Here is a 56389-nt window from a genome sequence, read left to right on the forward strand (position 1 = left end):
CGGCCCAGCCCATGTAATTCCAGTAGTCGACGTGATAGGCGAGCGCAATAACCCCGCCAGCCTCGACGATCTTGCGAAAAACCGCATCAGCTGGAGGACACGAAGAGCATCCCTGCGAGGTGAAGAGTTCGACCACACCTTTCGGCGCATCCTGGGCAAAAAGCGGGCCGGCAAGCGCCACAGCTGCAACCACAGAAATCAAAAACCTCGCGGACATTCACTGCACCTTTTTCTTCAGTACCTGCCGCCGAGTTTCGCCGCAGGTTCCGATATCTGAGCGTAGAGATAGTGGTTCTCGATCGAAACGGAAAGTCACGAACGGGTGAGACAGGCTTCGAGGAAGTCAAGCTGAAACACATCGTCGTGAGCGCGAATTTACCGCCTCGCGTTCAAACGAAAACCGCCGGAAATCTCTTTCCGGCGGTCATTGTCATGGAAGTCTGTTAACAATCAGGCAGCGAGATCGCGCAGAACCGTCTGCAGGATGCCGCCGTTGTTGAGGTAGATCACTTCGTCGAGCGTATCGACGCGCGACAACAGCGGAACTTCCTTCACGGTGCCGTCGCCGTAGGTAATCTTGGCAATCTTCTTTTCGCGCGGCTTGATGTTCTCAAGGCCCTCGATGCTGACGATTTCGTCGCCCTTCAGGCCGAGGCTTGCCCAGGTCGTGCCCTCTTCGAAGACGAATGGGATGACGCCCATTCCGACCAGGTTCGAGCGGTGAATACGCTCGAAGGACTGTGCAATGACCGCCTTCACGCCAAGCAGGTTGGTGCCCTTCGCTGCCCAGTCGCGGGACGAGCCGTTGCCGTACTCGACGCCAGCAAAGATGACGAGCGGAACGCCCTCGGCCTTATACTGCATAGCCGCGTCATAGATCGATTCCTCTTCCTTCGACGGATAGTGGATGGTGTAGCCACCTTCCTTGCCGTTCGGGCCGAGCATGTGGTTGCGGATACGGATATTGGCGAACGTGCCACGCATCATGACTTCATGGTTGCCGCGACGCGTGCCGTACTGGTTGAAGTCAGCGACGCCGACATTGTTCTCGAGTAGGTAAGCACCGGCCGGAGACGCAGCCTTGATCGAACCGGCAGGCGAAATGTGGTCGGTGGTGATCTTGTCGCCGAAAAGGCCGAGAACGCGAGCACCCTTGATGTCCGAAATACCCGAGCCGGTCTTGCCCATGCCCACAAAGTAGGGCGGGTTCTGCACGTAGGTCGACTTGTCATCCCAGGCGTAGGTCTGTCCGGCCGGCACTTTGACGGCCTGCCAGTTTTCATCACCCTTGAAGACGTCGGCGTACTTCGTTTCGTAAAGTTCGCGAGTGACGTACTTCTGGATGAAGTCCTGCACTTCGTGCGAGGTCGGCCAGATGTCCTTGAGGTAGACAGGCTTGCCGTTCTGGTCTTCGCCAATCGGCTCCTTGGTGAGGTCCTTCTGGACCGAGCCTGCGAGCGCGTAGGCAACGACGAGCGGCGGGGATGCCAGGTAGTTCGCCTGAACGTCGGGCGAAATACGGCCTTCGAAGTTGCGGTTGCCCGACAGAACGCCTGAAACGATCAGACCCTTGTCGTTGATCGTCTTCGAGATGGGCGCGGGCAGCGGGCCGGAGTTACCGATGCAGGTCGTGCAGCCGAAGCCGACGAGGTTGAAGCCGAGCTTGTCGAGGTCCGCCTGGAGGCCGGACTTCGCGAGGTATTCGCCAACCACCTGCGATCCGGGCGCCAGCGACGTCTTGACCCAAGGCTTCGTCTTCAGGCCCTTGGCAACAGCGTTGCGAGCGAGAAGGCCGGCAGCGATGAGAACCGACGGGTTGGAGGTGTTGGTGCAAGAGGTGATTGCGGCAATCGCAACGTCGCCATGGCCGAGATCGAAGTCGGTGCCTTCGACCGCGTAGCGGTTGGAGAGCTGACCGGGCTTCTTGTAATCGGTGTCCATCGAGCCGGCGAAACCGGAAGCGATGTTTTCGAGCGGGATACGGCCTTCAGGACGCTTCGGGCCGGCCATGGCAGGCACAACGTCGCCGAGGTCGAGTTCCAGCGTATCTGTGAAGACGAGGTCCGAACCATCGCCTTCGCGCCACATGCCCTGTGCCTTTGAGTAGGCTTCGACGAGAGCGATACGGTCCTTACTGCGGCCGGACATGTTGAGGTAGTTGATGGTTTCGCCGTCAACCGGGAAGAAGCCGCAGGTCGCGCCGTATTCCGGACCCATGTTGCCGATCGTCGCGCGGTCGGCGAGCGGCATGTTGTCCATGCCAGGGCCGAAGAATTCAACAAACTTCGAGACAACGCCCTTCTTGCGCAGCATCTGCACGACCATCAGCACGAGATCGGTCGCGGTGACGCCTTCCTTGAGCTTGCCGGTGAGTTTGAAGCCGATGACTTCAGGCAGAAGCATCGAGACCGGCTGGCCGAGCATGGCAGCTTCCGCTTCGATGCCGCCGACGCCCCAGCCGAGAACGCCGAGACCGTTGATCATCGTCGTGTGCGAGTCAGTACCTACGCAGGTATCCGGATAAGCAATCGTCTCGCCGTCCTCTTCCTTGGTCCAGACGGTCTGGCCGAGATATTCGAGGTTGACCTGGTGACAGATGCCGGTGCCCGGAGGAACGACGCGGAAGTTCTTGAACGCCTGCTGGCCCCACTTCAGGAAGCGGTAGCGCTCGCCGTTGCGCTGGTATTCCAGCTCGACGTTCTTGGCAAATGCTTGCGGCGTACCGAATTCGTCGACGATAACCGAGTGGTCGATGACGAGGTCGACGGGAACCAGCGGGTTGATCTTCTCTGGGTCGCCACCGAGCGACACCATCGCGTCGCGCATCGCGGCGAGGTCGACGACGGCGGGAACGCCCGTGAAGTCCTGCATCAGCACGCGCGCTGGACGATAGGCGATTTCGTTTTCGACAGCGCCCTTGTTGTTCAGCCATTCGGCCACAGCAAGGATGTGTTCCTTCGTCACCGACTGACCGTCTTCGAAGCGAAGCAGGTTCTCGAGCAAAACCTTCATCGAATAGGGAAGCTTCGAAACGCCCGGAAGGCCATTCACCTCAGCCTTGGGCAGGCTGTAGTAGACGTAGTCCTTACCGTTCACGGTGAGCGTGGAACGACAATTAAAGCTGTCAAGAGATTTAGACACGAGAGACCCCGTTTCTGATAGCGAACACAATCGTGCGGACGCCTATGCACGTAATGCACATCAGGATGCGGGTACGGCCATTTCCGCTGTCCGCACGTGGAGCGAAGCCCATGTTCGGCGCAAGGATGAAATTCACGCCGACCGCTGGCGTGGTTGCGGGTCTTATAGATAATTTCTATGAAAGGTGCCAGAGAGTGCGTGACCCATTTCGGATTTTTTTGCATTGCGATGACTGAAAAATTAAACCACGGAAAAGTCATGCATCTTGAGGCTGCCAATCTGGCTGCGCGCCGGGGCGAAGACCTGATTTTTGAGGGGCTTTCATTCGGCCTGGAAGCAGGCCAAGCGCTGGTTTTGACTGGTAAAAATGGATCGGGAAAGTCAACTTTGCTGCGCGTCGTCGCCGGTCTCCTCCGTCAGGAAAGGGGTACGGTGAGCTTTACCGATTCGCATGGCGACACACACAAGCGCGTTGGAGAAATCAGTCACTATCTCGGCCACCGCAATGCGATGAAAAGCGAACTGACCGTTGCTGAAAACCTCGAGTTCTGGCGCCGCTTTCTGGGACAGATGCACGGCCCCTCCGTTTCCATCGATGAGGCCGCAGCCGCGGTCGGGCTCGAAGGGATCACCCACCTTCCTTTCGGCTATCTCTCGGCTGGCCAGCAAAGGCGCTTTGCCTTCGCCAAGCTGCTGATCGCCTACCGGCCGGTCTGGATCCTCGATGAACCGACGGCGGCGCTCGACACAAGCGGCGACCGCCTCTTTGCCGAGCTCATCGAAGCGCATCGGCGCAATGGCGGCATCGTGCTTGCTGCGACCCACCAGCCCCTTGGCCTAGAAGGCGTGCAGGAACTGCGGATGACGGGGTTTGCTCATCCCGGATCAGGAGTGTGGGCATGACCGCACTTCTGCTGCGCGACCTCAAGATCTCCATCCGCGCCGGCGGCGGTGCGCTGGTCGGCGTCCTCTTCTTCCTGACCGTCGTTGCGGTCATTCCCTTTGGTGTCGGACCCGATCTCGCATTGTTGTCCCGTATCGGCCCGGCCATCGTCTGGATCGGAGCTCTGCTTGCGGCACTTCTCGGCCTCGACCGGCTATTCCAGGCCGAACGCGACGACGGCTCGCTCGACCTCATGCTGATGCAGGAGACCCCGCTCGTCCTGACGGTGCTGGTCAAGTGCCTGGCGCACTGGATCGCCACCAGCCTTCCGCTCGTCATTGCCTCGCCGCTGCTTGGCCTGTTCATGAACATGAGCGAGACGGCGATCGGCGCGACGATGCTGACACTGCTGGTCGGTTCACCGGCGATTACCTTCATCGGCGCGGTTGGCGCGGCCGTCGCCGTTGCCTTGCCGCGCGGCGGACTGTTGGTCTCGATCCTGGTCCTGCCACTGACCATTCCGGTATTGATCTTCGGCGTCAGCGCTACTTATTCGGCGGTCGAGGGGCCGTCGCCCTTCCTGCCACCGTTTCTGATCCTGATCGCGCTAACACTGTTCTTCGCCGCTATCGGCCCGGCCGCGGCGGCATTGGCGCTGCGCAACACGTCGGATTGATGGAGCGCTCGATTGCGACAGAAGGCATATCGCGGTAAGGAAACGGCATGAGTGAAACGAGCCTCGCCATCACGAAATTCAGCGATCTCGCCAACCCGACGCGGTTTCTGGCGCTGGCTGCACGCATCCTTCCCTGGATGGCCGCTTTCACGGCCCTCTGTTTCATCGTGGGGCTGTATCTCAGCTTCACGACCGAAGGCGACTATCAGCAGGGCGAGACGGTTCGCATCATGTATATCCACGTCCCGGCCGCCTGGCTTTCCATGATGGGCTATACGATCATGAGCCTCTCGGCGATCGGCACGCTCGTCTGGCGCCACCCGTTGGCGGATGTATCGGCCAAGGCCGCAGCCCCGCTGGGCGCCGCCTTCACGCTGATTGCCCTCGTCACCGGCTCTCTCTGGGGCAAGCCGATGTGGGGTACGTGGTGGGTATGGGACGCAAGGCTAACGTCCGTCTTCATTCTGTTCCTGATGTATCTCGGGCTTATCGCGCTCAATCGCGCAATCGACGAGCCGTCCAAGGCCGCACGCGTCAGCGCCGTGCTGATCCTCGTCGGCTTCGTCAACATCCCGATCATCAAGTTCTCCGTCGACTGGTGGAACACATTGCATCAGTCCGCAAGCGTCCTGCGTCTCGACGGCCCGGCCATCGATCCGGAATTCCTCCGGCCGCTGCTGGTGATGGCCGTGGCTTTCACCGCGCTCTTTTTCACCCTGCACATCATGGCCATGCGCAACGAAATCTGGCGTCGCCGTGTCGCCGCCCAACGCCGTATGGCAGCCCGGCTCGCGAGCCGCGAGGGATAGCCATGACACACGCTTTCTATGTTTACGGCTCCTACGCCTTTGCAGCGCTTGTGACAGCAGCCGTGACGCTGTGGACCTGGGCCGACGGTCGCGCTCGCCGTAAGGAACTTGCAGCCCTTGAGGCTTCCGGTATTCGCCGCCGCTCGGCGCGCGCAAAGGATGGCGAATGAGCCCCACGCCTGAAACGAACCCCGCCAAGCGCGGTTTCGGACGCTATGCCGTCGCCTTGATCCCGTTGGCGGTCTTTGCCGTCATTGCCGGCACTGCGGCCAAGATGCTTTACGATCAGGATGTCCATGGCAAGGATATCTCGGAAATCCCCTCAGCCCTCATCGGCACGAAGGCACCGACTCTCAACCTGCCGCCGCTCGAAGGCGCCAACCTGCCCGCCCTCACCGACGGTGCGATCAAGGGCAAGCTGACGCTCGTCAACGTCTTCGCCTCCTGGTGCATCCCCTGTCGCGAAGAGCATCCGATCCTGAGGGAACTCGCGAAGGACAGCCGCCTTAACGTGGTCGCCATCAACTACAAGGACAAGAACGACAACGCGCTTCGCTTCCTCGGCGAACTTGGCAATCCCTTTGCCGCTATCGGCATCGACCCCAAGGGGCAGGCCGCGATCGATTGGGGTGTCTACGGAATTCCGGAAAGCTATCTCGTCGCCCCTGACGGCACAATCCTATACAAACGTGTAGGCCCGTTCGACGACATCAGCCTGAAGGAAGGTCTGTTGCCCGCTATGGCAAAGGCCCTTGGCAAGCCCGCTTCCTGATCAGATCGCGCTTTGCCAGGTCTTGACCGCCTCGACGGGCCAGACCAGCATCAAGACGTTGAGCGTCAGGTTGTCGCGGATCAGGTAGCCGGTCAAAAGCTCGAAGAAGATCGCTATCGCCACCGTCAGCGCCACCGGCGCGCGCGATGCGAAGATGAAGCCGACAACCATGAACACGGTGTCCATCGCTGAATTGATGATGCTGTCGCCGTAATAGTCGAGCGAGATCGTCGCCGAGCGGTAGCGATCGATGATGACGGGCGAGTTCTCCAGCAGCTCCCAGCCGGACTCGATGACCAGCGCCAACAGCAGGCGTGTCGCAAACGGCTTTCCGCGCAGGACGAGATGCGCCACGCCGTAGAAGATGAACCCGTGGATGATATGCGATGGCGTGTACCAGTCCGACAGGTGCTGGGAATTGCCACTCGACTTGACGACGCCTTCCCACAGCTTGACATAGCCGCAGGTGCAGATCGGCGTGCGGCCCATCAGATACTCGGCAACCACCTGCGCCAGCAGAACCAGTAGGCAGGCTGCGAACCAGAACGTCTGATGGCGAACCCTTGTCTGCGCCTCTGCAACCGTCACTTTTCGGCCTCTCCAGCCGGCGTTACCGTGTGCTTCATGATCAGTGGCATCTGCGCCATCGTGAAGATGATGGTGATCGGCATCGTTCCCCAAACCTTGAAGGCGATCCAGAAGTCATCGGAGAAATTGCGCCAGATGACTTCGTTCAGCACTGCGAGAAAGAGGAAGAAGATGCCCCAGCGAACCGTCAGCTTGCGCCATCCCTCGGCATCGAGCTGGAAGGCCGCATTGAAGACGTAGCCGAGCAACGACTTGCCGAAAGCCAGGCCGCCAAGCAGCGAAACGCCGAAGAGCGCGTTGACGATGGTCGGCTTCATCTTGATGAAGGTTTCGTTCTGCAGGTAGATCGACAGCGATCCGAAGATAACGACCACGATTCCCGACACGAACGGCATGATCGGCAGGTGCCCGAGCACGACCTTCGAAACGATCAGCGAGACCACGGTCGCGGCCATGAAAAGGGCCGTTGCCACGAACAGCGGTCCGCCAAGCTCCGAGAGAACAGGAAAACGCTCGACCAGCCACGCGCCGCGCAGGTTGGCGAAGAAGAAGATCAGCAGCGGGCCAAGCTCCAGCGCCAGTTTCAGCATCGGGTGATGCCTGTCGGCCGCGCTTGGGGTGATATCGCTCTCTGTCGTCATTCTATCTCAAATCCGTTTGTGTCACACGAGACGCTTGCCCGTGTTTGTCGGCATATCTGTGGCACTATTGGCCGAGCCCGGCAATGGCGTGCGCGAAATCCTCGGCCTCGAACGGCTCGAGATCATCGACGCCTTCGCCGACGCCGATGAAATAGACTGGTAGCTTGTGCTTGGCGGAGATCGCCACGAGGATACCGCCGCGGGCCGTGCCGTCGAGCTTCGTCATGATCAGCCCGTTGACGCCTGCGACATTGCGGAAGATCTCGACCTGCGACAGCGCGTTCTGCCCCGTTGTCGCGTCGAGCGTCTGCAGCACCGTATGCGGCGCGTCCGGATCAAGCTTGCCGAGAACGCGAACGATCTTCTCAAGTTCGGCCATCAGCTCCGCCTTGTTCTGAAGACGGCCGGCGGTATCGATGATCAGCACATCGCACTTCTTCGCCTTGGCCTGCTCGAAAGCGTCATAGGCGAGGCCTGCGGCATCCGCGCCGAGCTTGGTGCCGATGAACTCCGACTTGGTGCGATCGGCCCAGATCTTCAGCTGTTCGATCGCAGCGGCGCGGAACGTGTCGCCGGCTGCCACCATGACCTTCAGCCCGGCGCCCGACAGCTTCGCCGCGAGCTTGCCGATCGTCGTGGTCTTACCAGTACCGTTGACGCCGACGACAAGGATGACATGCGGCTTGTGGCTGAGGTCCAGCTGCAGCGGCTTGGCGACAGGCTTCAGCACTTTGGCGATCTCGCTTGCCATGATGCGGCTGACATCCTCTCCGGTGACGTCCTTGCCGTAGCGCTCGGAGGCGAGCGTATCGGTGACGCGCATCGCCGTCTCGACGCCGAGATCGGCCTGGATCAGCAGATCCTCGAGATCTTGCAGCGTCTCGTCGTCGAGCTTGCGCTTGGTGAAGAGCGCCGCGATCTGGCCGGTGAGCTGCGACGACGTGCGGGCAAGGCCGGCACGCAGACGCTGGAACCAGGAAAGTTTAGGAGCAGGAACCAGAGGCGCTGCCTCGGAAGCCACGGGACCTGTCGCAAATCCCTTTGGAAGAACCGGCGCGGCCGAGGCATCATCGGAAACGGCATCGTCTTCGATCGGAGCAGATATCTCTTGATCGGCGGGAGAGAGTTCATCCGTGATGGGCTGCTGCTCAGCATCAGCGTCCGTTTCAAGCTCTGCGGCCGGCTCGTCGGTTTCGGCAGCGTATACTACCTGCGCAACGTCGTCCTCTTTTGCCTGCTCGCCGGTTCCCGGCTGCAGGGAAGCAGCAACAGCAACCGCCTCTTCCGGCGCGCTTTCGGCGGGAGTAACGACCTCGGTTTCGGCCTCGAGCAGCGACAGCGGCACAACACCTATATCGCTCGCCTGCATCTCGGACGGCAAGACCTCGGAAACGTCTTCCTCGACGGGCACGAGCGCTTCGGCCTGCTCGGCTAGATCCTCGATCGGAGCGTCCTCACCTACGTCTTGGGCAGGACCGCCAGCCGTATCCATCTCCTCGGCCAGAACGGGGTCGGCGGCAACAGGAAGATTTTCCTCACGCGAGTGCGGCTCCAGTTCGGACTCGACTGCTTTCGTCTCGACCGGCTCCGGCGCCTGCTCTTCCTCCGGCTTTGGGCCGAAGGTGAAGACCTTTTTGATGAAATTGAACGCCATGAGGATTCCGTAAACTCAGGCCGCGTCGGCGGCCGTCAATTGCATGTCGAGGTGTTTGCCGTTGTGCCCGGTGATCACAGCCTGCACGAAGCTTCGGGGCGCCAGTCCGGCCGCTGCGACAAGCGTGAAGTTCTCGGTATGCGCCAAACCGTTGTTTTCCACCAGCAGCCATTGCCGCGTTCCGACCATTCCGTCGAGATGGGACTGATGCAGGCGATGTCCAGTGGCGCGAAGCCGCGCTGCCCGCTCCTTGACCAGCGCGCGATCGAGCTGCGGCATCCGCGCGGCGGGCGTCCCCGGCCGTGGGCTGTACGGGAATACGTGAAGATGGGCGATACCGGCCTTTTCCGCGAGCCGCTCGGCATTGGCGAACATCTCTTCGCTCTCTGTCGGGAACCCGGCGATCATATCTGCGCCGAAGCTCATCTCAGGCCGCAGGCGGCGCACGTCGTTGACGAAGGCCAAGGCGTCCGCGCTGGAATGGCGGCGCTTCATTCGCTTCAGGATCATGTCGTCACCATGCTGCAGGGAAAGGTGAAGATGTGGCATGAACCGCTCTTCCTCGGCGATCAGGTCCAGCAGATGCTTGTCCGCCTCGATGCTGTCGATCGACGAAAGCCGCAGGCGGCGAATATCGGGCACCTGCTTCAGAAGCGTCTTCGCGAGCAACCCGAGCGTCGGTTCGCCGGGTAGGTCAGCGCCGTAACTGGTCGCATCGACCCCGGTCAGAACGATCTCGCGGTAGCCGCTTTCGACGAGCTTGCGCGCCTGGTCGACGACCGCTCCCATTGGCACCGAACGCGAATTGCCCCGACCATAGGGAATGATGCAGAAGGTGCAGCGGTGGTCGCAGCCGTTCTGGACCTGGATGAAAGCCCGCACGTGACCATCGATGTGCTTGACCATCTGCGGCGCTGTCTGGCGCACGCTCATGATGTCGTTGACGCGTAGCTTCTCTTCCGCCGAAACACCAAAATCCGGCAGAGCGCGATAGGAAGCGCTCTTCAGTTTTTCCTCGTTGCCAAGGACGGCATCGACCTCTGCCATGTCGGCGAAGGTTTCCTTCTCCGTCTGGGCCGCGCAACCTGTCACGATGATGCGGGCATGAGGATTGTCGCGCCGCGCGCGACGGATTGCCTGGCGAGCCTGACGCACGGCTTCACCGGTGACGGCGCAGGTATTGACGAGGATGGCATTGTTGAGCCCGGCCTTTTCAGCCTCCGCCCGCATCACTTCGGATTCGTAGGTATTCAGACGACAGCCGAAGGTGATGACTTCGACGCCGCTCACCGCGCTTCCGCTCCCGGCGCCGCATCGCGCGACCACGAACCCGTCGCCGGATCGAGCGTGCCGGACCATTCCCATTCGGCGGGCCCCGTCATGATCACGTGGCCATCGCGTTCGCGCCATTCGATGTTGAGTATGCCCTGATTTGGGCTGCTTGCGACCTTCACCGCCACTTCGCGTCCGGTCCGTCCGGTGCGAGCGGCGGAAACAGCCGTCGCACAGGCCGCAGAACCACAGGCAAGCGTCAGTCCCGCTCCCCGCTCCCAGGTGCGCGTCGTAATCGAACTGGGAGAGGTCACCTGCGCCAGCGTGATATTGGCGCGCTCCGGGAACATCGGATGGTTTTCAAGCAGCGGTCCAAAGCGGCCGAGATCGAACGACATCGGATCGCGGTCGATCCAGAAGATCGCATGCGGATTGCCCATCGAGGCGACGGAAGGCGAATGCAGGACCGGGTTGTCGATCGGCCCGATCTGCAGCTCGATGCGGCTGGTATCATGGAATTCTTCGGCAAGCGGAATCTTATCCCACTCGAAGACCGGCTTGCCCATATCGACGGAGATCGTCCCATCATCATGCTCGACGGCATTGAGGATGCCGGCCACCGTCTGGAACGTGAAAACCTTCTTGCCGGTTTCCGAAGCAAGCGCCTGTACGACGCAGCGCGTGCCGTTGCCGCAGGCTTGTGCCTTCGAGCCGTCGGAGTTCAGGATATCAATCCAGGCATCCGTGCCCGCTGCTTTCGGATCGTGGATCGCCATGATCTGGTCGAACTGCGTGTCGGGTGCGGCATTCAGCGCGATCGCCGCGGCCGGCGTCACCTTGTCGGCACGACCGCGCATGTCAACGACGAGGATCTTGTTGCCAAGCCCGTTCATCTTCGCGAATTCGACCGTTGCGCTCATAGTGTCATGTCCGTCTCTGTTTGGGCTGTATATGGCGGAAATGCATGGGAATTACCAGTGGGTTGACTGGCGTGGCTTCAGCTACACATTGGCAGAAGGAGATAGCCAGACTTCATATTTAATAATGACTGCAAATATCTAGCGCTTTTCGCCGCTTCGAGGCATTCTTGCTCTCGGATGGTGCTTTTGGCAGGGAGGATCGCCGATGCGCTGCTTCACGGTACTTGGGCCCTCGCAGACGGGAAAGACGACGCTCGTCACAAAGCTGGCCTCGCTCGAGGGAACGCCCAGAAAGTCAGCCTCTCCATATGGATCAAGCCTGACGGAGTTCGATTTCAAGGACGAAGCGTGGTGTGCGATCGACACACCCGGAGCAAACGAGGCGCTGGCCTTGGCGCAAGATGCCCTGCTCGCTAGCGACGCCTGTATTCTCTGCATATCACCAACACCCGACGAAGCGGTTCTGGTGGCACCCTATCTGCGGGCGATCGAGGCGTCCGGCACGCCCTGTTTGGTCTTCATTAACAGGATGGACGAGCCGCGCGGCCGATTGCGCGACGTCATCGGCGCACTCCAGGCCTACTCAAACCACCCCCTCGTTCTGCGGCAGGTGCCGATCCGCGAAGGCGACACGGTCGTCGGCAGTTGCGACCTGATTTCCGAACGCGCCTGGCGCTATCGCGAAGGTCAGCCTTCCGCGCTGATCGAACTACCCAAGGACGTTGCCGAGCGCGAGCACGAGGCGCGAACGGAGATGCTGGAGCAGCTTTCGGAATTCGACGATTGGCTTCTCGAGGAACTCATCGAGGATAGAGAGCCGGCAAGCGACACGCTGTTTGCGATTTCCTCGCGCATCCTCAAGGAAAATCGGATCATCCCCGTATTGTTCGGCTCCGCCTCACATAGCAACGGCATCATGCGTCTGATGAAGGCGCTCCGCCACGAGGCGCCGCCGGCAACAGCGCTTCGAACTCGGCTTGCCGCCTCTTCCGCTGCGGACGAAGCGACACTTTCAGCCGTGAGTTTCCACGCCTACCACAAGGCCAATGTTGGCAAGACGGTCCTTGTGCGGGCACTCGTCGATGGCCTGAAACAGGGCGCCTCCCTTGGCGGTCCTACGCTGGGTCCCCTGCAGGAAGCCGGCAACGGAAAACCGATCAGCGGCCCTGTGCAGGCCGGCAGTATCTTTGCCGCTCTGAAATCGGACCATCTGCCCGTGCCCGCATTGCTGACGCAAGCCGGAAGCCTCGAGCCCCCCGACTGGACAACACCGCCGACACCGATGCTGGAGAGGATCCTCATTCCCGGCAGCGAGCGCGACGAGACCAAGCTCTCGGCGACGCTTGCAAAGCTGGCGGAAACCGATCGCGGCTTGAAGGTCATGCAGGAAGAAGGAACCGGCGCGGCGCTGATCTGCGCCCAAGGGCCCGTTCACCTGCGCGATCTCCGCAAGACGCTTTCCGAGGTTTTCCGGGTCGAGGTTTCGGAACGCGCACCCAACCCGGTCTACCGGGAGACGATCTCCAAGCCCTCGGACGTCCATTATCGACACCGCAAGCAGACAGGCGGCGCCGGGCAGTTCGCGGATGTGCAACTCAGCGTCAGGCCGAACGAGCGCGGCCACGGGTTTACGTTTGCGGAAAACGTCAAGGGCGGCACCGTGCCGCGAAACTACATCCCGGCTGTCGAGGCCGGCGCCCGCGAAGCGATGGAAAAGGGGCCGCTCGGCTTCCAGGTCATTGACGTCGATGTCACCTTGACGGACGGCCAGTATCACTCGGTCGACAGCTCCGACTTCGCTTTTCGGACCGCCGGAAAGATGGGGGTCAAGCAGGCGCTGTCGCAGGCGTCAGCCGTCCTCATGCAGCCCGTCGTCAGGGTGGAAATCCATATCCCCTCGGTCTACTCAGGCGGCATGGTGACACTCGTTTCTTCGCTCAAGGGACAGGTGCTCGGCTTCGACCGCGACGAGAACGCCAAGGGCTGGGACATCTTTCGAGCGCTGGTACCGGGTGGCGTGCTTGACGATCTCGCCCGGTCGCTCAAGTCCGCAACGCAGGGCATCGGCCATTTCTCCAAGACCTTCGATCATTTCGAAGAGCTCTACGGCAAGGAAGCCGACAGCATCATCAATGCGCATGGTTCAGGCGCCCAGACGCACTGATCATACCGGCGGCACGTCGAAGACCTCACCTGCCCGGAGCGGCCGGAACCGATCCGGGGATATGCCGTGCTCGATCATCGCTGTAGTGAGCGCCTTGACCGGCGCATCGACCGACTCGTCCGTCAGCTGGAATGTGGCGAAGTGGTGCCCGGCAACATAGGCGGCATTGGCAAGCTTCATTCCCATGACCGCTTCATCGGGATTTTGATGCTGGCCCTTCATGAACCAGCGCGGCTCATAGGCCCCGAACGGCAGGATGGCGAGGCGAAAGCCATCATGTTCCTGCTGGGCGGCCTTGTAGTTGACCCCGCCATGAAAGCCCGTATCGCCGATGTGATAGATCTTCCCGGCCGGCGTCGCCAACACGAAGGCAGCCCAGAGCGCCATGCGACGATCCCCGGTGCCGCGCGCCGACCAGTGGTGGGCGGGCTCCGCGTAGATATTGATCCCCGCAAGCGAGATGCGCTCGCCCCAGTCCATCGCCGTCACCTGTATGGTGGGGACGGCACGGCGAATGATCGTATCGTTGCCAAGCGGTGTGACGACATGCGGCCGGTGTTTCGCCTGCAGACGGCGAAGCGTCGCAACGTCGAGGTGATCGTAGTGGTTATGCGAAACGAACACGAGATCGATCGGCGGCAGATCGTCGAACGCTATACCGGGCGCAACGACGCGTTTAGGCCCGGCGAAGGCAAAGGGGCTGGCTCGATCGGACCAGACGGGATCCATCAGGATGTTCAACCCCGCGACCTGAATTAGCATAGTCGCATGGCCGACCATCGTTACCCTGATGTTCTCGCCAGCGACACGCAAATCCGGCTTGGCTGGCTGGAACGGGCTCGGTACCGACTTCGGCCAGCGATCCCGGCCGCCGCCGAACTGCCATCGCATCAGATCTCTGAAACCGAGAGGCTCGATACCGTCAGGATTGAAGAAATGCGTACCGTCGAAGTGATCGGAGACCGGACCTTGATAATAGGGATTGCGTCGTTTGGCCGTGGGCATGCAAGAGCGTTTCCGTTGAAGGAAAAGCAGATCTGGGATCGGGCGCGCGGTTTTGAAAGGCCGAAACGCCGTCTTTTCTCGGCTTTGCCTTGACTCGCGCCGCTTTTTCCTGTTTACCGCCGCTCAATCTGCGACGAGCTTCAAGACTCGAGCCACCGACCGGGACCCGCAAAGGTATAAATCGATCCCGGAGGTCCACACCCGACAGCGCGATGCGCCCTCGGGTGGTTTTTGGCTATGCGTCTTGTTTTCGTCAAGGAAAAGCACAAGGTTTCCGTCTCCAGGAAATCACAAGGAAGAGCCGATGTTTGAGAACCTCCAGGACCGTCTTGGATCCATTCTGAATGGACTGACAGGCCGTGGCGCGCTTTCGGAAAGCGATGTTTCCGCAGCGCTGCGCGAGGTTCGCCGTGCGCTTCTGGAGGCTGATGTCGCGCTTGACGTGGTGCGCGGCTTTACCGATCGCGTCCGCGAAAAGGCCGTCGGCGCCGAGATCCTGAAGTCGATCAAGCCCGGCCAGATGGTCGTCAAGATCGTCCATGATGAGCTGATCGAGATGCTCGGCGGCGAAGGCGTGGGCGTCGACCTGCATGCCGTTGCCCCCGTCGTCATCATGATGGTCGGTCTGCAGGGCTCGGGCAAGACGACCACGACGGGGAAGATCGCCAAGCGTCTCACCGATCGCGAGAAGAAGAAAGTGCTGATGGCGTCGCTCGATACGCGACGTCCGGCCGCCCAGGAACAGCTGCGCCAGCTCGGCGTGCAGACAAACGTTGACACGCTGCCCGTGATCGCAGGCCAGTCGCCGACCGATATCGCTGCGCGCGCCGTACAGGCCGCCAAGCTCGGCGGCCATGACGTCGTCATCCTCGACACCGCCGGCCGTACGCATATCGACGAGCCCTTGATGGTCGAGATGGCCGACATCAAGAAGAAGTCGAACCCGCATGAAATCCTGCTGGTCGCGGATAGCTTGACCGGTCAGGATGCCGTCAACCTAGCGCGCAGCTTCGACGAACGTGTCGGCATCACCGGCCTGGTGCTCACCCGCATGGACGGCGATGGCCGTGGCGGTGCCGCCCTTTCGATGCGCGCCGTTACCGGCAAGCCGATCAAGCTCATCGGTGTCGGCGAGCGCATGGGCGAACTCGAAGAGTTCCACCCCCGCCGTATCGCCGACCGCATTCTCGGCATGGGCGACATCGTTTCGCTGGTTGAGCGCGCCGCCGAAAACATCGACGCCGAAAAGGCGGCGGCCATGGCCGCCAAGATGGCCAAGGGCAAGTTCGACCTCAACGACCTCGCCGACCAGCTGCGCCAGATGCAGAAGATGGGCGGCATGGGCGGCATCATGAGCATGATGCCCGGCATGGCCGGCATGAAGGACAAGATGGCTTCGGCCGGCCTCAACGACAGCCTGTTCGGTCGCCAGCTCGCCATCATCGGTTCGATGACCAAGGCCGAGCGTGCCAACCCTGACATACTCAAGCATTCGCGCAAGAAGCGCATCGCTGCCGGCTCCGGCACCGACGCCTCCGACATCAACAAGCTTCTGAAGATGCACCGCCAGATGGCGGACATGATGAAGATGATGGGCGGCAAGGGCAAGGGCGGCCTGATGAAGCAGATGATGGGTGGCCTTGCCGGCAAGATGGGTCTTGGCGGCCTCGGCGGCGGCATGCCCGATCTTTCGAACATTGATCCCAAGCAGCTCGAAGCGCTCCAGAAGCAGGCTGAAGCTGCCGGTCTAGGAAAGCCGGGCGGCGGGCTGCCCGGTCTTGGCGGCGGCGGTTTGCCGGGTCTGGGCGGCGCCAAGCTTCCGGGTCTCGGCGGTGGTTTCCCGGGCCTTCCCGGCCTGCCCAAGAAGAAGTGAAGGGGTCGCGTAGACAATGATTGATCCTGAAATCAAAGCCCAGCTTTCGAACTATCGCCAGTCGATCGACAACATCGACGCCGCGCTGGTCCATATCCTGGCCGAACGTTTCCGCTGCACCAAAGAAGTCGGCGTTCTCAAGGCCAAGTACAAGTTGCCGCCGGCCGATCCGGCGCGCGAAGAATACCAGATCGAACGCCTCCGCCATCTGGCGAAGGATGCCAATCTGGATCCGGATTTCGCCGAGAAGTTCCTGAACTTCATCATCAAGGAAGTCATCCGGCATCATGAGCAGATCGCTGCAGACCACGCCGAAAACGGCGCCGCAGCAAAATGAACCATACCGCCGGATCAGGCGGTCCAGAAAAGTCCAAGGAGTAAAGAAAATGGCACTGAAAATTCGTCTCGCACGCGGTGGTTCCAAGAAGCGCCCGTACTACCACATCGTTCTCGCTGACGCCCGTTCGCCGCGCGATGGCCGCTTCCTCGAAAACCTCGGTTCCTGGAATCCGATGCTCGCCAAGGACAACGGCGCTCGTATCACCCTGAACAACGACCGTATCAAGCACTGGCTCGATCAGGGCGCACAGCCGACCGACCGCGTTCTGCGCTTCCTCAACGAAGCCGGCCTCGCAAAGCGTGACGCCAAGAGCAACCCGGAAAAGGCAAAGCCGGGCAAGAAGGCTCAGGAGCGCGCTGCTGAAAAGGCTCAGAAGGCCGCCGACGCTGCTGAAGCTGCTGCTTCCGCAGAATAATCGGGGACTTTCCCTTATCGAACGGGCGGCATGGCGACATGCCGCCCGTTTTCGTTTCCATTCCGCCGCACTTCGTTTAAGAGAAGCCAAGATTTGCGGCTTCATGTGAAGGACGTCATGGCAAAGCTTGAAAATCCCGTTCTGATGGCAACGATCGGTGGCGCCCAGGGCCTGCGCGGCGAAGTGCGCGCCAAGGCCTACACTGCCGACCCGACGGCCCTCGGCGACTATGGCAACCTGCACAGCCTTGATGGCCGTACCTTCGAAATCCTCGACATCCGGGAAATGAAGAACGTCGTTGTCGTCCGCTTCCGCGGGATTAACGATCGCAATGCTGCCGAGGAACTGAACGGACTGGAGCTCTATATCGAGCGCGACAACCTGCCGGACGAGGAACTGGAGGAAGACGAATTCTTCTACGCCGACCTCGAGGGCCTGGAAGCGCTCGACGACCAGGGCGTCAGCTACGGCACAGTGACCGGCGTTTTCGACTTCGGTGCCGGCGACCTCCTGGAACTGAAGGGTCCCGGCAAGCGCCCCGTGTTGATCCCCTTCTCGGAAGCCTCGGTTCTCGATATCGACCTCGAAAGCGGCAGGATCACCATCGATCCCTTGGCTGCCGGTCTCGTCGATACCGAGGATGACAGCGCGAAATTCACGCCAGACACGCCGAAAAAGAAGAAGTGAGGCGGTCGATGGCGTTTCGCGCGACCGTGCTGACCCTCTACCCGGAAATGTTTCCGGGTCACCTCGGCTATTCCCTTGCCGGCAAGGCGATGGAACGTGGCCAGTGGTCGCTCGACACGTTGCAGATTCGCGATTTTGCCACCGACAAGCACCGCACTGTCGATGATACGCCCGCTGGCGGCGGCGCCGGAATGGTGCTCAAACCCGACGTCCTCGCCCGCGCCATCGACAGTGCTTCAGAGAACGACAGCCGTCCACGCCTGCTGATGAGCCCGCGCGGGAAGCCGCTGACCCAGGAGCGCGTGCGCGAACTGGCGTCCGGCGATGGCGTCATCATCGTCTGCGGTCGCTTCGAGGGCGTCGATCAGCGCGTCATCGAAGCGCGCGAGCTGGAAGAAGTCTCGATCGGCGACTACGTGCTGTCGGGCGGCGAGCCGGCGGCGCTGACCGTGCTGGACGCAATCGTCCGCATTCTGCCGGGCGTCATGGGAAACGATCTTTCCGGATTGCATGAGAGTTTCGAAGGCGGCCTGCTGGAGCATCCGCACTACACCCGTCCGCAGGAATGGGAGGGCCGCGAGATCCCGGCGATCCTGACGTCGGGCAATCATGGCGCAATCGAAAAATGGCGCCGCGAGCAGGCGCTGCAGCTGACTCGCGAACGACGCCCGGACCTGTTGGAAGAATGAAAAATGCCCGGCCAAAGCCGGGCATTGCATTGTTTGGTGTCAGTTCGTAGCGCCGACTGCGGAGCCACGTGTGCCCATGCGCAACACGTAGTAGACGACACCGCCAATGCCGACGCCGAAGAACCAGCCATAGGTCCCCCACCATTCCGGCAAGATCGACGTGAAAGTCGGGAGAACCGACGAGAACAGCGAGCCGATGATGAAGGCGATGAACGCATTCGTGTGCCAGCCATTCTGGAAGCGGAACTCGCCATTCTCCTGATAGAGGTCTGAGACGTTCAGCTCACCCTTCCGGATCAGATAGTAGTCGACCATCATGATCCCGAAGATCGGACCCATTGTCGAACCGATGAAGTTGACGAAGTGTGCAGCACCCGTCTCCCACGGTGCGAAGGGGTAGAGCACCAGCGCGATCAGGGCTGCGATATAGCCGCCGCCCTTGAAGCTGATCTGGCGAGGGAAGACATTCGAGAAATCGAAGGCTGGCGAGACGAAGTTGGCCACCACGTTGATGCCAAGCGTTGCGACAGCGAAGGTCAAGGCGGCAAGCAATGCCAGGAACCAGCTGTCGAATTTCGCCGAGATTGCTTCCGGATGCAGCAACACTTCGCCGTAGACGGTGAACGCAGCCGTGGTGGTAACGCCTGCGACGAGGCAGAAGGCGAGCAAGTTGATCGGCAGGCCCCAGAGATTGCCGGTGCGCAGGGTTTTCGTGTCCTTGGCATAGCGCGAGAAATCGCAGAAGTTCAGGTAGAGCGCTGCGAAGTAGGTGATCCAGGTGGCGGCAACGGCGGCAAGAGCCGGGAAGGTGCCGGGTTCGTAGGAAATGCCCGCGTCTTTCGTCTTCTCAAGCAGCACGTCGCGCGGGATCTCGCTGCCGAAGGAGAAGGTGCCGGCCTTGGTGATGAGATAGACGGCGAGAACAAGCATCATGATCCAGACGGCAGGGCCGGCCAGGTCCTGGAACTTGCGCACCGTCTCCATGCCGCGCTGAATGATCAGGAGCTGCAGCGCCCAGACGACAACGTAGCAGATCACCTCGAGCGTGGAGTGACCAAGCATGTGGCTGTTCTGATGGAAGGCCAGCATGCTCTCGTTGCGAATGAGAAGAGCGACGATCGCGCCGGATGCAGCCGCCGTCTGTGCGCCGTACCAGAAGCAGGCGACAACGGCGCGAACCAGAGCCGGGGCATTGGCTCCGAACGTGCCGAACGAAGCGCGCGCAAGTACCGGGAACGGTACGCCCGTCTTGACGCCGGCGTTACCGACGAGGCTCATGAGGAAGAAGATGACCAGCGAGCCGAGACCGATGGCGATCACGAAATTGATGAAGCTGCCGCACAGCAGGAAAAGGCTGGCGGCGAGATAATAGCCCCAAAGGCTGTGAACATCAGAAGTCCACACATTGAATATACTGAAAGCGCCCCACTTCCTCTCCTGAGCGGGCGCGAGGTCCTCGTTATATAACGAGGGCGACGGATTACTGACTGTCATTCATTCCCCTCCGAAAACTCCGACGGATCACAATTTGATCCGAAACAGAATCTGCTCCTCGGTTGGGCATTTGACAAATATTTAATCAAATGAGTCACAGGCTTGATATTGTGCAGCGCCGTTGAAGGCCGCGTTTTATCGGCCGACGCAGCGAAATTTCCGGGCCGAAGGGGTGACAAAGCCTGCGCAATACGGTATGCGCACGCCCGGAATGGGAAAACTCCCATCAACCATGCAAAGAAAAACAGACGAATTCGCTCCTGCCCTCACCGGCAAATATCTGAGGCTCGACCAAGGATAGATCGTTCAGAGCGCTCTGGCTGTTGAACCAACAAAGAGGTTGAGTCATGAACATCATTCAGCAGCTTGAGGCCGAACAGGTCGCCAAGATCGAAGCCCAGCGCACGCTTCCTGAATTCTCCCCAGGCGATACCGTTCGCGTCAACGTGAAGGTCAAGGAAGGCAACCGTACCCGCGTACAGGCCTACGAAGGCGTTTGCATCGCTCGCTCCGGCGGTGGCCTGCAGGAGAACTTCACGGTTCGCAAGATCTCCTACGGCGAAGGCGTCGAGCGCGTATTCCCGGTCTACTCCCCGGCAATCGAAAGCGTAGAAGTCGTTCGCCGCGGTAAGGTCCGTCGCGCGAAGCTTTACTACCTGCGCGATCGTCGCGGCAAGTCGGCTCGTATCGTCGAGAACACCGGCACGCGCGCCCGCAAGCTCAACGACGCCGAGCGCCAGGCCGTTGCCGAGGAAAAGGCACGTCTGGAAGCCGAAAAGGTTGCAGCAGCTCAGGCGCTCGCGGCCGAAAAGGCAGCTCAGGAAGCCGCAGAAGCCAAGGCAGCAGCAGAAGCTGCAGCAGCGGCCGAGCCGGCAGCAGAATAAGTTTCAATCCTCACGGATTGTTGGAAAAGGCGACCTTCGGGTCGCCTTTTTTATTGCGTGCGATGATACGCAGACAGTTCCCCCAAGGACCATTGTCCGGAATTGCGAACAACCCGTGCGGAAAGCATGGCGTTATCAGCAGACCGAACCTGCCCTATGTCTACCCCGTCTTTAAACGGAGTAGATCATGTCCAATCTCGAAAAATCGGGCACATTCACACTCGGCGACCGTGCGGTGACGCGGCTCGGTTATGGTGCCATGCAACTGGCCGGCAAGGGCGTCTTCGGCCCACCGAAAGACCGCGGCGAAGCCATAGCCGTTCTGCGTGAAGCCATCGAAAGCGGCGTCAACCACATCGACACCAGCGACTTCTATGGCCCGCACGTCACCAATCAGATCATCAGGGAAGCGCTGCATCCTTACAGCGACAGTCTCGTGATCGTCACCAAGATCGGAGCGACACGCGGCCCGGATGCATCCTGGAACCCGGCCTTCTCTCGGGAAGCGTTAACGAAGGCGATCCACGACAACCTGACGAACCTCGGCCTCGATGTGATCGAGGTGGTCAATCTGCGCGCCATGTTTGATGTTCACGGCCCCGCGGAAGGATCTTTGGAGGAGCCTCTCACGGTCCTCGCCGACCTTCAGCGCCAGGGCCTTGTCAAACACATCGGACTCTCCAGCGTCACCGCCAAGCAAATTGCCGACGGCCGAAAGATCACCGAGATCGTTTGTGTCCAGAATCAATACAATCTTGCGCATCGGGAGGACGATGCGCTGATCGACCAGCTTGCCGTGGAGCAGACAGCCTATGTTCCGTTCTTTCCGCTCGGCGGCTTCTCGCCGCTGCAATCCTCCACGCTTTCGGACGTCGCCGAGGATCTGGGCGCAACGCCGATGCAGGTTGCGCTAGCCTGGCTCCTGCAGCGCGCACCGAATATCCTGCTCATGCCTGGCACCTCGTCACGGGTCCACCTCAGGGAGAATCTCGCGGTCGCAGACATTGGCTTGCCCGCCGATGCGATTGCGAAATTGAACGGCATCGCATCGGCAAAAGTGAGCTAGCTTTCGCGGCTGTGATGGAAGCGTTGCCATCTTGTTACTTGGCCGGTGATGCTCGCAATGCATCTCGCAAAAATCTTCGCAGGAAGAGGCGGTCTTTGGGGCCGCCTTTTCTGTTTTTGCACGGCGACATGCGGCAATTCTCTTGCTATCCGCTTCGCAACTATGACAGGTTTCGCGAGCTATATTTCGGGGAGATACCTAATGCCGTTCCGCCGCGCCGTCCTTGCAGGACTGACCGCTCTCATCCTGTCGCCGCTCGCGACCTTTGCCGCCGATCTTCCCGACCTCAAGGGCAAGGCAGTCGTTGTCGTGACCGAAAACGCCTACCCGCCGCTGCAGTTCGTCGACCCGAAGTCCGGCAAGGCGATCGGCTGGGAATATGACGCGATGAACGAGATCGCAAAGCGGCTGAATTTCAAGGTCGAGTACCAGAACACCAGCTGGGACGCGATGATCCAGGCCGTCTCCGACAACCAGTACAATATTGGCATGACCGGTATCACCATCAAGGACGACCGCAAGGCAAAGGTGGATTTCTCCGATCCCTACATGCGCTCGCAGCAGTTCATGCTGGTGCGCGGCGACGAAAACCGGTTCAACGACGCGAAGACCTTCGGCGCCTTCAATGAAGGCCTCGTTGGCGCGCAGCCCGGCACCTCGCCCTTCTACACGGCCGTCTACGAGATCCTCGACGGCAACGAGCAGAATCCGCGCATCAAGCTTTTCGAGACTTTCGGCGCCACCGTTCAGGCCCTCAAGGCTGGAGACGTCGATGTCGTGCTCACCGATAGCGTCGCCGCCAAAGGCTATGTCGATGCCTCGAACGGTGGCCTGAAGGTCGTCGGCGGCCCGCTCGGCACCGAAGATTTCGGCTTCATCTTCCCGAAGGGCTCCGATCTCGTGGCACCCGTCAACGCGGCGATCGCCAGCCTCAAGGCGGACGGCACCTTCGACGCGCTGAACAAAAAGTGGTTCTTCGACTACAAGATGGGACAATGATCCTTTCTTCGGTTAACACGTAATGGCTCCTCAGCCGGCCCCGGTTGGGCAGAGTAAGGGCGACTACCCCTGGTGGCTTGTCGCCCTCGTCGCGATCGGCATCGTCCTTGCCGTCGTCATCGTCACCAACGACATCTACGCGCAGGTCTTCCGCACCGTCTTCAATGGCGTCGGCGTTACCATCTTCGTGACGCTGGTAGGGTTTGCGCTCGCGACCCTTCTTGGCCTTGGCATCGCGTTGCTCGGACTGTCCGACAGTGTCGTGCTTCGCCAGATCTCCCGCTTCTATGTCGAAGTCATCCGCGGCGTGCCGATGCTGGTGCTGCTATTCTACGTCGCCTTCGTCGGCGCCCCCGGCATCGTCGCCGCCTACAACTTCCTGACCAGTCCACTGGTCCAGGCGGGCTTCAGCGAACCGGTGATGGTGCGCGACTTCTCGCTGATGTGGCGAGCGATCATCGCGCTTATGATCGGCTACTCCTCCTTCATCGCCGAAGTCTTCCGCGCCGGCATCCAGTCAGTCGATCAGGGGCAGATCGAGGCCGCCAAGGCGCTCGGCCTCTCGCGCTATCACCGTTTCCGCTTCGTGGTCTTCCCGCAGGCCATCAAGGTGATCTTTCCGCCGCTATCGAACGACTTCGTGGCGATGGTCAAGGACTCGTCGCTGGTATCGGTCCTCGGCGTGTCCGACATCACCCAGATGGGAAAAATCTACGCCTCCGGCTCCTTCCGCTTCTTTGAAACCTACTCGATCGTCACCTACATCTATCTCATCCTGACGATCGGCCTGTCGCTTGCATTGCGCCAGGTCGAGAAGCGGATGCGCAGAAGAGACGGGCGATAACGGCGTCATGATTCGAATTGCCGCCGTCGCCAAAAATTGATATGTGACGGCCCATGGAATCCAAGTTCAAGTGCATTGGCGCGCATATTTTCGTGCTGCAGGATCATTACCGCCTGCCGGCACGCTTCTTTGCGTCGGTGTCCGGTGCACTCAACAGCCGACTTCGTTGATCGAATGACGGCCGGCGGAGCCTTGTCCGCCCAAACTCTATCTCTCCATACGCATTCAATACGGACACAACGCCATGAGCGCACCGCGTACCCTTTACGACAAGATCTGGGCCGACCATCTGGTTGATGAACAGGCTGACGGCACCTGTCTTCTCTACATCGACCGCCACCTGGTCCACGAAGTCACCTCGCCGCAGGCTTTCGAAGGCCTGCGTATGACTGGCCGCAAGGTTCGCGCGCCGGAAAAGACGCTGGCTGTCGTCGACCATAACGTTCCGACGTCACCCGACCGGCATCTCGGCATCAAGAACGAAGAGAGCCGCATTCAGGTCGAGCAGCTCGCCATCAATGCCGCCGAGTTCAATGTCGAATACTACTCGGAGAACGACAAGCGGCAGGGCATCGTCCATATCATCGGACCTGAACAGGGCTTCACCCTGCCCGGCATGACGATCGTCTGCGGCGACAGCCACACCTCGACGCACGGCGCCTTCGGCTCGCTCGCCCATGGCATCGGTACTTCTGAGGTCGAGCACGTGCTCGCCACGCAGACCCTGATCCAGAAGAAGGCGAAGAACATGCTGGTGCAGGTTGACGGGCAGCTGCCTGCCGGCGTCACCGCCAAGGACATCGTTCTTGCCATCATCGGTGAAATCGGCACCGCCGGCGGCACCGGCTACGTCATCGAATACGCCGGCGAAGCCATTCGCGCGCTGTCGATGGAAGGCCGCATGACCATCTGCAACATGTCGATCGAAGGCGGCGCCCGCGCCGGGCTGATTGCGCCGGACGAAACCACCTTCGAATACATCAAGGGCAAGCCGCGCGCGCCGAAAGGCGAGGCGCTGGAGCAAGCGATCGCCTATTGGAAGACTCTGAAGTCGGACGAAGGCGCGCATTTTGACCGCGTTGTGAAGCTCAACGCCGCCGAATTGCCCCCGATTGTGTCTTGGGGTTCCTCGCCGGAGGACGTCATCTCCGTTCAGGGCGTCGTTCCGAACCCGGACGAAATTCCGGAGGAGACGAAGCGTGCTTCCAAGTGGCGTGCGCTCGACTACATGGGCCTGAAGCCCGGCACCCCGATCACCGAGATCAACATCGACCGCGTCTTCATCGGCTCCTGCACGAATGGCCGCATCGAAGACCTGCGCGCCGTTGCCAAGGTTGTCGAAGGCAAGACCGTCGCCTCGACCGTCAACGCCATGATCGTTCCGGGCTCCGGCCTCGTGAAGGAACAGGCGGAGCAGGAAGGTCTCGACAAGATCTTCAAGGCAGCCGGCTTTGACTGGCGCGAGCCGGGTTGCTCCATGTGCCTCGCCATGAACGACGACCGCCTGAAGCCGGGCGAGCGTTGCGCTTCCACCTCGAACCGCAACTTCGAAGGCCGCCAGGGCTTCAAGGGCCGTACCCACCTGGTTTCTCCGGCGATGGCCGCTGCCGCCGCGATCGCCGGCCACTTCGTCGATATCCGCGAGTGGAACTAAGACATGACGGCCTCCCCTCGGAAACGACGGGGAGGCCACCTCAGCAGACACCGGACGCATTCGGTGAGACAATAGCCGCGTTCGAACCTTAGCACCTTTCAGGTGAGCATATGAGCGCTGCAAAACCGTCCACAAAACGACGCCTGCTCCTTCTTCGTCACGCCAAATCCGCATGGCCGGAGAACGTGCCCGACCACGATCGCCCGCTAGCGGGTCGCGGAGAGAAGGCAGCACCGTTGATGGGCCGCTATCTCGCGCGTGAAAAGCTTATCCCCGATCTGGTTCTGGTGTCCTCGGCTCGGCGCACCCAGGAGACCTGGGGGCTTCTTGCCAAAAAGCTTCCGTCTGCGATCGCAAAGCGTGATGCGGAGGACTTGTACGAAGCTTCTGCCGCAAAGATCGCGGCTGTCGTACAAACCATCGATCCCAAGGTTCGGACGCTTATGCTGATCGGGCACAATCCCGGCTTTCAGGATCTCGCAGACGGTTTGATCGGCGAAGGCGATGCCGACGCATGCGCTCGCATCAGGGAGAAATTCCCGACGGCCGCACTTGCGGTGATCGAGTTCGATGCCGATCGCTGGAAGGATCTGAAGCCGCGAAGTGGCATGTTGGAACGCTTCATCACGCCACGTTCGCTTGCCTGAGGTGGCGTCTCTCCCCTCCCTCGAAATAGAGAGAAGGGAGAGCAGAGTTTCGATCAGAAATTGGCCGTATATGGATCTGGCCCCATGCGGGCGCTCTTGTCGTCAAGCTTGGCGATTTCCTCCATGTCGGCCGCATCCAGCTTGAAATCGAAGACCTTGAAATTCTCCTCGATCCGCGACGGCGTAACCGACTTCGGAATGACAACAAGGCCGCTGTCGATATGCCAGCGAATGATGACCTGAGCCGGTGTTTTTCCGTGCTTCCTGGCGATCTCGCCGATCGCCGGATTGGCGATCAACTTGCCCTGACCGAGCGGGCTCCACGATTCGGTGGCGATGTTCAGCTTCTTGTGCGCTTCCTGCGCAGCCTTCTGCTGGAAATCGGGGTGCAACTCGATCTGGTTGATGACGGGAACGACGCCGGTATCGCCGATGATCTGTTCGAGATGATCCGGATAGAAGTTCGAAACGCCGATCGAACGAGCACGGCCTTCTTCCCTGATCTTCACGAAGGCCTTCCAGGTTTCGCGATAGAGCCCACGGTGCGGCGACGGCCAGTGGATGAGGTAGAGGTCGACATACTCCATGCCGAGCTTCCTCAGGCTGCCCTCGAACGCGCGCATGGTCGCGTCGTAGCCCTGATCGGTGTTGCGGAGCTTGGTGGTAACGAAAATGTCCTTGCGATCGAGGCCGGACGAGCGGATGCCCTCGCCGACGCCTTCCTCGTTGTCGTAGCCGGACGCCGTGTCGATGTGCCGATAGCCAGCCGCTATGGCTGAACGCACCGTCGGTGCGGCGATCTCCTGGGGCGTCTGCCAGACGCCGAGGCCGACCTGGGGAATTGAATGTCCGTCATGGAAAGTGATGATGGGTTGCTGTGCCACAATATGTCTCCGGAAGTTTGAAGAATTGGACGGGGCGTGATTGAAGCCGCGGTTGCGGATTTCCCTGCGCGCATTTCAGCCCGTGCGCCGGTCGAAAGGGCATATAGGTCGGCGGGGCTGGTTTATCACCCCCGCGGATCAAAGAACGCGCACGACCGTCCCCTTACGCATGAACGGCAAGAGGCGCCGCATGTCTCGTGGGTGAACGGCCACGCACCCAGCGGTCGGCTCGTAGCCGGGCTTGATCAGATGGAAGAAGATCGCCGAGCCGCGATTGCGGGCTCGCGAGGTGATATTCCAGTCCATGACGAGGCAGACGTCATAGAGGGCGTCCTTGCGCTTCATTTCCTCATGGCTCGGCCGAAACGGTGCTTTGACTAGCCTGTTGTAGTTCGCGTTGTTCGGTTGGTCGCACCACAGCATATCGCCATGGATGCGGCGAACCGCAAGCGGTGACTCAAGACGCGTGAGGCGCTCGCCGCGACGAAAGCCGGAAAGTAGCTTCATCGAGGCAATAGGAGTGGCCCCATCTCCCTCACGCTTGAGCACCGTTCGGCCAGACCGACCGATTGCGGCCGGCACGATAATCGTACCGAACTTGATCAGGGCCCTACTTTTTTTGCCTGGTGCAGGACGAACAACGAGGGTCGTCGACTGTATCGGTCTCGGACGCCTTGTTTTCTCCATTTTTCTCACATGTGGTTGCGATTGCTAGGATTACGATTGAAAACATATAGCATCGTATACGACAACAGCTCGGTTGCCCAATCTTTGCCAATGCTAGCGAATTGGCGTAGGAGTGAGGGACCGCAGGCGAGGGATAGAGCCGCATGACCGCACGCACCATTCTCTTGGTGGATGATGATGACGACCTCCGCGAGACACTCACGGAACAGCTTTCGCTCTACGACGAATTCACGGTGCTTCAGGAAACAACGGCGGCCAAGGGCGTCGAGCGTGCGCGATCAACGCCGATCGACCTGCTCATCATGGACGTCGGGCTGCCCGATATGGACGGACGCGAGGCCGTCAAGCTGCTGCGAAAGGGCGGACTGAAAGCCCCGATCATCATGCTGACCGGTCATGACACGGACTCCGATACCATCCTCGGCCTCGAAGCGGGCGCCAACGACTACGTTACCAAGCCCTTCCGCTTCGCTGTCCTGCTTGCCCGCATCCGCGTGCAACTGCGCCAGCACGAGCAAAGCGAGGACGCCACCTTCAGCGTCGGCCCTTATGTCTTCAAGCCGAGCCAGAAGCTGTTGACGATGGACAGCGGCCAGAAGATCCGGCTGACAGAGAAGGAAGCGGCGATCATTCGCTACCTCTATCGCGCCGAGCAGAAGGTCGTCACCCGCGACGTGCTCCTGGAAGAAGTGTGGGGCTACAATTCCGGTGTCACCACGCACACGCTGGAAACCCACGTCTACCGCCTGCGCCAGAAGATCGAACGCGATCCATCCAACGCCGAGATTCTGGTGACAGAAAACGGCGGCTACAAGATCATCCCGTAGCATGGCTCTGAACGATGACATCCGGCTATTGTCGCAGCTGCCGCTGTTCCACGGCATGTCCGAGGATCAGCTGCGGCTGATCGCCTTCGGCGCGGATCGACGCGTCATTTCGGCAGGCCAGATGCTCTTCCGCGAAGGCTCGCCGGCGGAAAGCGCCTACGTCATCCTCGCTGGCGGCGTCGAACTCAGCCGGACCGGCCGCGATGGCCAACCTGACGTCCAGAGCACGGTCGGACCTGGCACGCTTCTGTCCGAACTTGCGCTGATCACGTTGGTCGAGCGCAAGTTCACGGCCGTTGCAACCGAAGACACGAGCATCATTCGCATCACTCGCTCGCTGTTCCACCGGCTTATCGAGGAATACCCGGAGGCTGCCCGGCTGATCGAGAGCCGCATTCGGGACAACATCGCCGAGCTTGCGGCCAAAGCAGTGGCACAGCTCCACCGCTTCGTCTGAGCAGATCAGAGATTGAAGTGCGCGGTGACCGGCACATGGTCGGACGGCCGTTCCCATCCGCGCGCCTCCTTCAGAATATCGATGCGCTGCAGGTGTGGCCCGAGATCCTTTGAACTCCATATATGGTCGAGCCGACGGCCGCGATCAGCCGCTTGCCAATCCTTGGCGCGATAGCTCCACCACGTATAGAGTTTTTCATTCTCCGGAACGTGCTGGCGCATCAGGTCGAGCCAGGCGCCCCGCTGCATGACCTCGAGAAGGCCCTCGGTCTCCACCGGCGTGTGGCTGACGATCTTGAGCAGCTGCTTATGCGACCATACGTCATGCTCGAGCGGAGCGATGTTGAGATCGCCGACAAGGATTGCCGAGGTATTCGTCTCGCCGTTCGCCTTGAGTTGCTTCATTTCCTCGATGAAGTCGAGCTTGTGCCCGAACTTCGGATTGATCGTCCGATCCGGTTCGTCGCCGCCGGCCGGCACATAGAAGTTATGCAGGCGAATACGCCGGCCACCGCGCTCGAAGACGGCGGAGATGTGCCTGGCATCACCGACGTTGCAGTAGTCCTGACGGTGATCCTCGACGAGCGGGACACGTGAGGCAATAGCAACACCATGATAGCCCTTTTGGCCATGGATGATAATGTGTTCATAGCCCATCGCGCGTAGCGGCGAGGCAGGAAACAGATCGTTTGGCACCTTCGTTTCCTGGAGGCAAAGGATGTCTGGCCTATGCTTGAGGACGAATTGCTCGACGATCGGCATGCGCAACCGCAGAGAGTTGATATTCCAAGTCGTGACCGAGAAGCCCATTCCATTGCCTTTCAAAAACCGGACGAACTGGCTTTAGAGGAAAGGCTGTCGCTATGGAACGGATGCGCGCAAAGAAAAACGCCCTGTAAGATTGTAGGGCGTTGTCCTGACAAAACAGCGGGAAATCAATCTCGGTAGGCGGCCGTCCCGGGGATCACTTCATAAGGCACCCTGAACACCTTGTCGTCGAACTGGATGCCGGTCTTGACGTTGAACACCATGACGGAGGTGTCCTTGCCCTGGTTGTCGGTGATCGTCCACTGACGGAGATCATAGGTCTTCGGATCGAACATCATCGTAATCGTCGAGTTACCAAAGATCGTGTTGTTGCCAAGCGCGATCGTCGTCAGGTCGGATTCCTGCTTCACGCTCTTCACGGAGCCTGCCGAGAGGTCGATCCGCTGTGCCAACAGCAGGCTGAGCGGCGTCTTCGACAATGGATACAAATCCCACGTCTTGAGCTTCATATTGCCAACGGCAACGTTCTTTCCGTCCGCGATGACACGGATAGGCGATGGGTTGTCATAGTTAAAGCGCAGCTTCCCGGGGCGCTGGATATAGAACTTCCCACCGGTCTGCTCGCCGCGCGGGCCAAACTGGACGAATTCGCCCTGCATCGTCGCAACACTTGAGAAGTGGTCCGCAATCGCCTGCGCGGTAGAGGCGCTGGAAGCAGCGGCCGCCGCCTGTGCATAGGCCGCAATCGGGATTGCCGACGCCGCAGCGACCGCCAGCGTGCCAAGAAGATGGCGCCGGGTCAGCGAGATGCGGTCCATGACGGAATTGGAGTTGTTCATCTATGTCTCCTTTATGCATTTTGAATGCTGCGGAAACGCGGCGCCTTCATGGCGGAGCTCGCAGGCCTGCATAAACTAACGGTTTCAATGCGATCAGGTTTCCGTGAGGTTGGCATCATTCAATGCTGCCGGCCTCAGCGGTCAAGAATATCGCCCTCGGTCGGAACCAGGATCTCGCGTTTTCCAGCATGATTGGCGGGACCGATGATGCCTTCCTGCTCCATCCGCTCGATCAGTGATGCGGCGCGGTTGTATCCAATGCCAAGTCTGCGTTGAATATACGACGTCGATGCCTTTCCGTCACGTAGAACGATGGCCACGGCCTGATCGTACGGATCGTCGGATTCAGAAAGATTGGACGTTCCCGCCGGACCACCGCCATAGTCGCTATCTTCGTCCTCGTCAGCCGTAATGGCGTCGAGATATTGCGGCGCGCCTTGCGTCTTCAGGTAGGAGACGATCTCCTCGACCTCCATATCGGCAACGAACGGGCCGTGGACGCGCTGGATGCGTCCGCCGCCGGCCATATAGAGCATGTCACCCATACCGAGCAGCTGCTCCGCGCCCTGTTCGCCGAGGATGGTGCGACTATCAATCTTCGACGTCACCTGGAAGGAGATGCGGGTCGGGAAGTTTGCCTTGATGGTGCCGGTGATAACGTCGACAGACGGGCGCTGGGTTGCCATGATGACATGGATGCCGGCGGCACGCGCCATCTGCGCCAGTCGCTGCACCGCGCCTTCGATGTCTTTGCCGGCAACCATCATCAGGTCGGCCATCTCGTCGATGATGACGACGATATAAGGCATCGGCTGCAGGTCGAATTCTTCCGTCTCGTACATCGCCTCGCCCGTGTGGCGGTCGAAGCCGGTCTGCACGGTGCGCGAGATCACCTCGCCCTTGGCAAGGGCCTGTTCGACGCGGCTGTTGAAGCCGTCGATATTGCGGACGCCGATCTTCGACATCTTCTTGTAGCGCTCTTCCATCTCGCGGACGGTCCACTTGAGCGCAACGACAGCCTTTTTGGGGTCCGTGACGACAGGCGAGAGAAGATGCGGAATGCCGTCGTAAACAGACAATTCGAGCATCTTAGGATCGATCATGATCAGGCGGCATTGCTCCGGCGTCATGCGGTAGAGCAGCGACAGGATCATTGTGTTGATGGCGACTGACTTACCCGAGCCTGTGGTACCCGCAACGAGCAGGTGCGGCATCTTGGCCAGATCCGCTATGACAGCTTCGCCGCCGATGGTCTTGCCGAGCGCCATGGCAAGCTTCGCCTTCGAGCCCTCGAAATCGCGTGAAGCGATGAGTTCGCGCAGATAGACGGTTTCGCGCGTGGAGTTCGGCAGCTCGATACCGATGGCATTGCGGCCCGGCACGACCGCGACGCGGGCAGCAATCGCGCTCATCGAGCGGGCGATATCGTCGGCCAAGCCGATGACGCGCGACGACTTGATACCGGGAGCAGGCTCCAGTTCATAGAGGGTGACAACCGGACCGGGACGGACGTGGATGATTTCGCCCTTGACACCGAAATCCTCGAGCACGCCTTCGAGCATGCGCGCATTCTGTTCCAGCGCATCGGCAGACAGCGTCGAATCACGCACGACATTCTTCGGTTCGGCGAGGAGATGCATCGACGGAAGCTGGAAGCCCTCGGGGCGGATGAACGATCCCTGTTGCTCGCGTTCGACGCGGGCGCCGGGTTTCGGCCGCGCCGTCGGCTGTACCACGCGCGGCTCCGAACGTCCGCCGGCGGGCTTGGAGGGAGCGCGCATCATCCAGTCGTCGTCATCAGGCAGAATGTCGGCTGGACGCGGCGGCATGTCATCGAACGGCAGATCATCATCGTCGTCGTCATTGAGCGAAATGGACGGCGCGGAAACAACACGGCGCTGTGAGGCGGCGCGCGGATCCATCGATGGATCCATGCGCTCTCCACGTGCAGCCGGTACCTTGGCGCGGACCGGCTCATTCAGTTTACCAAACTCGTCGTCATTGAAGTCGTAGGGCGACTCGAAATCGTCCTGCCGCCGCTTGCGAGGACCCATGCCGAGCAAGCGACGCATGCGAGCCTGGCTCATGTACCAGGCATGCGTCAGCGCGCCGAACGCCAGCCAGCCGCCTTCATCGTCATCTTCTTCCTCGTCACCTACCGAAGGCAGCTTGGAGCGGCTTTTTGCGTAGTCTTGCGCAGCTTCGTCCTCATCCTCCTCGTTGCGACCGACGAGACCGGCAGAAAACAGCAGCATCCAGACGGTGGGGATGGCGAACACGCAGCCAACCGCTGTTGCGAAGGCGCCGGTCGGATAGGCGCCGACAAACAGCGCAGGAAACCGCAGGATCATGTCACCGATGACACCGCCGATACCGTTGGGAATCGGCCAGGTGAGCGGCGGCGGGAAGCAACCTATTACGGCGGAAGAAAGCACCGATCCCAGACCCCAGGCGGCGGCGCGCGCCGGGATGCGGCTGATGCGGCGTCCTGAGATCAATGCAAGCGCCCAGGCAACAACAGGCAAAAGCGCGACGACGCTGGCAAGTCCGAAGAACTGCATTGCAAGGTCGGCAAACGCAGCCCCGCTATAGCCTAGAATGTTGGTCGGTTCGTTTCCTGTTGCATAGGAGTAGCTCGGATCCGCAACATTCCAGGTCGCAAGCGCAGCAACTGCCAAAGCGAGCAGCAGAAAGATCCCGAAGCCGATAAGGGTTTGCGCCTGCCGGAACATGAAGCCCGAAAGGGAAAAACGGTCAGGCCGGCCATCCATTGCAGGCGATGTGCTTCTTGCCATGTGTGTACCCGTCCAATGCGTGAGAGCGTGCGAATCGCCAAGCGTCTGCGCCCAGTACCTTCGCCCCACCTAATCAAAGGACGGTTAAAGCGGTATTAACCATGCCACCCCCACATCTTGCATCTGAAAATAAAAAAGCCCGAACCTCTGGAGGTCCGGGCCAAAAGCGGACTATTCGGACGAATAGGCCGCGACGGGCTGTTAAGCGGCGCCTGTTATGCAAGCGCCGCAATGCCTAGACTACGAATGGTACGCGGCTTCGCCGTGGGTTGCGAGGTCGAGACCTTCGCGCTCCGCTTCGACAGAGACGCGCAGACCGATGACGACATCAACGATCTTGTAGAGGATGAAGGAACCGATGCCCGACCATGCGATCGTCGTCAGGACGCCCTTCAGCTGGGCGAAAACCTGCGTCGCGGTACCCGGATAGCTGGCCGCGAAGTCGGCCGTCGAGTAATCGACGATGCCTGCGCCGCCGAGCGCCGGATTGACCAGGATGCCAGTGCCGATGGCGCCGAGGATACCACCGACGCAATGCACGCCAAAGACATCGAGCGAGTCGTCATAGTTGAACTTGTTCTTCACGACGTCGACGAAGAAGTAGCAAACCGGCGAAACGATGAGGCCGAGGACGATTGAACCCATCGGGCCTGCGAAACCTGCTGCCGGCGTAACGGCAACCAGGCCAGCGACGGCACCTGAAGCTGCGCCGAGCATCGACGCCTTGCCGCGAGTGAAGTTTTCGACGAGGCACCAGGACACAGCCGCTGCAGCCGTTGCGACGAAGGTGTTGATCATCGCGAGCGAGGCATAGGCGTTGGCTTCGAGGTTCGAGCCGGCATTGAAGCCGAACCAACCAACCCACAGAAGCGATGCGCCGACCATGGTGAGGGTCATGGAGTGCGGAGCCATGATTTCCTTCTTATAGCCGGTGCGCTTGCCGAGCATGATGGCCCCGATCAGACCGGCGATACCGGCATTGATGTGGACGACCGTACCGCCGGCGAAGTCAAGTGCGCCGTAGGAGAAGATCAGACCCGACGCCGAAGTGTAGGAGCTCGGACCACCCCAGAACCAGACCATGTGTGCCATCGGGAAGTAGACGAAGGTGACCCACAGAACGACGAACAGCATGACGGCCGAAAACTTGATGCGCTCGGCGAAAGCGCCGACGATCAGGGCAGGCGTGATGCAGGCGAAGGTCATCTGGAAGCAAACGTAGGTCAGCTCCGGAATGGCAACGCCCTTTGTGAATGTTTCGGACAGAGTGGTCGTGTCGACGCCTGCGAGGAAAGCCTTCGAGAAGCCGCCGACGAAACTGTTAAGCGAGCCGCCGTCCGTAAACGCGAGCGAGTAGCCGTAGGTCACCCAGATGATCATCACCACTGCCGTGATCATGAAGACCTGCATGAGAACGGAGAGCATGTTCTTGGCGCGAACCAGACCGCCGTAGAAGAGGGCGAGGCCCGGGATCGTCATCAGCAGGACGAGAACCGTGGAGATCATCATCCAGGTATTGTCGCCCTTGTCGACCGTCATCGCAGGAGCAGCAGCGGCGGCTGCAGGAGCAGCTGCATCCTGCGCGAAAGCGACGACTGGCGCGAGCAGCGCAGCCGACGCAGCAGCAAGCCGCGCATAGGTGGAAGAAAACTTCGAAATTGACATTGAAACAGGCTCCCTTGCTCTGCGGCTCTTACAGCGCTTCTGTGTCGGTTTCGCCGGTGCGAATGCGCACGGCATGGTCGATCGAATAGACGAAGATCTTGCCGTCACCGATCTGGCCGGTCTTGGCAGATGAGGCGATGGCTTCGACAGCCTTGTCGACGAGTTCGGAGGCGACCGCGATCTCGATCTTGAGCTTCGGCAGGAAGCTGACCGCATATTCGGTGCCGCGATAAATTTCAGTATGTCCCTTCTGGCGCCCGTAGCCCTTCACTTCGGTCACGGTCAGGCCTTGGATGCCGATCGCCGTGAGGGCTTCGCGCACCTCATCCAGCTTGAACGGCTTGATAATGGCCATCACAATTTTCATCTGGTTTCCCATCCTTCGTTATCCTCGGCACGGAGCCGACTCTCCTTGCCGCTGACGTTCACGAACAGCGACCGAGACTAGACATTCAAAGGACGTGCCAGATTCGATCTGGCGATCTAATAGATTGAAAAGTATATGTTATTTATAACGGCGCTAATAAACGGGCAATTGATTGCCCAATAATCGCTCAAAAAATGTTCAAATGAATGAATATGCCTACGATTTATTCAATTGCCCGTTTACGAATCAGCCCCTCCTGCGCCACCGACGCAATCAAGACACCGTCTCTCGTAAACAGGCTACCGCGGGTGAGCCCCCTGGCACCGGAAGCCGAGGGGCTGTCCTGGGTGTAGAGAAGCCAATCATCGAGTTTGGTAGGCCGATGGAACCACATCGAATGATCAAGGCTGGCCACCTGGATGCTCTGATCGAAAATCGACGTTCCATGCGGATGGAGCGACGTATCGAGCAGGGTCATGTCGGAGAGGTAGGCAAGAATGGCTGCCTGATAGTGCCCATCGTCGGGAACTGGCCCCGTCGCCCGAACCCAAACATGCTGCACCGGATCGAGCTTCTTGTCAGAGAAATAGTGCGTGAGCGATATCGGGCGAATCTCGATCGGCCGCTCGCGCTCCCAGTATTTCCGAATCGGCGCGGGCGCGTTGGCTAGAAACTGGGCCGCGATCTGCCGCTCATCGAGAAGCTTTTCCGGAACGGGCACGTCGGGCATGACGATCTGATGATCGAAACCAGGTTCCTCGATCTGAAACGAGGCCGACAGGGCGAAGATCGCTTTTCCATGCTGGATGGCGACGGCCCGGCGCGTATTGAAACTCGACCCGTCGCGAATCCTTTCCACCTGATAGACAATCGGCACGGAGGGATCGCCCGGTCGCATAAAATAGGCGTGCAGCGAATGCACGATCCTGTCGCGCTCCACCGTGCGCTGTGCCGCCATCAAGGCCTGCGAGATGACCTGACCGCCGAAGACGCGCTGCCAGCCAACCTGCGGGCTGCGACCCCGAAAGATGTCGACCTCGATCGCTTCGAGATCCAGCGTAGAAAGCAGGGTCTCCATCGCAGTCGGCTTTTCGGTGTCACGCGTCATTTTGTACGGCTCCGGGCGGTAGGAAGTACGGCAGCGATGATCTATATAGATCAATACGATATTCACAAGAAACGGAACGGAATCCATGCGGGACATGCTGGTTGTAGGCGCGGGTTATGTGGGGCTTTCCGCGGCCGTGGCGGTCAAGCAGGCAGCACCTCACCTCGATGTCGCGGTTGTCGAGGCTGCCCCTGCCGGCGTATGGCAGAAGGACATGCGCGCCTCGGCCATTATCGCCGCCGCGACCAGGATGCTCGGGGTTTTCGGCATCTGGGATGAGATCGAGCCCGACGCTCAGCCGATCAGCAAGATGATCGTCACCGATTCCAAGACATCGGATCCCGTACGTCCGGTCTTCCTGACCTTCGATGGCGAGGTGGAGGATGGACGGCCGTTCGCACATATGATTCCGAATGTCGTGCTCGTCCGGGCGCTGCGTGGCGTATGTGAACGGCTTGGGATCGAAATTCATCACGGCTTTAGCGCGACCGGCCTCTCCATTGCCGATACGCATGCGACAGTCACCGCCGCGGATGGTAGCGTGCAGGAAGCCCGGCTGGTCGTCGCCTGCGACGGCGTCCGTTCACACCTCAGGGACCTGGCGGGCATCAAGACCGTCTCCTGGGACTATGGGCAGTCCGGGATTGTCACGACTGTCGAGCATGAGCGCCCGCATCACGGTTGCGCGGAAGAGCATTTCCTTCCGTCCGGACCGTTCGCCATCCTGCCCCTGAAAGGCAACCGTTCCTCGCTCGTCTGGACTGAGCCGACGCCGGAGGCAAACCGTCTCGTCACATCCGACGATCTGATTTTCGAGGAAGAGCTGGAGCGCCGCTTCGGTCACAAGCTCGGTGCATTGAGGGTTGCCGGCGACAAACGCGCCTTCCCGCTGGGGCTGACGCTTGCACGGGCTTTCGTAGCTCCACGTGTGGCGCTCGCCGGCGATGCGGCGCATGGTATTCATCCGATTTCAGGTCAGGGCCTCAACCTCGGCTTCAAGGATGTCGCCGCCCTTGCCGAAACCGTCGTCGAGGCCGATCGGCTTGGCCTTGATATCGGCTCGATCAACATACTGGAGCGCTACCAGGCGTGGCGACGCTTTGACACCTTCCGGATGGGCGTCACCACCGATGTGCTGAATCGGCTTTTCTCGAACGACGTAGGGCCACTGCGTATCGCCCGCGACTTTGGCCTCGGGATCGTCGATCGGCTGCCAGGCCTCAAATCGTTCTTTATCGGGCAGGCAGCCGGCACGACCGCCAAGGACAACCCCCGCCTGCTCGCGGGACAGACGATCTAGTCAGTCGTCCAGCCCGCGCGCCTCGGAGACCAGCATGATCGGAATGCCGTCACGGATCGGATAGGCGAGACGCGCCTTCTCCGACACGAGTTCATTGTGCTCGCGATCGTATGTTAGCCGGCCCTTGGTCAGGGGGCATACCAATAGTTCCAGCAGTTTCGGGTCAACGCGGCTGAGCTTTTCGTCCATGTCTCAGCTTTACTGCAGAACGGTGTCCGAGTCACCGAAGACGCGTGCCAGCACGATCTCGGTGATCGCGATCAGTGTTTCCGCGCGTGTTTTCAGATCCGGTGCCTCCAGTAGCGCTTGCTTCTCCGCCGGTCCAAACGGAGACATCATCGCCAGCGAGTTGACGAGCGTCAGATTGCTGGCGCGCTCGACACTTTCCCAATCCGCCTCGAGCTTGTTCGCATCGAGATAGGCCTTGAAGGCGGCCAGAAGCGCGGTCCGATCAACCGCATCTTCCTCGTCGCGTGCCGAAAGATCAGCAATGAACGGCGCAATGCGGAAGGTTCGGAACGGATTGTGGGTTTCCCGCTCCTCCAGCAGCCGAAAACGGCAAATGCCAGTCAGGGACACGATGTAGCGACCGTCGCCGGTCTCGGCAAAAGAAGTGATGCGTCCGAGGCACCCAACCGGCGCCAGATTAGCCTCGCCCTGCCCTTCCTGGTCGCCCAGCGCGGGCTGGACCATGCCGATCAATCGATTGCCTGATAAGGCCGCATCGAACATGGCAAGATAGCGCGGCTCGAAAATATTGAGAGGTAACTGCCCTGTCGGCAGCAGCAGCGCACCGCCCAGCGGAAAGACCGCGATCGTATCAGGCAGATCACCGGGTTTCAGATATCGTGCATTCCCCACTTGCATAGAGACTGGTCCTGCATTACCGGCGGGCGCGACACGCCCGCACAAACGGAAATGTGGTGCCCGCCTCTAAAAACGCAAGGGCGACGAATCGAAACTGGAGTCTGAATTACGAAAACAGCATCGCCGAAAGCTTGCGGCGTGCCGAAACCGTAGCCGGATCCTTGAAGCCCCAGACGTCGAAGAACTGCAGCAACTGGCGCCGCGCGCCGTCGTCGTCGAAGCCACGGTCCTTGCGCATGATGTAAAGCAGGTGATCTGCCGACTCCTCACGCCGGCCCTCGACGTTGCGGATCTTGGCAAGCTTCAAACGCGCTTCATGATCGTCGGGATTTCGCGCCAACTCCTGCTCCAGGGCTACGGGATCGCCGAGCTTGCGCGCCTCCTCGATCTGATCGAGCTTCTTCGAGACCGCCTGGATGGCCGGATCCTTCGCCATTTCCTCCGGCAGTTCGGTTAGCGCCTCGCGCGCACGCTCATGCTGGTCGGCGGCTATCATGCACTCCGCCATTCCCGCCAACGCCTTGGCATTCTCGGGATCGGCCTGCATGACAGCACCATAGAGCTGCGCGGCACCGTTGATATCGCCTGAAGCCAGCAGCTCGTCGGCCTCCTTGAGAACGCCCTCGATTTCTGCCGCCTGGTCGGCGCCGGCCGGACCGGCGATCCGATCGATGAACTGGTTGATCTGGCTCTCTGGCACTGCGCCCATGAAGCCATCGGCGGGGCGACCGCCAACGAAGGCGATCACGGCCGGGATCGACTGGATACCAAGCTGCCCGGCAATCGAGGGATGGTCATCGATGTTCATCTTGACCAGCTTGACGCGCCCCTGCGCTTCGTTGACGACCTTTTCCAGGACCGGCGTCAGCTGCTTGCAGGGACCGCACCACGGTGCCCAGAAATCGACGAGAACCGGCTGGTTGCGCGATTCCTCAATGACATCCTTCGTGAAATTCGCAGTCGTCGTATCCTTGATATAGCCGCCCGCGCCGGGTGCCGGCGCTGCCCCGTAGTTTGCCGTTGCCGTCATCTGGCCCAAGGAATTGCTGTAAGGATTGTCGTTGCCGCTCATGGATATCTCCCGCCGTGCCGGTCAGCCGGCTTGTGTAGCGCTAAAATCGTATGTCAGGACGTCACTTTCAAGACAAGCGGCTTGTGTCCTGTTGCTTCCATAAAGCGAATAAGGTCGCTGCTGGCAATCGATGTCGTGGCATCGTTCGACAGCGGATGACAGTTGATGATCTCATCCTTCATCAGATCGGCATCGAGAACGAATGTGACATGTCCGCCTGTATCGTTGATGGCCCCAAAAGCCGTAACCGCCCCCGGAACAACGCCCAGATACTCCATCAGCTTTTCCGGTTTCCCGAATGAGACCTTGCTGGAAGCGCCGATCAGCGTATGCACCGTTTTCAGATCCACAGCTGCATTCTCTTCTACCGTCAGCAGGAAGAACTGATCTTTCTTGTCCTTCACAAAGAGATTTTTGGTGTGGCCCCCGGGAATTTCATCGCGCAGTGCCACCGATTCGGCGACCGTGAAGACCGGCGCATGATCCTTGGTGCTGTGCTTTATCTCCAGGCCGTCAAGGAAAGCAAAAAGGTCATTTCTGGTCTTCGGCGTCACATCGGTCATCGTAAAATCCGTGGGTCTGAGAGCGACAAGGTGCCTGATTACGGTCCGCGATCGCCTTTTGCAATGTTCGTGGTTGACGCTTGGCCCTGCATTTGCGGCACTTCCGATGTCTTCGAACGAGGCCCGGAAATTTTTCTTCGAAATTCCGTCATTTCCCTGTTGCATTTGAAAATCGTTTGGGCGATATAGCGCCCGTCGCCGCAAGGTGGCGCCCACGGTCCTCACAACTACCCCGGACCGGTGCGGATTGAGCGGGTGTAGCTCAGGGGTAGAGCACAACCTTGCCAAGGTTGGGGTCGAGGGTTCAAATCCCTTCGCCCGCTCCAAATTTCCTCGAATAAGTCAACATCTTAAGACCTCGCTTGTCGAGGAGCCAATTCGGGCTTTTGGCCGTGTCGCCACCGGAAAGACGGCGCAGCGTAACGGCACCTCAGTACCCAACCGACTCACGACGGGCTATACCTTGCTTGCGCTGCCGGGCTTCTGTGGCCGAATGGAGCCATGTCATGGAAGAACAAGGTCACGACGGGTGGGGATTTTATCGGCACGGTTTCTTTGTGGGAAGGGGGCTCCTTTTAACAACGCCGCCCCCATCCCGCCGAAGCCCCCCCCCGCAGGGGCGGGAGCCAATCAACCCCTTCTTACTACTGCTCGGGGGTGTCAGGTTCCGGCGCTGGTGGGCGCTTACTCTTAGATTTAGATTCCTTACGGGGGAGACAGGGCTTTGTCGGAACTAGCGGTGTCGCCAGACCTTGAGGGCGGAAACCAGCAGGATCAAAGCAAGAGCTGGGAGCAGGAAAGCGTTGGGCACGATGCCGAGCAGCTTGCCGCCGATGAAAGTTCCGACGATCGACCCAGCTGCCATGACGAGCAGGAAAAGCCGGTTGCGCCCAAGAACGGAAAAACTTTGGTCGCGGCTGTAGCGCGTGAAACCGACAAGCATTGTCGGCAGGCTCACTGCAAGGGAGATAGAGCCAGCTAGCTTGATGTCTGCCCCGAATAATATCACCAAAGTCGCGACTAGAAGTTCACCGGCCGCCACACCAAGCAGCGAGGCAACTGTCCCGATGACGAAGCCCGCGAGGACCCCCGCGACCAGTTGCGCGCCCCCCGTCAGAAGCGGCTGCCCAGCCGCTACGTCACGCCCAACTACCAACACGATCGCGAATTCTACGAGCAGAATGGCGATGACTTTGTACAACGTGTCGGACTTTAGACGCGTAGCCAAACCCGCTCCGAACCATGCGCCTAAAAGGCTTCCGGCGAGGAGATTGACGATGATAGGCCAGCTTGCCGCAATCGTGCCGAAAGGAACCGTTGCCGCCCGAAACAGCAATGCCGATGCAACGACAACGAGGCTCATGGCCTTGTTGAGAATGATTGCTTCCAAAGCCGGAAAATTGAAAAGGCCAATCAAAAGGGGCAAGCGAAACTGACCACCACCGAGGCCGATCAGTCCAGCGAATGCGCCGATGACACCTCCACCACCTAAAGCCATCGGAAGGTTGCGTGATTGCTGCGCAATAGAGGTGTCGTCCGTCATCATCCAAGCTCCGCGAAAATCTCACCTCTTGTAGTGGTAGCTGGATGTCGTCAGTTGGGCTACTGCGCGTTTGGTCCTCGCCCGACCGCAAACTGCGCCTCCCACTCCGAAACGGAAAGCTCAAGAACACGCGTTGGTAGTGATGATGACTTATGGATAATCTAAAGTTTCTGTTTAGCCTCCAGGCCCAACAACTTTGCCTGTCCCATGATCGCGGCGACCATGCCACCCGCGTTCCTGCCCTTTCCGCAATACCGGTATGGTCGGTCCTTAGATCCTCGAAGGGCGGTCAGCGGATTTTAGTTGCGGGCGACGTCCAGGCATTTTCCGCGGCTTTCTTTGCCAGCGCAAGGTCGCGCTCATCCCGCTGCTCGGCGTTGTCGCGAACCGTTTCGGCCTGCCGGTCGGCAATGTAGGGTGCCAGCATTTGCTCCAAATGAGCCGCTGTCAGTCCGCCTGCAAAGCTCCTCATCTCTTCCCTCGCCCTGTTTACCGTTTGTAAACATTTAGCGGGTCACAGCGCTGATCGAAATGGTTCGATCGAACTCTCCCCGTGCTTTTTCGGGGACAAGACAAGCGCCCGAGACTAGGGGGTGGCCACCCCTAGCCGTTCGGCATGCGGCGCAAGTGAGGTCATGATATTGGGGTGGAGCATGATCCCTTCAGCGAGAGCCTCGCGCTTGCGGGCCAGCCCGTTTTCTCCCGGCAGCCGAACGCGCGCAACACCCGGTCGCGGGGGATTGCTGCGGCATGCCTCGGCAAGCCAGCCCGTCTGCCGTAGAAAGGCATCGCGGCCACCAAAAGCTTCAGGGTCGAAAACCTGGACGGTGACTGCCGCGTTTGTCCCCTTCAATTCGTCGACACGCCCAAGACCGCCAAGCCCCTGCGTGAAGGCCTCGACATGAAGCGCCATGCCATAGCCCTTCTGGCCATGATCGAGCCCTCCCACCGGCATAAGCGTGCCGCCACGGTCGATCACCCGCGGATCACGGCTGGGCTCGCCGTTCTCATCCATCAGCCACTCGTGCTCATATTGCCGGCCCTCGCGCACCAACCGCTGCGCCATGTTGACCGTCGTGATCGAAGCGCTGATATCGATCAGGATGGGATCGCCGGGCGTTGGGATGCCATGGGCAACCGGGTTGGGAGTATAGACACCCTTTCGTCCGCCGAAAGGCGCGACCTGTCCACCGGATGGGCTGGAGCTTGCGATGCTGACCATGTAGCCGCGATCCGTGGCGATGGTGAGATAGGCGGCGAGACAACCGATATGATGACTGTCGGCGATCGCGATCGTGGCTGTGCCGTAGGTGGCAGCGCGCTCGCAGGCGAGTTTCACCGCTTCGGATGTCAGCCACGCACCGGGAAGGCGGCGCCCACGCCAGGCAACGGCTGGACCACGATCCGACAGAATATCCGGCACGCCCTCACGGTTCATCACACCATCGGCGATGCTTTGCAGATACCAGCCGGCCAATGCCAGGCCATGCGTCGTGTGGCCCATCAAATCGGCTTCGACGAGATAGTGCGCAACGGCGCCCGCCTTTTCCTCCTCAAGTCCGGCGGCGCCAAACAAGGACTGCGCAAACATGCGCAACGTATCCGGTGCATAGCGGATATCGGGAGCCTCGCCCATGTTGTTCTCCATCATTTGGCGGCAGCGAGCCGGTCAGCGCGCGAGAAAGCGGGGTTCCAATGTCTTGCCATCGAACGCCGCAAGCACGTTCTCGGCAGACATGATCGACACGGCGCGTTTCGCGTCGAGGGTGACGCCGGCGACGTGCGGGGTCACCAGCGTGTTCGGCAGTCGGAATAAGGGATTGTCGATGCCGGGCGGCTCGACGGCGAAACTGTCCAAACCGGCCCCGGCGAGGTGCCCATCTTCAAGCGCGGAAATCAATGCCTTCTCGTCGACCACTTCGCCTCGCGCCGTGTTGATCAATAGCGCGCCCCGCTTCATCAGCCTGATGCGACGAGCATCGATGAGGTTTTGTGTCTCCGGCGTCAACGGACAGTGGAGGCTGACAATGTCGGAGTTCGCAATGAGTGTATCCAGGTCGGTTTCGCGGGTGACCCCATCGTGAAACGCGTGACCGGGCGTATGTGGATCGAAGGCCGAGACGATCATGCCGATGGCGCCCGCCATACGGGCGAGCGTCTGGCCGATGAAGCCAAACCCGACAAGACCAAGCCGCTGGCCGCGCAACTCGCGCCCGTTATATTGGTTCTTGTCCCAAATACCGTCCCGGATGAGCCTGTCCTGGCGCGGCAAGTCCTTGACGAGCGCCATGATCAGCGCGAGCGCATGCTCGGCGACCGAGTGTCCGTTACTTCCCGTCGTCATCGACACGGGGGTGCCGAGCGCTGCGGCCGCCTTCACGTCGATGTCGTTCGTTCCGACCCCGTGCTTGGCGATGTGTCGGAGCCTTCCCCCCGCCTGCATTTCCTCAGCCCCAAGCAAGTCGGCGAGCAGACGCACGATGACTGCATCCGGCTTGTGGGCTTTCATAACCTCAATGACGGCCTGCCGGTCGATGTAGGGCGGCGTGGAGATGACGCGTACTCCGGCATTTTCCAAAAGCGCCCGGCCTTCGGGCGCCAATTCGCCACCAAGAATGACAACAGTCTTTTCCATTCGCTCAACTCCTCCAGCGAGCAAAGCAGCAGGCGGCACACCACGGCACGGCCAACAACCCCGCAAGAACCGACGCGCTAAGCCGCCCGCCGGCGTGGAGACCGCGCCATCAACCGCGCATAGGCGATGGCTGAAAGCATATTCACGTGGTTTGCCTTGCCCGTGCCGGCAATATCGAAGGCCGTGCCGTGGTCGACGGACACGCGATCGATCGGCAAGCCGAGTGAGACGTTGACCGCCGTGTCGAATGCGATGAGCTTGATCGGAATATGGCCCTGGTCGTGATACTGCGCGATAACAAGATCGAAGGCACCATTATAGGCACGCGCAAAGACCGTGTCGGCCGAGATCGGACCAACGACATCGATGCCCTTCGCCTGCGCCAGTTCGACGGCAGGCGCGAGGAATTCACTATCCTCGGTGCCGAACAGGCCGTTCTCGCCGCAGTGCGGGTTGAGACCGGCAACCGCGATCCGCGCCTTTCTGCCAAGGCGCATGAAATGATTGTGCCCCGCCTCGATCGTTGCGAGAACGCGCTCGGTCTTGGCGCGTTCGATAGCGCCCTTCAGCGAGATATGGGTAGAAACGTGGATGGTGTTCAGCCGCTCCGAAGCGAGCAGCATGAACGAGCTCTTCGAACCGGTGAGATGCGCCAGCAGGCCGGTGTGGCCGTCATAGTGATGGCCGGCGAGATTCATCGCTTCCTTATTGATCGGCGCGGTAACGATGACATCGGCGTTGCCTGACATCGCAAGATCGACGGCACGGCTGATGTAGCGCACCGACGCGTCACCCGCGACTGGACTGACCTTGCCGATCTCAGGCAGCGGCGCACCAAGCTCGACCTCGTCGACGGCAATCTTGCCCGCGCCAGCTGCATCCGCCGGCGCGAAGGAAAGCCCGGTTGCGGCGGCGCGATTGGCGCGCTCGAGCGCTTCCGTGTTGCCGACGATGACGAAATCGCGACGCTCCTGCTCCGGCATCGTGGCAAGCGCCTTGACAATCACCTCGGGGCCGACACCGGCCGGATCGCCGAGCGTCACGGCAACTTTCGCATTCCTGTCCATCACTCACGGTCCTCTTTGAATGAAAGCGGCCTCAAAAAGCGGCTTGGTAGATCGAGCGGATATCGGCGCGCGACAGGTCGCGCGGGTTGTTGTCCAGCAGGCGACGGATCGCAAAGGCATCGTCAGCCATCGCATCCAGATCACTTTCCGGCACGTCGAGGCCAGAGAGTTTCATTTCAATCCCGAGTTCGGCGCAAAAGGAATAGGCGGCATCGAAAACAGATTCGATATGGCCTGAAGTCTGGCGACCCAATGCTTCCATGATGATATTGGTCTTCTCAGGCACCGCCGGCGTATTGAAGGCGAGCACATGAGGGAAGATCAGCGCATTTGCCGCGCCGTGCGCCACATGCCAACGCGTACCGAGCGGATAGGCGAGAGCGTGACCACCAGCGGTATTGACCGGGCCGAGACAGAAGCCGCCATACAGGGAGGCAAGCGCCAGGCCGGCACGCGCCTCGGCGTCGGAGCCATCCTGAACGGCGCGAGCAAGATACTTGCCGACCAGCCGCGTTCCTTCGATCGCATAAAGGTCGATCATCGGATGCGCCTTGCGATTGGTGAAAGCCTCGACACAGTGCGCCATCGCGTCGACCCCGGTTGCCGCGGTCGTGCGCGCAGGCACGCTGAAGGTCAGCGCCGGATCGACAACCGCGATATCGGCCAGCATGTGCATGCTCTCGACGGCAAGCTTGGCCATCGTCGTGGGGTCGGTGACGAGGGCCCTGATGCCGGCCTCGCTGCCGGTGCCTGATGTCGTCGGCACCTGAGCTAGCGCAACGCGGCGCGGCCCCCTGACTTTGTTCGGCCCGACAACTTCATGCAATGTCTGCGAGGAACCGGCAAGCACTGCGGCAAGCTTGGCAAGGTCCATGGCACTGCCGCCGCCGAAGCCAACCACCAGTTGGGCGTCTGCTGCATTTGCCACGGCCAACACCTTGTCGAGATTGGCAGTATCCGGCTCTGGGGTTACATCGGCAAACACCGTGACGTCGCCCTTGAGGGCAAGCGTATCGACGCGCGTCGCGTTGAAGGCGTCGGAGATAACGAGAATCCTGCTGTAGCCTTTCTCGTTGGCCCACTTGCCGAGCCGCTCTGCCGTGCCGACGCCGAACTCGATCAGGTGCGGCCGGACGATTGTGATAGGCGAATCCAAGCTGACCACTGGACCACTCCTCCGTGCAAGTGCTGGCGACTTATCTCCGTCGCATAAGATGTAAATTTGTTATACAAAGCTACTGCATTTGGCAAGCAGTCAGATCGCCCGCGACGAGGAAATCGTGCTTTTGCCAATCACATCGCACGCCAATCCATCCAAATTTTGCGTCCAGATCGTTGATTTTGCAAATAAAAATGACAATAGCCTGAAATTGAGGTCATTGAGGTGGAGTTGGAGCCGAATGGCCATAAGAAAACGGGAAGTTGTTAAATGAGCGCGCGATCCGACCCACTTCTTCCGTCAAGAAGTGGAATCGGATCGAGGAAATTCACAACTGACAACCTATGAAGGTGTTACGCTATCGCATCGGCGGAAAGCCGCACGTATTTTATGGCACGGCGATAATAAGTGTAGGCGACATGCACCACGCCATCCGCTCCTTGAATAATCGAGGGGTAGGAAAACTCACGGTTCACCGAGTCTTTCGAATTGTTGCTCAAGCAATATCCGTCACCGGTATCAAGATCGACACGTCGGGGAAAGCTCACGCCGCCATCACCGGAGAGGGCAAGGCTGAGCGGCGCGCGAGGGACGCCCCAGACGGCCTTGCGTCGCTCGCTTGTTTGCACCGGCGCCACCTTTGTCCCCTCGTCGCCTTCGATCTCATCGTAAAGCGACTGGCGCCGAGCATCCGAGGTCGAGGCATTGGAATGGTTGTAAACCATTGCGATCATGCCGTTTTCCAGTCGCGTCGCCTGGATCGACGAGTTGTTGTTCGGCAGATCAATCGGCCGAGGCGCGCTCCAATGTGCGCCGCCATCACTCGAGCGGCTGGACAAGACCGATTCGGCAAATCGATTGCGATAGAAGGCCACAAGGTTGTCGCCGTCGATCGGCACGATATTCATGTGAACCGCGCCGATACTATCCGGGACCTCCGTCATGACCCAGCTTTTGCCCGCGTCGCGCGAGATCAGCACGCCCGCCGTATCGACGTCTCCCGTCCAGCGTTCTCCGGGCAATCCAATGCAGCGAAAGACCGGCAACAGCCAGGTGCCAGTGCGATTGACGATGATCGGCTGGCGCACGAACGTGCCCGGAATATCACAGAGAACGCGCACCTCTCCGAAGGTTTTTCCGCCATCCTCCGAGATACGACATTTTACAATCGAGCCGTCCTGGTTGCCCGAGGTCTGCGAGGTATAAAGTAACCAGACTTTTCCGTCTGGCGCATTGAAAACTAAAGGATTTTGTTCGGATTTCGCCGGATCGTCCGACATCTTCTCCGGCTGCGACCAGCCCGCCGCTCCCGTCGCCAGTCGCGACATGTAAATGGAGATATCACCCATTCCCTCCATCGTGCCTCCGAACCAAACGCAAGTCAGGGTTCCATCTGGCAGAAATGCGAGATTGGCCGCGTGATTCTGGATACAGGGAGAGGGTAGATACGCTTCAGCGCGACCCTTCTCGGCGGACTGCTCGGCGATGTCTCCGGTCATCAACGCCGGAACCGCCTCGGGCGGCAAACCTGTAAAGCTCATGTTCCATCCCTCACGGCAGCTTGGCATAGGCTTCGGAAAGCGCCGCATAGTCGGCGTCGCTGATTGGCATCAACGGCGCACGGGTCCGCCGCCAGGCTGCGTTACCGGTCTTGAGACCCACCATTGCCTTGATCGTCGGAATCTGGACATAGGAGTTAGAGAGCGTTCGATAGGCATTGATGCGAGCTTGGGCAATCTCGACCTCGCCGGCACACGCCTCATCGTGGACCTTGTCGTATACGGTGCGCAGCGAGTCCGCGACGAGGTTGGAGGTTGCCGTGATGCAGCCCGCACCTCCCGCCTTCAGGAGCGGCAAGAGCAGTGGATCAGCTCCGGCCAGCACGGAAAAGCCCGGATAAGCGGCGATGATCGCCTGCATGTTATTGAAATCACCTGCGGATTCCTTGATTCCGACGACCGTGTTCGGGAATGCTTCGATCAGCCTGCCGATCAACGGGATCGAAAGCGGAACGCCTGAGACTTGCGGGATATGATAGAGAATGACCTGCAGCCTGACATCGCCGATCTTTTCCAAAACCTGCGAATAGGCAGCAAACAACCCGTCGTCGGATACGCCTTTATAATAGAAGGGCGGCAGCATCACGACCTTTGTCACGCCAAGAGAGAGCGCATGCTTGGTCAACTCCACCGTTTCCGGAATGGCAACGACACCAGTACCGGGAAGCAGCTTGTCGGCGGGCACGCCTGCCTTGAGGGCTGCCTCAAGGATCGACCGACGCTCGCCGGAGGAGAAGGAATTCGCCTCACCGGTCGTGCCAAGCAGCGCTACGCCGTGACATCCTTCCCGCAACAAGCGTTGGCAGTGCTCGGTGAAAAGGTCCAGGTCCGGGCTGCCGTCCGCATTGAGCGGGGTCGCCGCCGCGCTGAATACGCCTGAAATCTTGTAATCGTTCATATCGTCCTCCTCGGATGAACGCCGCACAGCTGGCGGCCAAGGCGGGAACTCGAGCCCGCGAGATGCGGTTTTCATCTTCCTCACAGCAGATGTTGTCAATATGACAATATGCGACAGCGGCTTGTGATATTTGCAACTAACTGAAAACGCGAAATAAAATATTTTAGATCTTCCTCAAGCTCGAGGCATGGATTAATTTTAGTTGACATATTTACATTATCGAGCGAGTGTCTGCGCCATGTCGTGATGCACTTTCGGGATAGAGTGGAAAGTGGAGACGCCATCAATTTTGCCATGGGAGGACACTATGACTGACCGCAATGAAGGGAAATCTGCGCAGGGAACGCAGATGTCACGCCGCGAGGCTTTGAAGCTCGGCCTCGCCGCTGGCGTTGGCCTCACCGTATTCGGGATGAACGCCCGGATCGTGTTCGCCGATGAGGGACAGGTTCTCAAGGCCGCGCATCCGGCGTTCGACCAAGACTGGTCACCGCTGCGCGGCGGCGGACGCCCGTTCCGCTGGAACTCGATCTGGTGGGCTTCGCCGATGTATTTCGATAGCGAAGGCAAGATCAAGCCATATGTCTTCACCAGCTGGGACTCGCCTGACAACAAGGTCTGGACCTTCAAGATCGACCCCAAGGCCGTCTTCTCCGACGGCAGCAAGATCACCTCGGCTGATGTCAAGGGCTCCTGGGAAGTTGCTTCCATGCCCAACACGAAGAGCCAGCGCGCCGACCAAGTGCTGAGCAAGGTTCAGGGCTATAAGGAAATCAGCGGCGGTTCCGGCAACGAACTGACGGGCGTTGCAACGCCTGATGAAGGCACGGTTGTCGTCACCCTGACGGAAGTCGACCCGATCTTCTTCATGCGCCTTGCCAACCACATTGCTCCCATCACCAAGGCGGCGCAGTCGCGCGGCAGTGACGGCGAGGAAGTTGCCGATTGGTACAAGCCTGACAGCAAGCCCGTTTTCTCCGGCCCGTTCAAGCTGACCAGCCTCGACATCGACGCCGGCAAGCTGGTCTTCGAACCGAACGAGAATTTCTTCGGGCCGAAGCCGAAGCTGGCGCGCATCGAAATCACGTCGGTGGAAGACAACGTCACCGCGACCTCGCTGATCAATTCGGGCGAGTTCAACGCTCACACCGAGCTCGTGACCTCCACCATTATCCAGGACCTCGGTCCGGAATTCTCCTCCGGCCCGCTGATCCCGACCAGCCAGCACTTCTGGTTCAACGTCACTCGTGCCCCGATGGACGACCCCAAGGTTCGCCAGGCGCTGATCATGGCGATCGACCGCGACGGTCTCTTCAAGGCTTCCTACCCGGATGGACCGCACAAGAAGGCGGATCAGATCCTCAATTCCGTGCCCGGCGCCGACAATTCCGGCTTCGAGCCCTATCCGTACGATCCGGCAGCCGCCAAGAAGCTGCTCGCCGAGTCGAGCTATGGCGGCCCCGAGCGTCTGCCGAAGATCTTGTTCGTCGGCATTTCCGCGCCGGCCATCGAAGCTGCGGCCCAGTTCATTGCCGAGCAGTGGCGCCAGAATCTCGGCATCACCGCCGTCGACATGAAGCCGCAGCAGGACTCCTACGCAGGTCCGGACCAGAACGCGGTACAGATCTTCCGTGACGACGTCGGCACGCGTGTTCCGGACGCCGTTTCCTATCTTGCGGGCTGCATCGCTTCGACCTCATCGAACGCGCAGAACAAGCTTGGCGGATACAAGAACGAGAAGGTCGACGCGGCCCTTGCGGAAGCGGCCACGAAGGCCGCCGACGATCCGCAACGCGTCAAGCTCGCCCAAGATGCGCAGAAGGCGTTCCGCGAGGATTGGGCGTTCATTCCGTGGTATTCTCAGGCGATGTCGCGCTGGGCCACCAAGGAGGTCAAGGGCATGGAAAAGAACCTCGACTGGCAGGTCGTCGCGCCCTGGGACATTTCCGTCGGCTGAGCTGTCGAACGTCCCGAATAGATAGCCTTCTGGCAAATTAGCAACCGCGCGAAGACCGCAGGGCCTTCGCGCAAGTTTCAAGAAGACATCGCATGTCCGCCTTGATGCGGAAAGGTGTCTGCCAACCGGTGGGAGATGACCTTGTTACGCTACGTGCTAACCCGGTTTGCCATCTGGATTCCGTCCGTGCTGATCGTCATGCTGGCCGTCTACGCGCTGGCTTTCTACGGCGCCGGCGATCCGATCAAGTTGATCTTTCTGCGCGCACCCGGCGATGTTGCCTATAACCCACAGCGCATCGAAGCCATCCGCGAGAGCGCCGGCCTCAACAAGCCGTTCATCGAGCAGTTCGGCTTTTACATCTGGAATCTTCTGCATGGCCAGTTCGGCAATTCGCTGACTTCGGGCCGTTCGGTCTGGGCCATGGTTTCGGCTGCGGCACCGGTTTCCTTCCAACTCGCGCTCTGTTCCATCATTCTGACCGCTGTCGTCGCCATTCCGCTCGGCATGATCGCGGCACTCAACCAGAACACGCGACTCGACTACACGATCCTGGGCAGCGCGCTCTTTCTCTGGGCGATCCCTGCCTATGTCGCCGGTCCGTTGCTGATGGTCGCGCTCATCGTGCTGCTGCCGATGATCAAGGTGCCTTATGGCTGGGGCGGCGTGTTCGACGTGCGCATCCTCTTGCCGCTGCTCGTATTGTCGTTCCAGCCGATCGCACTGATCGTTCGCCAGACGCGCGCTGCGGTCATCGAAGTCCTGTCCGAGGATTTCGTCCGGACGGCCCGCGCCAAGGGCGTGCCTGAGATCGTCGTCGCTTTGCGCCACATCCTGCGCCCGGTGCTGACGCCTGTCGTCACTCAGCTCGGCCTGATCATGATCACGATCGTCAACGGGGCGATCTTCGTCGAGCTCGTCTTCGGCCTGCCGGGCCTCGGGCGCCTGACGGTGCAGGCGCTGACCAATTCTGACTATCCCGTCATCCTGGCGATCACGCTGATCGGTTCCTTCCTGGTCATGGCCTCGAACCTGTTGGTCGATGTGCTTTATCCGCTGCTTGATCCGCGCGCCAACGATGCAAGAAGGAGCCGCTGACCATGTCCGCCATCCCTCTCTCCACGATCGAAGCAACGCAGGAAGAGCCGCCGGTCAACCTGTGGCGTGACGCCTGGTACCGTCTGAAGCGCAACAAGCTTGCCCTTTTCGGTCTGGTTGTCGTGCTGATCCTCGGTTTCACCGCAATCTTCGGTCCATACCTGACGCCTTACGACTATCTGACGCAGGATCTGCAGGCGCGAAACGCGGTTCCGTCACTTCACCACCTGTTCGGTACCGATGATCTAGGTCGGGATGTTTTCAGCCGCGTCGTCTTCGGAACGCGCACGGCCTTCCTGGTTGCTATCGTCGTGACCTTCATCGCGGTTGCGATCGGTCTCGTGCTCGGTGCCATCGCCGGCTTCTTCGGCAACCCGTTCGACAGCGCCATCATGTGGCTGACTGACGTGACCATGTCGGTGCCGAATCTGCTGCTCGTCGTCGTCATCAACGCTTCGCTGAAAACGCCGATCGCAAAATGGATGGAGGCCCAGTACATGGCAACCCTCAATCCATTCTACCGCCAGACCATTTGGGTCGATTTCTTCCTCGTCTTCGGCTCGATGGCGCTGATCTCCTGGCCGCCCTATGCCCGCCTCGTGCGCGCTCAGGTGCTGTCGATCCGCAGCCGCCCCTATATCACCGCGGCACAGGCGCTTGGCCTCTCCAACTGGGTGATCATGAAGCGCTACGTCGTGCCAAACGCGCTCGGACCACTCATCGTCTCCGTCAGTGCTGGCCTCGGCACCGCCATGGTTCTGGAGAGCGCCTTCAGCTTCCTCGGCGTCGGCGTCAATCCGCCGACCCCCAGCTGGGGTAACATGATCTCGGATGGCCTGCGCGTCTGGCAGCACTATCCGCATCTCCTCGCCGCACCGGCAGCCGTTCTTGGCCTTGCCTCGGTTGCTTTCAGCTTCCTCGGCGATGGCCTCAACGACGCACTCAATCCGCGGGGCAGCAAGTGATGAACACAACCAAATCCAATGAACGCCTACTCGATGTGCGCGGTCTCACCGTCGAGATCGACGGACGCAATGGCCCTGCCGTCGTTGTCGACGGCATCGACCTACACGTCAACAAGGGCGAGACGCTCGGCGTCGTCGGCGAATCCGGCTGCGGCAAGAGCCTGACCATGCTCAGCCTGATGCGGCTCCTGCCCAACAAGATCAAGGTGACGAAGGGCTCCGCGAGCTTCGACGGCAACGACCTTCAGAAGATGTCCAACAAGGAACTGCGCAAGGTCCGCGGCGGCGACATCGGCTTCGTTTTCCAGGATCCGATGACATCGCTGAACCCCGTGATGCGCATCGGCGACCAGATCTGCGAACCGCTGATCTATCACCGCAAGATGAGCAAGGCGCAGGCCCGCCAGCGGGCTGTCGAACTGCTGCGGCTCGTTGGCATTCCGGGGCCGGAAGAGCGGCTGCAGGCCTATCCGCACGAGCTTTCGGGCGGAATGCGCCAGCGCGTCATGATCGCCATCGGCCTTGCCTGCAATCCGAAGCTCTTGATTGCTGACGAACCGACGACCGCGCTCGATGTGACCATCCAGGCCCAGATCGTCGATCTGGTGAAGGATCTGCGTGCCAAGCTCGGCATGTCTGTCGTCTGGATCACGCACGATCTCGCGCTGATCGCTGGTCTCGTCGATCGCGTCGCCGTCCTCTATGCCGGCACGGTTGTGGAAGATGCGCCGGTGGACGAACTCTACTCTCGTCCCAGCCATCCCTATACGCGCGGCCTTCTGGCCTCCATTCCCAAGCTTTCCGACGCCCCGGCAAGCCGGCTTTCTTCAATCGGCGGCACACCACCAGAGCCCGGTCGCCGGCCGAAGGGGTGCCCGTTTGCGCCACGCTGTCCGTTGGCCGAACCCGTGTGCCATGAGCGCGTGCCAAAGCTCGAGCCGCTCGCCGGAGCCGGGAATCATCGGGCCGCCTGTTTCGTTGTCCAGAAAGTGCAGGAGGCTGCGTGATGGGTGCACAACCGCTTCTCAAGGTCGAAAACCTCGTCAAGCATTTCCACGTCAAGCTCGGCGCCTTCGGCGAGCGTGCGGCGACGGTTTATGCGCTTGACAACGTCAACCTTGATATCATGGAAGGCGAGACGCTTTCCCTTGTCGGCGAATCCGGCTGCGGCAAGTCGACAACCGGCTTTACCATCCTCAACCTCTACAAGGCGACATCAGGCAAGGTCGTCTACAAGGGGCAGGATCTCGCGACCCTTGATGAGAAGCAGATGCGGCCGTTCCGCCGCGACCTGCAGATCGTCTTCCAGGACCCGTACTCGACGCTCAACCCGCGAATGACGATCGGCGAGGCAATCGGCGAGCCGATCCTGTTCCACAAGCTTTGCACCAAGGCGGAACTGAAGGACAGGATCGCGACGCTGCTGACCGACGTCGGGCTGCCGACCCGTTTTGCGCAGCGCTATCCGCATGAGCTTTCCGGCGGTCAGCGCCAGCGCGTGGTTATCGCCCGGGCGTTGGCGTGTCAGCCGAAGTTCATCGTCTGCGATGAGGCGATCTCCGCTCTCGACGTTTCCATTCAGGCGCAGATCATCAACCTGCTGCTCGACCTGCAGGAAAAATACGGGCTGACCTATCTGTTCATCGCCCACGATCTGGCGGTCGTACGCCATATCAGCACACGCGTCGGCGTCATGTATCTCGGTCGCCTTGCCGAACTTGCGACCCGCGAGGAGCTGTTCGAGAACCCGCTGCACCCTTACACCAAAGCGCTGCTCTCCGCCGTTCCGGAAACCGATCCGGAGCTGGAGCGTACTCGCAAGCGCCAGATCCTGCAGGGCGATGTGCCGAGCCCGCTTAGTCCACCGACCGGCTGCCGCTTCCATACCCGTTGCCCGATCGCCATGGAGGTCTGCAGCAAGATGATCCCCGAGTGGAAGGAAGCAAGGCCCGGCCATCTCGTCGCCTGCCATGCGGTCAACACGGAAACGAACGCATGACGCTTGAGGTCGCGATCATCGCTGACGATTTGACCGGCGCGCTCGACACGGGCACTCCGTTTGTCGATGCCGGTCTATCCGTCGCTGTCGCAATCGATGTGGATGCAATTCCCGAAGCGCTTCTGACTGGCTGCAACGTGGTTGTGGTCAACACAGCTTCACGAGCTCTCCTGGGGGAGGAAGCGGCGAGAAGAGCCACTGCTGCGGCGAAGGCTCTTCTTGCCGCCTCGCCGGGCATTGTCCTGAAGAAGATAGACTCCCGTCTCAAGGGCAATGTTGCAGCCGAAAGCGCTGCCTTGGCTGAAATTTTCGGTCACGGAGCCATCGTTGTGGCGCCTGCCATCCCCGACCAGCAGCGCTTGACCCGCGATGGCCATGTCTTTGGTCGTGGCGTAGCCGAACCCATCCCGATTGCTGAGCTCTTCAAGGCAAATGACGGCGAAGTGTTCGTGCGAGACGCCGAGACTGACAGTGACCTTGACCGACTGGTTGGCGAGTATGAGTGGAGGACGACGCTTGCTGTCGGCGCTCGCGGCTTGGGTGCTGCCTTTGCCCGAAAGATCGGGCAGACGGACCGACCACGCAAACCGCTTGCTGCATCATCCGAGACCATCTTTGCCTTTGGCTCTCGCGATCCGATCACGGCAGCACAAATGACCAAGCTGGAAGGGTCTGGCGCCCTGACTTCGACCATTGATGCCCCTATCGGAGCAGTGCCCCGCGAAGGGCAATTTACCTTGCCCCTGCTTCTGCGTTGCACGGGTGAAATAACCAGCGATGCAGCAGCAGTTGCCGACCGCTTCGCGAAAGGCGTAAAATCAGTCATAGATGCCACGCGCCCGGAAATGCTGATGGTCGGGGGCGGTGACACGGCGCTGGCGGTATTTTGTGAACTTGGAATTCGGGTCCTGATGCCGAAGGGCGAAATCGAGGCGGGGATTCCGTGGTTTGACGTTACGACTGCTGATGGCTTGCGTCTGCGCTGTGCGGTGAAGTCCGGGGGCTTTGGGAATTCTGATAGTTTGCTAAGACTGATTGCACAGAATCAGGCGGCATAAGCAATGCCGGCGGGGAGAATGAAGGTGGACGAAGCAAGCGGTGTATCGGCGAAAGCCCAGACGACCCCGGCAGCCAAGCCGGAGCGTGGCAAGGCCGTGAAGCTGGTCGATCGGGTCTTTGATCAGTTGCAGGAGC

At 60.3% G+C, this 56389-nt stretch carries 56 protein-coding genes and 1 tRNA gene (2 of these 57 cut by a window edge); 28 read left to right on the forward strand and 29 right to left on the reverse strand.

Annotation, left to right across the window (positions count from 1 at the left end; genetic code table 11):
• Both FHT97_RS17060 and acnA read right to left on the reverse strand, forming a co-directional pair.
• Positions 1 to 217, reverse strand: the beginning of a protein-coding gene (locus tag FHT97_RS17060; protein ID WP_183863737.1) for a thioredoxin family protein. It extends 521 nt beyond the left edge of the window; only the first 217 of its 738 coding nucleotides appear in the window; it begins with the start codon at positions 215 to 217; the stop codon falls past the left edge of the window.
• Positions 218 to 450: 233 nt separating this feature from the next.
• Positions 451 to 3141 carry an aconitate hydratase AcnA gene (gene acnA / locus FHT97_RS17065; protein ID WP_183863738.1) on the reverse strand — a complete coding sequence of 897 codons (2691 nt, stop codon included), beginning with the start codon at positions 3139 to 3141 and terminating at the stop codon, positions 451 to 453.
• 258 nt (positions 3142 to 3399) lie between these two features.
• Here acnA and ccmA point away from each other — a divergent pair, with 258 nt between their 5' ends.
• The 5 genes from ccmA to FHT97_RS17090 are packed head-to-tail and all read left to right on the forward strand — an operon-like array spanning position 3400 to position 6281.
• Positions 3400 to 4044, forward strand: coding sequence for a heme ABC exporter ATP-binding protein CcmA (ccmA, locus tag FHT97_RS17070; protein ID WP_183863739.1), 645 nt, complete (start codon positions 3400 to 3402; stop codon positions 4042 to 4044).
• Positions 4041 to 4700: a heme exporter protein CcmB gene (gene ccmB, locus FHT97_RS17075; RefSeq protein ID WP_183863740.1), complete on the forward strand. Its 660-nt coding sequence runs from the start codon at positions 4041 to 4043 to the stop codon at positions 4698 to 4700. The genes ccmA and ccmB overlap by 4 nt, the downstream gene beginning before the upstream one ends.
• Before the next feature lie 47 nt (positions 4701 to 4747).
• The gene (locus FHT97_RS17080; protein ID WP_183755145.1) at positions 4748 to 5509 is read left to right on the forward strand and encodes a heme ABC transporter permease; all 762 of its coding nucleotides are present in this window, start codon (positions 4748 to 4750) and stop codon (positions 5507 to 5509) included.
• A 2-nt stretch (positions 5510 to 5511) separates the two neighbouring features.
• Positions 5512 to 5679, forward strand: coding sequence for a heme exporter protein CcmD (ccmD, locus tag FHT97_RS17085; RefSeq protein ID WP_183863741.1), 168 nt, complete (start codon positions 5512 to 5514; stop codon positions 5677 to 5679).
• A complete protein-coding gene (locus FHT97_RS17090) occupies positions 5676 to 6281 on the forward strand; it encodes a DsbE family thiol:disulfide interchange protein (RefSeq protein ID WP_183863742.1) in 606 nt (201 codons plus the stop codon). Before ccmD ends, FHT97_RS17090 begins: the two co-directional genes overlap by 4 nt.
• Here FHT97_RS17090 and FHT97_RS17095 read toward each other — a convergent pair whose 3' ends face one another.
• The 5 genes from FHT97_RS17095 to dapF form a co-directional block, all read right to left on the reverse strand.
• Complete coding sequence (locus tag FHT97_RS17095; RefSeq protein ID WP_183863743.1) at positions 6282 to 6869, reverse strand: DUF2585 domain-containing protein; 588 nt, start codon at positions 6867 to 6869, stop codon at positions 6282 to 6284.
• On the reverse strand, positions 6866 to 7510 hold the full coding sequence (locus tag FHT97_RS17100; RefSeq protein WP_183863744.1) for a septation protein A: 645 nt from the start codon (positions 7508 to 7510) through the stop codon (positions 6866 to 6868). The genes FHT97_RS17095 and FHT97_RS17100 overlap by 4 nt, the downstream gene beginning before the upstream one ends.
• A 64-nt stretch (positions 7511 to 7574) precedes the next feature.
• Positions 7575 to 9164, reverse strand: a complete 1590-nt coding sequence (gene ftsY / locus FHT97_RS17105) for a signal recognition particle-docking protein FtsY (protein WP_183863745.1) — start codon at positions 9162 to 9164, stop codon at positions 7575 to 7577.
• Between the two features lie 15 nt (positions 9165 to 9179).
• On the reverse strand, positions 9180 to 10454 hold the full coding sequence (mtaB, locus tag FHT97_RS17110) for a tRNA (N(6)-L-threonylcarbamoyladenosine(37)-C(2))-methylthiotransferase MtaB (protein ID WP_183863746.1): 1275 nt from the start codon (positions 10452 to 10454) through the stop codon (positions 9180 to 9182).
• Complete coding sequence (gene dapF, locus FHT97_RS17115; RefSeq protein WP_183755138.1) at positions 10451 to 11356, reverse strand: diaminopimelate epimerase; 906 nt, start codon at positions 11354 to 11356, stop codon at positions 10451 to 10453. Before dapF ends, mtaB begins: the two co-directional genes overlap by 4 nt.
• 205 nt (positions 11357 to 11561) lie before the next feature.
• On the opposite strand from dapF, the gene FHT97_RS17120 reads away from it, so the two are divergent.
• Positions 11562 to 13520: an elongation factor G gene (locus FHT97_RS17120; RefSeq protein ID WP_183863747.1), complete on the forward strand. Its 1959-nt coding sequence runs from the start codon at positions 11562 to 11564 to the stop codon at positions 13518 to 13520.
• Here the strand turns inward: FHT97_RS17120 and FHT97_RS17125 are convergent, their stop codons facing one another.
• Positions 13521 to 14525, reverse strand: a complete 1005-nt coding sequence (locus tag FHT97_RS17125; RefSeq protein ID WP_183863748.1) for an MBL fold metallo-hydrolase — start codon at positions 14523 to 14525, stop codon at positions 13521 to 13523.
• 304 nt (positions 14526 to 14829) lie between these two features.
• Between FHT97_RS17125 and ffh the strand changes: the two genes are divergently transcribed.
• The 5 genes from ffh to trmD all read left to right on the forward strand — a co-directional run bounded on the left by ffh (position 14830) and on the right by trmD (position 18529).
• Entirely contained in the window at positions 14830 to 16398 is a 1569-nt protein-coding gene (ffh, locus tag FHT97_RS17130; protein ID WP_183863749.1) for a signal recognition particle protein, read from the forward strand.
• Between the two features lie 16 nt (positions 16399 to 16414).
• Positions 16415 to 16735, forward strand: a complete 321-nt coding sequence (locus FHT97_RS17135) for a chorismate mutase (protein ID WP_016556656.1) — start codon at positions 16415 to 16417, stop codon at positions 16733 to 16735.
• 49 nt (positions 16736 to 16784) lie between these two features.
• Positions 16785 to 17153: a 30S ribosomal protein S16 gene (gene rpsP / locus FHT97_RS17140; protein ID WP_016556657.1), complete on the forward strand. Its 369-nt coding sequence runs from the start codon at positions 16785 to 16787 to the stop codon at positions 17151 to 17153.
• Between the two features lie 117 nt (positions 17154 to 17270).
• The gene (rimM, locus tag FHT97_RS17145; protein ID WP_183863750.1) at positions 17271 to 17840 is read left to right on the forward strand and encodes a ribosome maturation factor RimM; all 570 of its coding nucleotides are present in this window, start codon (positions 17271 to 17273) and stop codon (positions 17838 to 17840) included.
• Between the two features lie 8 nt (positions 17841 to 17848).
• Positions 17849 to 18529: a tRNA (guanosine(37)-N1)-methyltransferase TrmD gene (trmD, locus tag FHT97_RS17150; RefSeq protein WP_183863751.1), complete on the forward strand. Its 681-nt coding sequence runs from the start codon at positions 17849 to 17851 to the stop codon at positions 18527 to 18529.
• A 39-nt stretch (positions 18530 to 18568) separates the two neighbouring features.
• On the opposite strand, the gene FHT97_RS17155 is transcribed toward trmD, so the two are convergent.
• Positions 18569 to 20023: an NCS1 family nucleobase:cation symporter-1 gene (locus tag FHT97_RS17155; protein ID WP_183863752.1), complete on the reverse strand. Its 1455-nt coding sequence runs from the start codon at positions 20021 to 20023 to the stop codon at positions 18569 to 18571.
• Between the two features lie 347 nt (positions 20024 to 20370).
• Between FHT97_RS17155 and rplS the strand changes: the two genes are divergently transcribed.
• The 6 genes from rplS to FHT97_RS17185 all read left to right on the forward strand — a co-directional run bounded on the left by rplS (position 20371) and on the right by FHT97_RS17185 (position 26117).
• Positions 20371 to 20907, forward strand: coding sequence for a 50S ribosomal protein L19 (gene rplS, locus FHT97_RS17160; RefSeq protein WP_016556661.1), 537 nt, complete (start codon positions 20371 to 20373; stop codon positions 20905 to 20907).
• Positions 20908 to 21094: 187 nt separating this feature from the next.
• Entirely contained in the window at positions 21095 to 21973 is an 879-nt protein-coding gene (locus tag FHT97_RS17165) for an aldo/keto reductase family oxidoreductase (protein WP_183863753.1), read from the forward strand.
• 201 nt (positions 21974 to 22174) lie between these two features.
• Positions 22175 to 22972, forward strand: coding sequence for a transporter substrate-binding domain-containing protein (locus FHT97_RS17170; RefSeq protein WP_183863754.1), 798 nt, complete (start codon positions 22175 to 22177; stop codon positions 22970 to 22972).
• Positions 22973 to 22994: 22 nt separating this feature from the next.
• Positions 22995 to 23816, forward strand: coding sequence for an amino acid ABC transporter permease (locus FHT97_RS17175; protein WP_183863755.1), 822 nt, complete (start codon positions 22995 to 22997; stop codon positions 23814 to 23816).
• 244 nt (positions 23817 to 24060) lie between these two features.
• Positions 24061 to 25470, forward strand: coding sequence for a 3-isopropylmalate dehydratase large subunit (leuC, locus tag FHT97_RS17180; RefSeq protein WP_016556667.1), 1410 nt, complete (start codon positions 24061 to 24063; stop codon positions 25468 to 25470).
• A 110-nt stretch (positions 25471 to 25580) separates the two neighbouring features.
• Entirely contained in the window at positions 25581 to 26117 is a 537-nt protein-coding gene (locus FHT97_RS17185) for a histidine phosphatase family protein (RefSeq protein ID WP_183863756.1), read from the forward strand.
• A 53-nt stretch (positions 26118 to 26170) separates the two neighbouring features.
• Here the strand turns inward: FHT97_RS17185 and FHT97_RS17190 are convergent, their stop codons facing one another.
• Positions 26171 to 27001 carry an aldo/keto reductase gene (locus FHT97_RS17190; RefSeq protein WP_183863757.1) on the reverse strand — a complete coding sequence of 277 codons (831 nt, stop codon included), beginning with the start codon at positions 26999 to 27001 and terminating at the stop codon, positions 26171 to 26173.
• Between the two features lie 138 nt (positions 27002 to 27139).
• Positions 27140 to 27661: a L,D-transpeptidase family protein gene (locus FHT97_RS17195; protein ID WP_183863825.1), complete on the reverse strand. Its 522-nt coding sequence runs from the start codon at positions 27659 to 27661 to the stop codon at positions 27140 to 27142.
• 170 nt (positions 27662 to 27831) lie between these two features.
• On the opposite strand from FHT97_RS17195, the gene FHT97_RS17200 reads away from it, so the two are divergent.
• Positions 27832 to 28515, forward strand: a complete 684-nt coding sequence (locus FHT97_RS17200; protein WP_016556671.1) for a response regulator transcription factor — start codon at positions 27832 to 27834, stop codon at positions 28513 to 28515.
• Position 28516: 1 nt separating this feature from the next.
• Positions 28517 to 28972, forward strand: a complete 456-nt coding sequence (locus FHT97_RS17205; protein WP_183863758.1) for a cyclic nucleotide-binding domain-containing protein — start codon at positions 28517 to 28519, stop codon at positions 28970 to 28972.
• A gap of 5 nt (positions 28973 to 28977) precedes the next feature.
• Here FHT97_RS17205 and xth read toward each other — a convergent pair whose 3' ends face one another.
• The 6 genes from xth to tesB all read right to left on the reverse strand — a co-directional run bounded on the left by xth (position 28978) and on the right by tesB (position 36513).
• Positions 28978 to 29781: an exodeoxyribonuclease III gene (gene xth, locus FHT97_RS17210; protein WP_183863759.1), complete on the reverse strand. Its 804-nt coding sequence runs from the start codon at positions 29779 to 29781 to the stop codon at positions 28978 to 28980.
• A 125-nt stretch (positions 29782 to 29906) separates the two neighbouring features.
• Complete coding sequence (locus FHT97_RS17215) at positions 29907 to 30578, reverse strand: outer membrane lipoprotein carrier protein LolA (protein WP_183755125.1); 672 nt, start codon at positions 30576 to 30578, stop codon at positions 29907 to 29909.
• Between the two features lie 134 nt (positions 30579 to 30712).
• Positions 30713 to 33373, reverse strand: coding sequence for a DNA translocase FtsK (locus tag FHT97_RS17220; RefSeq protein ID WP_183863760.1), 2661 nt, complete (start codon positions 33371 to 33373; stop codon positions 30713 to 30715).
• A 240-nt stretch (positions 33374 to 33613) separates the two neighbouring features.
• Positions 33614 to 35038 (reverse strand): ammonium transporter, encoded by a 1425-nt coding sequence (locus tag FHT97_RS17225; RefSeq protein ID WP_183863761.1) that lies wholly within the window; start codon positions 35036 to 35038, stop codon positions 33614 to 33616.
• A gap of 28 nt (positions 35039 to 35066) precedes the next feature.
• Positions 35067 to 35417 (reverse strand): P-II family nitrogen regulator, encoded by a 351-nt coding sequence (locus FHT97_RS17230; protein WP_019280527.1) that lies wholly within the window; start codon positions 35415 to 35417, stop codon positions 35067 to 35069.
• Between the two features lie 211 nt (positions 35418 to 35628).
• Positions 35629 to 36513: an acyl-CoA thioesterase II gene (gene tesB / locus FHT97_RS17235; protein WP_183863762.1), complete on the reverse strand. Its 885-nt coding sequence runs from the start codon at positions 36511 to 36513 to the stop codon at positions 35629 to 35631.
• Between the two features lie 85 nt (positions 36514 to 36598).
• On the opposite strand from tesB, the gene FHT97_RS17240 reads away from it, so the two are divergent.
• Positions 36599 to 37813: a ubiquinone biosynthesis hydroxylase gene (locus FHT97_RS17240; protein WP_183863763.1), complete on the forward strand. Its 1215-nt coding sequence runs from the start codon at positions 36599 to 36601 to the stop codon at positions 37811 to 37813.
• On the opposite strand, the gene FHT97_RS17245 is transcribed toward FHT97_RS17240, so the two are convergent.
• The 4 genes from FHT97_RS17245 to FHT97_RS17260 all read right to left on the reverse strand — a co-directional run bounded on the left by FHT97_RS17245 (position 37814) and on the right by FHT97_RS17260 (position 40315).
• Positions 37814 to 38002 (reverse strand): Trm112 family protein, encoded by a 189-nt coding sequence (locus FHT97_RS17245; protein WP_007794429.1) that lies wholly within the window; start codon positions 38000 to 38002, stop codon positions 37814 to 37816.
• A gap of 9 nt (positions 38003 to 38011) precedes the next feature.
• Positions 38012 to 38680, reverse strand: coding sequence for an LON peptidase substrate-binding domain-containing protein (locus tag FHT97_RS17250; RefSeq protein WP_016556679.1), 669 nt, complete (start codon positions 38678 to 38680; stop codon positions 38012 to 38014).
• A gap of 106 nt (positions 38681 to 38786) precedes the next feature.
• Complete coding sequence (gene trxA, locus FHT97_RS17255) at positions 38787 to 39752, reverse strand: thioredoxin (protein ID WP_183863764.1); 966 nt, start codon at positions 39750 to 39752, stop codon at positions 38787 to 38789.
• Positions 39753 to 39805: 53 nt separating this feature from the next.
• Positions 39806 to 40315, reverse strand: coding sequence for a prolyl-tRNA synthetase associated domain-containing protein (locus FHT97_RS17260; protein ID WP_183755118.1), 510 nt, complete (start codon positions 40313 to 40315; stop codon positions 39806 to 39808).
• A gap of 251 nt (positions 40316 to 40566) precedes the next feature.
• On the opposite strand from FHT97_RS17260, the gene FHT97_RS17265 reads away from it, so the two are divergent.
• Positions 40567 to 40641, forward strand: a tRNA-Gly gene (locus FHT97_RS17265).
• A 407-nt stretch (positions 40642 to 41048) separates the two neighbouring features.
• Here the strand turns inward: FHT97_RS17265 and FHT97_RS17270 are convergent.
• The 8 genes from FHT97_RS17270 to FHT97_RS17305 all read right to left on the reverse strand — a co-directional run bounded on the left by FHT97_RS17270 (position 41049) and on the right by FHT97_RS17305 (position 49176).
• Positions 41049 to 41858, reverse strand: a complete 810-nt coding sequence (locus tag FHT97_RS17270) for a sulfite exporter TauE/SafE family protein (protein ID WP_183863826.1) — start codon at positions 41856 to 41858, stop codon at positions 41049 to 41051.
• Positions 41859 to 42147: 289 nt separating this feature from the next.
• Positions 42148 to 42330 carry a hypothetical protein gene (locus FHT97_RS17275; RefSeq protein ID WP_183863765.1) on the reverse strand — a complete coding sequence of 61 codons (183 nt, stop codon included), beginning with the start codon at positions 42328 to 42330 and terminating at the stop codon, positions 42148 to 42150.
• A gap of 114 nt (positions 42331 to 42444) precedes the next feature.
• Complete coding sequence (locus FHT97_RS17280; protein ID WP_183863766.1) at positions 42445 to 43494, reverse strand: Ldh family oxidoreductase; 1050 nt, start codon at positions 43492 to 43494, stop codon at positions 42445 to 42447.
• Positions 43495 to 43527: 33 nt separating this feature from the next.
• Complete coding sequence (locus FHT97_RS17285) at positions 43528 to 44493, reverse strand: hydroxyacid dehydrogenase (RefSeq protein WP_183863767.1); 966 nt, start codon at positions 44491 to 44493, stop codon at positions 43528 to 43530.
• Between the two features lie 77 nt (positions 44494 to 44570).
• Complete coding sequence (gene pdxA / locus FHT97_RS17290; protein ID WP_183863768.1) at positions 44571 to 45560, reverse strand: 4-hydroxythreonine-4-phosphate dehydrogenase PdxA; 990 nt, start codon at positions 45558 to 45560, stop codon at positions 44571 to 44573.
• Between the two features lie 31 nt (positions 45561 to 45591).
• Entirely contained in the window at positions 45592 to 46725 is a 1134-nt protein-coding gene (locus FHT97_RS17295; RefSeq protein WP_183863769.1) for an iron-containing alcohol dehydrogenase, read from the reverse strand.
• A 347-nt stretch (positions 46726 to 47072) separates the two neighbouring features.
• On the reverse strand, positions 47073 to 48260 hold the full coding sequence (locus FHT97_RS17300) for an exo-alpha-sialidase (protein WP_183863770.1): 1188 nt from the start codon (positions 48258 to 48260) through the stop codon (positions 47073 to 47075).
• A 10-nt stretch (positions 48261 to 48270) separates the two neighbouring features.
• Positions 48271 to 49176 (reverse strand): dihydrodipicolinate synthase family protein, encoded by a 906-nt coding sequence (locus tag FHT97_RS17305; RefSeq protein ID WP_183863771.1) that lies wholly within the window; start codon positions 49174 to 49176, stop codon positions 48271 to 48273.
• A gap of 307 nt (positions 49177 to 49483) precedes the next feature.
• On the opposite strand from FHT97_RS17305, the gene FHT97_RS17310 reads away from it, so the two are divergent.
• The 7 genes from FHT97_RS17310 to FHT97_RS17340 form a co-directional block, all read left to right on the forward strand.
• Positions 49484 to 51133 (forward strand): ABC transporter substrate-binding protein, encoded by a 1650-nt coding sequence (locus tag FHT97_RS17310; RefSeq protein WP_183755110.1) that lies wholly within the window; start codon positions 49484 to 49486, stop codon positions 51131 to 51133.
• 141 nt (positions 51134 to 51274) lie between these two features.
• Complete coding sequence (locus FHT97_RS17315) at positions 51275 to 52231, forward strand: ABC transporter permease (protein ID WP_183755109.1); 957 nt, start codon at positions 51275 to 51277, stop codon at positions 52229 to 52231.
• A gap of 2 nt (positions 52232 to 52233) precedes the next feature.
• The gene (locus tag FHT97_RS17320; protein ID WP_016556690.1) at positions 52234 to 53196 is read left to right on the forward strand and encodes an ABC transporter permease; all 963 of its coding nucleotides are present in this window, start codon (positions 52234 to 52236) and stop codon (positions 53194 to 53196) included.
• Positions 53196 to 54203, forward strand: coding sequence for an ABC transporter ATP-binding protein (locus FHT97_RS17325; RefSeq protein ID WP_183863772.1), 1008 nt, complete (start codon positions 53196 to 53198; stop codon positions 54201 to 54203). The genes FHT97_RS17320 and FHT97_RS17325 overlap by 1 nt, the downstream gene beginning before the upstream one ends.
• Positions 54203 to 55195 (forward strand): oligopeptide/dipeptide ABC transporter ATP-binding protein, encoded by a 993-nt coding sequence (locus tag FHT97_RS17330; RefSeq protein ID WP_183863773.1) that lies wholly within the window; start codon positions 54203 to 54205, stop codon positions 55193 to 55195. The genes FHT97_RS17325 and FHT97_RS17330 overlap by 1 nt, the downstream gene beginning before the upstream one ends.
• Positions 55192 to 56253: a four-carbon acid sugar kinase family protein gene (locus FHT97_RS17335; RefSeq protein WP_183863774.1), complete on the forward strand. Its 1062-nt coding sequence runs from the start codon at positions 55192 to 55194 to the stop codon at positions 56251 to 56253. The genes FHT97_RS17330 and FHT97_RS17335 overlap by 4 nt, the downstream gene beginning before the upstream one ends.
• A gap of 18 nt (positions 56254 to 56271) precedes the next feature.
• A protein-coding gene (locus FHT97_RS17340) for a FadR/GntR family transcriptional regulator (protein WP_183755105.1) crosses the window boundary here: on the forward strand, positions 56272 to 56389 show its beginning. It continues 653 nt past the right edge of the window; 118 of the gene's 771 nt are visible here — the first part of the coding sequence; it begins with the start codon at positions 56272 to 56274; its stop codon lies beyond the right edge, outside the window.

The sequence above is a fragment of the Rhizobium sp. BK399 genome (genome assembly GCF_014194695.1).
In the GTDB taxonomy this organism is placed as follows: domain Bacteria; phylum Pseudomonadota; class Alphaproteobacteria; order Rhizobiales; family Rhizobiaceae; genus Rhizobium.

What these genes read in the sequence shown, in the direction of transcription:
- FHT97_RS17325 (WP_183863772.1), top strand. Translation starts at nt 53,196, where the DNA reads ATGAACACAACCAAATCCAATGAACGCCTACTCGATGTGCGCGGTCTC.
- ccmD (WP_183863741.1), top strand. Translation starts at nt 5,512, where the DNA reads ATGACACACGCTTTCTATGTTTACGGCTCCTACGCCTTTGCAGCGCTT.
- dapF (WP_183755138.1), bottom strand. Translation starts at nt 11,356, where the DNA reads ATGAGCGCAACGGTCGAATTCGCGAAGATGAACGGGCTTGGCAACAAG.
- FHT97_RS17275 (WP_183863765.1), bottom strand. Translation starts at nt 42,330, where the DNA reads ATGAGGAGCTTTGCAGGCGGACTGACAGCGGCTCATTTGGAGCAAATG.
- FHT97_RS17330 (WP_183863773.1), top strand. Translation starts at nt 54,203, where the DNA reads ATGGGTGCACAACCGCTTCTCAAGGTCGAAAACCTCGTCAAGCATTTC.
- trmD (WP_183863751.1), top strand. Translation starts at nt 17,849, where the DNA reads ATGGCGTTTCGCGCGACCGTGCTGACCCTCTACCCGGAAATGTTTCCG.
- FHT97_RS17220 (WP_183863760.1), bottom strand. Translation starts at nt 33,373, where the DNA reads ATGGCAAGAAGCACATCGCCTGCAATGGATGGCCGGCCTGACCGTTTT.
- FHT97_RS17135 (WP_016556656.1), top strand. Translation starts at nt 16,415, where the DNA reads ATGATTGATCCTGAAATCAAAGCCCAGCTTTCGAACTATCGCCAGTCG.
- ftsY (WP_183863745.1), bottom strand. Translation starts at nt 9,164, where the DNA reads ATGGCGTTCAATTTCATCAAAAAGGTCTTCACCTTCGGCCCAAAGCCG.
- FHT97_RS17250 (WP_016556679.1), bottom strand. Translation starts at nt 38,680, where the DNA reads ATGCAAGTGGGGAATGCACGATATCTGAAACCCGGTGATCTGCCTGAT.
- FHT97_RS17165 (WP_183863753.1), top strand. Translation starts at nt 21,095, where the DNA reads ATGTCCAATCTCGAAAAATCGGGCACATTCACACTCGGCGACCGTGCG.
- FHT97_RS17335 (WP_183863774.1), top strand. Translation starts at nt 55,192, where the DNA reads ATGACGCTTGAGGTCGCGATCATCGCTGACGATTTGACCGGCGCGCTC.
- ccmB (WP_183863740.1), top strand. Translation starts at nt 4,041, where the DNA reads ATGACCGCACTTCTGCTGCGCGACCTCAAGATCTCCATCCGCGCCGGC.
- leuC (WP_016556667.1), top strand. Translation starts at nt 24,061, where the DNA reads ATGAGCGCACCGCGTACCCTTTACGACAAGATCTGGGCCGACCATCTG.
- FHT97_RS17100 (WP_183863744.1), bottom strand. Translation starts at nt 7,510, where the DNA reads ATGACGACAGAGAGCGATATCACCCCAAGCGCGGCCGACAGGCATCAC.
- pdxA (WP_183863768.1), bottom strand. Translation starts at nt 45,560, where the DNA reads ATGGACAGGAATGCGAAAGTTGCCGTGACGCTCGGCGATCCGGCCGGT.
- FHT97_RS17125 (WP_183863748.1), bottom strand. Translation starts at nt 14,525, where the DNA reads ATGCCCACGGCCAAACGACGCAATCCCTATTATCAAGGTCCGGTCTCC.
- FHT97_RS17215 (WP_183755125.1), bottom strand. Translation starts at nt 30,578, where the DNA reads ATGAACAACTCCAATTCCGTCATGGACCGCATCTCGCTGACCCGGCGC.
- FHT97_RS17225 (WP_183863761.1), bottom strand. Translation starts at nt 35,038, where the DNA reads ATGTCAATTTCGAAGTTTTCTTCCACCTATGCGCGGCTTGCTGCTGCG.
- FHT97_RS17090 (WP_183863742.1), top strand. Translation starts at nt 5,676, where the DNA reads ATGAGCCCCACGCCTGAAACGAACCCCGCCAAGCGCGGTTTCGGACGC.
- rplS (WP_016556661.1), top strand. Translation starts at nt 20,371, where the DNA reads ATGAACATCATTCAGCAGCTTGAGGCCGAACAGGTCGCCAAGATCGAA.
- FHT97_RS17200 (WP_016556671.1), top strand. Translation starts at nt 27,832, where the DNA reads ATGACCGCACGCACCATTCTCTTGGTGGATGATGATGACGACCTCCGC.
- FHT97_RS17285 (WP_183863767.1), bottom strand. Translation starts at nt 44,493, where the DNA reads ATGGAAAAGACTGTTGTCATTCTTGGTGGCGAATTGGCGCCCGAAGGC.
- FHT97_RS17245 (WP_007794429.1), bottom strand. Translation starts at nt 38,002, where the DNA reads ATGGACGAAAAGCTCAGCCGCGTTGACCCGAAACTGCTGGAACTATTG.
- FHT97_RS17320 (WP_016556690.1), top strand. Translation starts at nt 52,234, where the DNA reads ATGTCCGCCATCCCTCTCTCCACGATCGAAGCAACGCAGGAAGAGCCG.
- tesB (WP_183863762.1), bottom strand. Translation starts at nt 36,513, where the DNA reads ATGACGCGTGACACCGAAAAGCCGACTGCGATGGAGACCCTGCTTTCT.
- rpsP (WP_016556657.1), top strand. Translation starts at nt 16,785, where the DNA reads ATGGCACTGAAAATTCGTCTCGCACGCGGTGGTTCCAAGAAGCGCCCG.
- FHT97_RS17260 (WP_183755118.1), bottom strand. Translation starts at nt 40,315, where the DNA reads ATGACCGATGTGACGCCGAAGACCAGAAATGACCTTTTTGCTTTCCTT.
- FHT97_RS17155 (WP_183863752.1), bottom strand. Translation starts at nt 20,023, where the DNA reads ATGACAGTCAGTAATCCGTCGCCCTCGTTATATAACGAGGACCTCGCG.
- FHT97_RS17310 (WP_183755110.1), top strand. Translation starts at nt 49,484, where the DNA reads ATGACTGACCGCAATGAAGGGAAATCTGCGCAGGGAACGCAGATGTCA.
- FHT97_RS17185 (WP_183863756.1), top strand. Translation starts at nt 25,581, where the DNA reads ATGAGCGCTGCAAAACCGTCCACAAAACGACGCCTGCTCCTTCTTCGT.
- FHT97_RS17205 (WP_183863758.1), top strand. Translation starts at nt 28,517, where the DNA reads ATGGCTCTGAACGATGACATCCGGCTATTGTCGCAGCTGCCGCTGTTC.
- trxA (WP_183863764.1), bottom strand. Translation starts at nt 39,752, where the DNA reads ATGAGCGGCAACGACAATCCTTACAGCAATTCCTTGGGCCAGATGACG.
- FHT97_RS17300 (WP_183863770.1), bottom strand. Translation starts at nt 48,260, where the DNA reads ATGAGCTTTACAGGTTTGCCGCCCGAGGCGGTTCCGGCGTTGATGACC.
- FHT97_RS17230 (WP_019280527.1), bottom strand. Translation starts at nt 35,417, where the DNA reads ATGGGAAACCAGATGAAAATTGTGATGGCCATTATCAAGCCGTTCAAG.
- ffh (WP_183863749.1), top strand. Translation starts at nt 14,830, where the DNA reads ATGTTTGAGAACCTCCAGGACCGTCTTGGATCCATTCTGAATGGACTG.
- FHT97_RS17175 (WP_183863755.1), top strand. Translation starts at nt 22,995, where the DNA reads ATGGCTCCTCAGCCGGCCCCGGTTGGGCAGAGTAAGGGCGACTACCCC.
- FHT97_RS17170 (WP_183863754.1), top strand. Translation starts at nt 22,175, where the DNA reads ATGCCGTTCCGCCGCGCCGTCCTTGCAGGACTGACCGCTCTCATCCTG.
- rimM (WP_183863750.1), top strand. Translation starts at nt 17,271, where the DNA reads ATGGCAAAGCTTGAAAATCCCGTTCTGATGGCAACGATCGGTGGCGCC.
- FHT97_RS17080 (WP_183755145.1), top strand. Translation starts at nt 4,748, where the DNA reads ATGAGTGAAACGAGCCTCGCCATCACGAAATTCAGCGATCTCGCCAAC.
- ccmA (WP_183863739.1), top strand. Translation starts at nt 3,400, where the DNA reads ATGCATCTTGAGGCTGCCAATCTGGCTGCGCGCCGGGGCGAAGACCTG.
- xth (WP_183863759.1), bottom strand. Translation starts at nt 29,781, where the DNA reads ATGGGCTTCTCGGTCACGACTTGGAATATCAACTCTCTGCGGTTGCGC.
- FHT97_RS17240 (WP_183863763.1), top strand. Translation starts at nt 36,599, where the DNA reads ATGCGGGACATGCTGGTTGTAGGCGCGGGTTATGTGGGGCTTTCCGCG.
- FHT97_RS17120 (WP_183863747.1), top strand. Translation starts at nt 11,562, where the DNA reads ATGCGCTGCTTCACGGTACTTGGGCCCTCGCAGACGGGAAAGACGACG.
- FHT97_RS17305 (WP_183863771.1), bottom strand. Translation starts at nt 49,176, where the DNA reads ATGAACGATTACAAGATTTCAGGCGTATTCAGCGCGGCGGCGACCCCG.
- FHT97_RS17270 (WP_183863826.1), bottom strand. Translation starts at nt 41,858, where the DNA reads ATGACGGACGACACCTCTATTGCGCAGCAATCACGCAACCTTCCGATG.
- FHT97_RS17280 (WP_183863766.1), bottom strand. Translation starts at nt 43,494, where the DNA reads ATGGGCGAGGCTCCCGATATCCGCTATGCACCGGATACGTTGCGCATG.